The 55648-nt window shown below is 70.4% G+C and carries 55 protein-coding genes (2 of these 55 cut by a window edge); 23 read left to right on the forward strand and 32 right to left on the reverse strand.

The genetic code is table 11. The features are described from left to right. Window positions 1-1550, forward strand: the 3' portion of a protein-coding gene (locus ACFSKW_RS19720) for a TROVE domain-containing protein (protein ID WP_379573726.1). The gene continues 109 nt to the left of window position 1, outside the view; 1550 of the gene's 1659 nt are visible here — the last part of the coding sequence; its start codon lies off the left edge, out of view; it ends in the stop codon at window positions 1548-1550. Window positions 1551-1578: 28 nt separating this feature from the next. On the opposite strand, the gene ACFSKW_RS19725 is transcribed toward ACFSKW_RS19720, so the two are convergent. Next, on the reverse strand, window positions 1579-1752 hold the full coding sequence (locus ACFSKW_RS19725; protein WP_379573727.1) for a hypothetical protein: 174 nt from the start codon (window positions 1750-1752) through the stop codon (window positions 1579-1581). A gap of 208 nt (window positions 1753-1960) precedes the next feature. Between ACFSKW_RS19725 and ACFSKW_RS19730 the strand changes: the two genes are divergently transcribed. Genes ACFSKW_RS19730 through ACFSKW_RS19740 form a run of 3 tightly spaced genes read left to right on the forward strand, consistent with a single transcriptional unit; the run spans window position 1961 to window position 3417 of the window. Further along, window positions 1961-2203, forward strand: coding sequence for a hypothetical protein (locus ACFSKW_RS19730; RefSeq protein ID WP_379573728.1), 243 nt, complete (start codon window positions 1961-1963; stop codon window positions 2201-2203). 48 nt (window positions 2204-2251) lie between these two features. Next, window positions 2252-2449 (forward strand): hypothetical protein, encoded by a 198-nt coding sequence (locus ACFSKW_RS19735; protein WP_379573729.1) that lies wholly within the window; start codon window positions 2252-2254, stop codon window positions 2447-2449. A gap of 5 nt (window positions 2450-2454) precedes the next feature. Continuing rightward, the gene (locus ACFSKW_RS19740) at window positions 2455-3417 is read left to right on the forward strand and encodes a D-2-hydroxyacid dehydrogenase (RefSeq protein WP_379573730.1); all 963 of its coding nucleotides are present in this window, start codon (window positions 2455-2457) and stop codon (window positions 3415-3417) included. Window positions 3418-3483: 66 nt separating this feature from the next. Here the strand turns inward: ACFSKW_RS19740 and ACFSKW_RS19745 are convergent, their stop codons facing one another. The 3 genes from ACFSKW_RS19745 to ACFSKW_RS19755 are packed head-to-tail and all read right to left on the reverse strand — an operon-like array spanning window position 3484 to window position 6472. Then, window positions 3484-4293 carry a carbohydrate ABC transporter permease gene (locus ACFSKW_RS19745; protein ID WP_379573731.1) on the reverse strand — a complete coding sequence of 270 codons (810 nt, stop codon included), beginning with the start codon at window positions 4291-4293 and terminating at the stop codon, window positions 3484-3486. After that, window positions 4290-5174 carry a carbohydrate ABC transporter permease gene (locus ACFSKW_RS19750; RefSeq protein WP_379573732.1) on the reverse strand — a complete coding sequence of 295 codons (885 nt, stop codon included), beginning with the start codon at window positions 5172-5174 and terminating at the stop codon, window positions 4290-4292. Before ACFSKW_RS19750 ends, ACFSKW_RS19745 begins: the two co-directional genes overlap by 4 nt. Then, the gene (locus ACFSKW_RS19755; RefSeq protein WP_379573733.1) at window positions 5171-6472 is read right to left on the reverse strand and encodes an ABC transporter substrate-binding protein; all 1302 of its coding nucleotides are present in this window, start codon (window positions 6470-6472) and stop codon (window positions 5171-5173) included. The genes ACFSKW_RS19750 and ACFSKW_RS19755 overlap by 4 nt, the downstream gene beginning before the upstream one ends. A 968-nt stretch (window positions 6473-7440) precedes the next feature. Here ACFSKW_RS19755 and ACFSKW_RS19760 point away from each other — a divergent pair. The 10 genes from ACFSKW_RS19760 to ACFSKW_RS19805 all read left to right on the forward strand — a co-directional run bounded on the left by ACFSKW_RS19760 (window position 7441) and on the right by ACFSKW_RS19805 (window position 16094). After that, window positions 7441-7998, forward strand: a complete 558-nt coding sequence (locus ACFSKW_RS19760) for a helix-turn-helix domain-containing protein (protein WP_379573734.1) — start codon at window positions 7441-7443, stop codon at window positions 7996-7998. 203 nt (window positions 7999-8201) lie between these two features. Continuing rightward, the gene (locus tag ACFSKW_RS19765; RefSeq protein WP_379573735.1) at window positions 8202-9320 is read left to right on the forward strand and encodes an ABC transporter substrate-binding protein; all 1119 of its coding nucleotides are present in this window, start codon (window positions 8202-8204) and stop codon (window positions 9318-9320) included. Window positions 9321-9327: 7 nt separating this feature from the next. Continuing rightward, window positions 9328-10155 carry an ABC transporter permease gene (locus ACFSKW_RS19770; RefSeq protein WP_379573737.1) on the forward strand — a complete coding sequence of 276 codons (828 nt, stop codon included), beginning with the start codon at window positions 9328-9330 and terminating at the stop codon, window positions 10153-10155. Next, entirely contained in the window at window positions 10152-10934 is a 783-nt protein-coding gene (locus ACFSKW_RS19775) for an ABC transporter permease (RefSeq protein ID WP_379573738.1), read from the forward strand. Before ACFSKW_RS19770 ends, ACFSKW_RS19775 begins: the two co-directional genes overlap by 4 nt. Then, window positions 10924-12006, forward strand: coding sequence for an ABC transporter ATP-binding protein (locus ACFSKW_RS19780; protein WP_379573739.1), 1083 nt, complete (start codon window positions 10924-10926; stop codon window positions 12004-12006). The genes ACFSKW_RS19775 and ACFSKW_RS19780 overlap by 11 nt, the downstream gene beginning before the upstream one ends. After that, a complete protein-coding gene (locus ACFSKW_RS19785; RefSeq protein ID WP_379573740.1) occupies window positions 12003-13394 on the forward strand; it encodes an NAD(P)/FAD-dependent oxidoreductase in 1392 nt (463 codons plus the stop codon). The genes ACFSKW_RS19780 and ACFSKW_RS19785 overlap by 4 nt, the downstream gene beginning before the upstream one ends. Next, window positions 13394-13738, forward strand: coding sequence for a cupin domain-containing protein (locus ACFSKW_RS19790; RefSeq protein WP_379573741.1), 345 nt, complete (start codon window positions 13394-13396; stop codon window positions 13736-13738). The genes ACFSKW_RS19785 and ACFSKW_RS19790 overlap by 1 nt, the downstream gene beginning before the upstream one ends. Window positions 13739-13821: 83 nt before the next feature. Beyond that, window positions 13822-14655 (forward strand): ABC transporter substrate-binding protein, encoded by an 834-nt coding sequence (locus ACFSKW_RS19795; protein ID WP_379573742.1) that lies wholly within the window; start codon window positions 13822-13824, stop codon window positions 14653-14655. Further along, a complete protein-coding gene (locus tag ACFSKW_RS19800; protein ID WP_379573743.1) occupies window positions 14656-15375 on the forward strand; it encodes an amino acid ABC transporter permease in 720 nt (239 codons plus the stop codon). Continuing rightward, window positions 15372-16094, forward strand: coding sequence for an amino acid ABC transporter ATP-binding protein (locus tag ACFSKW_RS19805; RefSeq protein WP_379573744.1), 723 nt, complete (start codon window positions 15372-15374; stop codon window positions 16092-16094). Before ACFSKW_RS19800 ends, ACFSKW_RS19805 begins: the two co-directional genes overlap by 4 nt. Here ACFSKW_RS19805 and ACFSKW_RS19810 read toward each other — a convergent pair. The 8 genes from ACFSKW_RS19810 to ACFSKW_RS19845 form a co-directional block, all read right to left on the reverse strand. Continuing rightward, window positions 16066-17346 (reverse strand): glucosidase family protein, encoded by a 1281-nt coding sequence (locus ACFSKW_RS19810; RefSeq protein WP_379573745.1) that lies wholly within the window; start codon window positions 17344-17346, stop codon window positions 16066-16068. The genes ACFSKW_RS19805 and ACFSKW_RS19810 overlap by 29 nt on opposite strands. Window positions 17347-17369: 23 nt before the next feature. Further along, window positions 17370-18398 (reverse strand): LacI family DNA-binding transcriptional regulator, encoded by a 1029-nt coding sequence (locus ACFSKW_RS19815; protein ID WP_379573746.1) that lies wholly within the window; start codon window positions 18396-18398, stop codon window positions 17370-17372. A 1-nt stretch (window position 18399) separates the two neighbouring features. Next, entirely contained in the window at window positions 18400-20106 is a 1707-nt protein-coding gene (locus tag ACFSKW_RS19820) for a glycoside hydrolase family 36 protein (RefSeq protein ID WP_379573747.1), read from the reverse strand. Window positions 20107-20108: 2 nt separating this feature from the next. Beyond that, window positions 20109-20918: a carbohydrate ABC transporter permease gene (locus ACFSKW_RS19825; protein WP_379573748.1), complete on the reverse strand. Its 810-nt coding sequence runs from the start codon at window positions 20916-20918 to the stop codon at window positions 20109-20111. After that, entirely contained in the window at window positions 20915-21817 is a 903-nt protein-coding gene (locus tag ACFSKW_RS19830) for a carbohydrate ABC transporter permease (protein ID WP_379573749.1), read from the reverse strand. Before ACFSKW_RS19830 ends, ACFSKW_RS19825 begins: the two co-directional genes overlap by 4 nt. Continuing rightward, window positions 21814-23118, reverse strand: a complete 1305-nt coding sequence (locus ACFSKW_RS19835) for an ABC transporter substrate-binding protein (protein ID WP_379573750.1) — start codon at window positions 23116-23118, stop codon at window positions 21814-21816. The genes ACFSKW_RS19830 and ACFSKW_RS19835 overlap by 4 nt, the downstream gene beginning before the upstream one ends. 18 nt (window positions 23119-23136) lie before the next feature. Then, a complete protein-coding gene (locus ACFSKW_RS19840; protein WP_379573751.1) occupies window positions 23137-24285 on the reverse strand; it encodes an aminotransferase class V-fold PLP-dependent enzyme in 1149 nt (382 codons plus the stop codon). A 111-nt stretch (window positions 24286-24396) separates the two neighbouring features. Further along, window positions 24397-26835 (reverse strand): M9 family metallopeptidase, encoded by a 2439-nt coding sequence (locus ACFSKW_RS19845; protein WP_379573752.1) that lies wholly within the window; start codon window positions 26833-26835, stop codon window positions 24397-24399. Between the two features lie 80 nt (window positions 26836-26915). Here ACFSKW_RS19845 and ACFSKW_RS19850 point away from each other — a divergent pair, with 80 nt between their 5' ends. Then, entirely contained in the window at window positions 26916-27074 is a 159-nt protein-coding gene (locus ACFSKW_RS19850) for a hypothetical protein (RefSeq protein ID WP_379573753.1), read from the forward strand. A 112-nt stretch (window positions 27075-27186) separates the two neighbouring features. Here the strand turns inward: ACFSKW_RS19850 and ACFSKW_RS19855 are convergent, their stop codons facing one another. The 3 genes from ACFSKW_RS19855 to ACFSKW_RS19865 all read right to left on the reverse strand — a co-directional run bounded on the left by ACFSKW_RS19855 (window position 27187) and on the right by ACFSKW_RS19865 (window position 30681). Then, window positions 27187-27747, reverse strand: coding sequence for a cysteine hydrolase family protein (locus tag ACFSKW_RS19855; protein WP_379573754.1), 561 nt, complete (start codon window positions 27745-27747; stop codon window positions 27187-27189). 346 nt (window positions 27748-28093) lie between these two features. Further along, window positions 28094-29419 (reverse strand): DUF1254 domain-containing protein, encoded by a 1326-nt coding sequence (locus ACFSKW_RS19860; RefSeq protein ID WP_379573755.1) that lies wholly within the window; start codon window positions 29417-29419, stop codon window positions 28094-28096. 674 nt (window positions 29420-30093) lie between these two features. After that, window positions 30094-30681 carry a type II toxin-antitoxin system Phd/YefM family antitoxin gene (locus ACFSKW_RS19865; RefSeq protein WP_379573756.1) on the reverse strand — a complete coding sequence of 196 codons (588 nt, stop codon included), beginning with the start codon at window positions 30679-30681 and terminating at the stop codon, window positions 30094-30096. A 274-nt stretch (window positions 30682-30955) separates the two neighbouring features. Here ACFSKW_RS19865 and ACFSKW_RS19870 point away from each other — a divergent pair, with 274 nt between their 5' ends. Both ACFSKW_RS19870 and ACFSKW_RS19875 read left to right on the forward strand, forming a co-directional pair. Continuing rightward, window positions 30956-31579 carry an alpha-ketoglutarate-dependent dioxygenase AlkB gene (locus tag ACFSKW_RS19870; RefSeq protein ID WP_379573757.1) on the forward strand — a complete coding sequence of 208 codons (624 nt, stop codon included), beginning with the start codon at window positions 30956-30958 and terminating at the stop codon, window positions 31577-31579. 51 nt (window positions 31580-31630) lie between these two features. Then, complete coding sequence (locus ACFSKW_RS19875; RefSeq protein ID WP_379573758.1) at window positions 31631-32359, forward strand: HD domain-containing protein; 729 nt, start codon at window positions 31631-31633, stop codon at window positions 32357-32359. A gap of 13 nt (window positions 32360-32372) precedes the next feature. Here ACFSKW_RS19875 and ACFSKW_RS19880 read toward each other — a convergent pair whose 3' ends face one another. Next, on the reverse strand, window positions 32373-32636 hold the full coding sequence (locus ACFSKW_RS19880) for a DUF4031 domain-containing protein (protein ID WP_379573759.1): 264 nt from the start codon (window positions 32634-32636) through the stop codon (window positions 32373-32375). Window positions 32637-32804: 168 nt separating this feature from the next. Here ACFSKW_RS19880 and ACFSKW_RS19885 point away from each other — a divergent pair, with 168 nt between their 5' ends. After that, entirely contained in the window at window positions 32805-33308 is a 504-nt protein-coding gene (locus ACFSKW_RS19885; RefSeq protein WP_379573760.1) for a GlcG/HbpS family heme-binding protein, read from the forward strand. A 45-nt stretch (window positions 33309-33353) separates the two neighbouring features. Here the strand turns inward: ACFSKW_RS19885 and ACFSKW_RS19890 are convergent, their stop codons facing one another. The 8 genes from ACFSKW_RS19890 to ACFSKW_RS19925 all read right to left on the reverse strand — a co-directional run bounded on the left by ACFSKW_RS19890 (window position 33354) and on the right by ACFSKW_RS19925 (window position 43159). Continuing rightward, window positions 33354-35264: a glycoside hydrolase family 71 protein gene (locus tag ACFSKW_RS19890; RefSeq protein ID WP_379573761.1), complete on the reverse strand. Its 1911-nt coding sequence runs from the start codon at window positions 35262-35264 to the stop codon at window positions 33354-33356. 150 nt (window positions 35265-35414) lie between these two features. Then, window positions 35415-36857, reverse strand: coding sequence for an amidohydrolase family protein (locus tag ACFSKW_RS19895; RefSeq protein ID WP_379573762.1), 1443 nt, complete (start codon window positions 36855-36857; stop codon window positions 35415-35417). Next, a complete protein-coding gene (locus ACFSKW_RS19900; RefSeq protein WP_379573763.1) occupies window positions 36854-37642 on the reverse strand; it encodes an ABC transporter ATP-binding protein in 789 nt (262 codons plus the stop codon). Before ACFSKW_RS19900 ends, ACFSKW_RS19895 begins: the two co-directional genes overlap by 4 nt. A 64-nt stretch (window positions 37643-37706) precedes the next feature. After that, window positions 37707-38666 (reverse strand): ABC transporter ATP-binding protein, encoded by a 960-nt coding sequence (locus ACFSKW_RS19905; RefSeq protein WP_379573764.1) that lies wholly within the window; start codon window positions 38664-38666, stop codon window positions 37707-37709. Then, the gene (locus ACFSKW_RS19910) at window positions 38663-39460 is read right to left on the reverse strand and encodes an ABC transporter permease (RefSeq protein ID WP_379573765.1); all 798 of its coding nucleotides are present in this window, start codon (window positions 39458-39460) and stop codon (window positions 38663-38665) included. The genes ACFSKW_RS19905 and ACFSKW_RS19910 overlap by 4 nt, the downstream gene beginning before the upstream one ends. Continuing rightward, window positions 39457-40386 (reverse strand): ABC transporter permease, encoded by a 930-nt coding sequence (locus ACFSKW_RS19915; RefSeq protein WP_379573766.1) that lies wholly within the window; start codon window positions 40384-40386, stop codon window positions 39457-39459. Before ACFSKW_RS19915 ends, ACFSKW_RS19910 begins: the two co-directional genes overlap by 4 nt. Then, entirely contained in the window at window positions 40383-42002 is a 1620-nt protein-coding gene (locus tag ACFSKW_RS19920) for an ABC transporter substrate-binding protein (RefSeq protein ID WP_379573767.1), read from the reverse strand. The genes ACFSKW_RS19915 and ACFSKW_RS19920 overlap by 4 nt, the downstream gene beginning before the upstream one ends. Then, window positions 41999-43159, reverse strand: a complete 1161-nt coding sequence (locus tag ACFSKW_RS19925; protein WP_379573768.1) for an amidohydrolase — start codon at window positions 43157-43159, stop codon at window positions 41999-42001. The genes ACFSKW_RS19920 and ACFSKW_RS19925 overlap by 4 nt, the downstream gene beginning before the upstream one ends. A 76-nt stretch (window positions 43160-43235) precedes the next feature. Here ACFSKW_RS19925 and ACFSKW_RS19930 point away from each other — a divergent pair, with 76 nt between their 5' ends. Next, window positions 43236-43904 carry a FadR/GntR family transcriptional regulator gene (locus tag ACFSKW_RS19930; RefSeq protein ID WP_379573769.1) on the forward strand — a complete coding sequence of 223 codons (669 nt, stop codon included), beginning with the start codon at window positions 43236-43238 and terminating at the stop codon, window positions 43902-43904. A gap of 259 nt (window positions 43905-44163) precedes the next feature. Here the strand turns inward: ACFSKW_RS19930 and ACFSKW_RS19935 are convergent, their stop codons facing one another. From ACFSKW_RS19935 to ppgK, 4 genes are all read right to left on the reverse strand, one after another. Continuing rightward, window positions 44164-44610: a PaaI family thioesterase gene (locus tag ACFSKW_RS19935; protein ID WP_379573770.1), complete on the reverse strand. Its 447-nt coding sequence runs from the start codon at window positions 44608-44610 to the stop codon at window positions 44164-44166. A gap of 132 nt (window positions 44611-44742) precedes the next feature. Then, the gene (locus tag ACFSKW_RS19940; protein WP_379573771.1) at window positions 44743-45588 is read right to left on the reverse strand and encodes an alpha/beta fold hydrolase; all 846 of its coding nucleotides are present in this window, start codon (window positions 45586-45588) and stop codon (window positions 44743-44745) included. Between the two features lie 98 nt (window positions 45589-45686). Beyond that, entirely contained in the window at window positions 45687-49550 is a 3864-nt protein-coding gene (gene hrpA, locus ACFSKW_RS19945; protein WP_379573772.1) for an ATP-dependent RNA helicase HrpA, read from the reverse strand. 87 nt (window positions 49551-49637) lie between these two features. After that, complete coding sequence (ppgK, locus tag ACFSKW_RS19950) at window positions 49638-50357, reverse strand: polyphosphate--glucose phosphotransferase (protein WP_379573773.1); 720 nt, start codon at window positions 50355-50357, stop codon at window positions 49638-49640. Window positions 50358-50448: 91 nt separating this feature from the next. Here ppgK and ACFSKW_RS19955 point away from each other — a divergent pair, with 91 nt between their 5' ends. The 3 genes from ACFSKW_RS19955 (at window position 50449) to ACFSKW_RS19965 (ending at window position 53010) form a co-directional block, all read left to right on the forward strand. Then, entirely contained in the window at window positions 50449-51582 is a 1134-nt protein-coding gene (locus ACFSKW_RS19955; protein WP_379573774.1) for a TIGR03118 family protein, read from the forward strand. A 230-nt stretch (window positions 51583-51812) separates the two neighbouring features. Beyond that, entirely contained in the window at window positions 51813-52460 is a 648-nt protein-coding gene (locus ACFSKW_RS19960; RefSeq protein ID WP_379573775.1) for a TenA family protein, read from the forward strand. Window positions 52461-52530: 70 nt separating this feature from the next. Continuing rightward, a complete protein-coding gene (locus ACFSKW_RS19965) occupies window positions 52531-53010 on the forward strand; it encodes a VOC family protein (RefSeq protein WP_379573776.1) in 480 nt (159 codons plus the stop codon). 63 nt (window positions 53011-53073) lie between these two features. On the opposite strand, the gene ACFSKW_RS19970 is transcribed toward ACFSKW_RS19965, so the two are convergent. The 4 genes from ACFSKW_RS19970 to ACFSKW_RS19985 are packed head-to-tail and all read right to left on the reverse strand — an operon-like array spanning window position 53074 to window position 55407. Further along, window positions 53074-53658: an HAD-IA family hydrolase gene (locus ACFSKW_RS19970; protein WP_379573777.1), complete on the reverse strand. Its 585-nt coding sequence runs from the start codon at window positions 53656-53658 to the stop codon at window positions 53074-53076. Next, window positions 53655-54254: a response regulator transcription factor gene (locus tag ACFSKW_RS19975; protein ID WP_379573778.1), complete on the reverse strand. Its 600-nt coding sequence runs from the start codon at window positions 54252-54254 to the stop codon at window positions 53655-53657. The genes ACFSKW_RS19970 and ACFSKW_RS19975 overlap by 4 nt, the downstream gene beginning before the upstream one ends. Further along, window positions 54251-55231, reverse strand: coding sequence for a sensor histidine kinase (locus ACFSKW_RS19980; RefSeq protein ID WP_379573779.1), 981 nt, complete (start codon window positions 55229-55231; stop codon window positions 54251-54253). Before ACFSKW_RS19980 ends, ACFSKW_RS19975 begins: the two co-directional genes overlap by 4 nt. A gap of 2 nt (window positions 55232-55233) precedes the next feature. After that, window positions 55234-55407 (reverse strand): hypothetical protein, encoded by a 174-nt coding sequence (locus ACFSKW_RS19985; RefSeq protein WP_379573780.1) that lies wholly within the window; start codon window positions 55405-55407, stop codon window positions 55234-55236. Between the two features lie 53 nt (window positions 55408-55460). On the opposite strand from ACFSKW_RS19985, the gene ACFSKW_RS19990 reads away from it, so the two are divergent. Beyond that, on the forward strand, window positions 55461-55648 hold the 5' end (the start) of the coding sequence (locus ACFSKW_RS19990; RefSeq protein ID WP_379573781.1) for a DUF4253 domain-containing protein. 613 nt of this gene lie beyond the right edge of the window; the window shows 188 of its 801 coding nt (coding positions 1-188); its start codon is at window positions 55461-55463; the stop codon falls past the right edge of the window.

Genomic DNA, 55648 nt, shown 5'->3' on the forward strand with positions numbered 1-55648 from the left:
CCAAGGACCTGTGGACCAGGCTGGAGGACTTCCTCATTCTGGGCACCACGGGCGGCACCTACTACGTCGGTGAGGACAGGCTGACGGCCGAGAACGCGGATGTGCTGTTCCAGGCCATCGGCGAGGACGGGCCCCGGGTGGTCGCGCTGCTGACCGGCATCGCCACGGCCAGGCCGCCGCGCGCGCCGAAGCAGCGTCCTGCGCTGTTCGCGCTGGCCGCCTGCTATGCCAAGGGCGACGCCGACACCAGGCAGGCCGCCAAGTCGGCCCTGGCCAGGGTCGCCCGTACCACCGACCATCTGGCTCAGTTCTTCGGCTACTACAAGAACCTGGGCGGTAAGGCGACCGGCAGGGGCAGCGCGCCCGTCGTGGGCCGTAGCCTGCGCACGGCGCTCGGCTCGTGGTTCCTGACCGGCGACGCGGACGATGTCGCGTTCAAGGCGTGCAAGGCCGCCCAGCGCAGGACGCCGCAGGGTGAGGCGTTCTCGCTGCGTGACGTGCTGAGGATCGCCCACCCCGTTCCCGACGACGAGCGGCGCAGGACGCTGTTCGGGTGGATCGCGGGCAACGTCCACGACGATGTGGCCAGGGACGTGCTGCCCGCCGTCGACCGGTTCCTGAGCGCCAAGGCGGTCACGTCGGTCGAGCAGGCGGTGCGCGTGGTGAGCGAGGCGCGGGTGCCGTGGGAGTTCCTGCCCGACGCGATGCTGCGCGAGCCCGCGGTGTGGGACGCGCTGGTGGACACGGTCGGGATGACCGCGCTCATCCGTAACCTGGCCCGGATGACGCGCATCGGCACGCTCACGCCGATGGGCGAGGCCACGGCGCGCGCCGTCGCCCGGCTGTCCGACGCCGACGCGGTGCGCAAGGCCCGCATCCACCCGATGGACGCGTGGCTGGCCATGCGCGTGTACGGCTCGGGCCGCGCCCAGCCGAACAGGAAGGCGGACGCCCAGACGTGGACGCCGGTCCCGGCGATCCTCGACGCGCTGGAGGAGACCTACGAGCTGTCGTTCGGCGCGGTCGCGCCGTCGGGCAGGAGGCTGCTGGTGGCGGTGGACTCCTCCGGCTCGATGGGCCAGGGCGTCTACTCAGGCGGCTCGCTGCTCGGCACCGCCTACCAGGCGGGCTGCGCGCTGGCGGTCATGCTGGCCCGTATCGAGAGGGGCAACGTGCACGTGATCGACGTGGACACCGCGGTGCACGCGTCGAGGGTGACCTCGCGCACGAACCTGCGGGAGCTGTCCTCGTGGACGCCCTCGGGCGGCGGCACCGACCTGTCGCTGCCGTTCACGTGGGCGGCCGGCGAGCGGTTCGGCGCCGACGGGATCGTCGTCTTCACCGACAACGAGACGTGGGCGGGCCGCTCCCACCCGTCGCAGGCGCTCACCGCCTACCGCCGCTCGGTCAGCCCGGACGCCAGGGCCGTCGTGGTCGCGATGACCGCCGCCGGTTACACGATCGGCGATCCGGAGGACGACGGCGTGCTCAACGTCGCCGGCCTGGACGCCTCGTTGCCGATGGTGATCAACGGGTTCGTCAGGTCCTGACGTCCGGGTGCGCTCACAGGACCCGGTCCTAGAGGAGCTTGCCGAGCCCGCCACCGCCGCCGAGCAGCTTGCCGAGCAGGTCGGAGACGGGGTTGCCGCTGGCGTGGAACGGCGCCGGTGCGCCGGCGGCGGCGACGGCCGGCGCGGCTGCCACGCCCAGTGCCAGCGCCACGCCGGCGGTCATGATCGCGAAACGCTTCATTGTCAGTCCCCCTGTGGTGATCGTTGCCCGGCAGGCTATCGACCCGGGCGGCAAGGGCCCGTCAAGTGAGAGGTCGTGTTCATCAAGGGGGAGATGAGGCCTGGAGGGGAGGGTTGTGATACTTCTTCATGGTTCGCGAGCGTCTGCGCGAAACATCCTGATGTGGTGTTTTTGCCACGTCTTGGTGGGGCTCCTGGCACCTTGAAGTATGGACTCCTCGGAGGAGCGCTGGGTTTCCGCACTCCGTGACCAGGCCGCCCGCCTGGCCTTCCCCGAGTGGGTCCCCGGCCCCGACGACTGGACCTCCCTCTACACCAGCTTCGAGGAGGGCGGCGCGCCGCTGACCGAGGTGGCCGTCTACCGGGGCCATGATCGCATCCATTACATCCGCTTCACCGGCAACGAGCTGATCGCCTTCTGGACGAAGCTGGTCGACCGCATCGCCGAGTGAAACCCACCGCTGAACCCGCCGAAATTGTCGGTCGGGTACGAAAGACTGATGTCCATCATGGTGATCTCCCCTTCGCTTCCCTTCACCCCCGTGCGCTCCCCCTCGGGGGACATCGTGGTGTTCTACACGGGCACCGAGCCGCGCATGTCCCGTGAGCAGGCGCTGGCGCTGGCCGACCAGCTCCGCGAGCTGGCCACCGAGACGCCGGCCGCCGGCATGGCCCAGGCTCTTCGCTGGGCGGACTGATCACGATGACGCCTCCGACCGGCGAGCACCGGAACACGAGCCTGTACGTCGAGCTGGCGCTCACCGCCGCCGAGCGGGAGCGGGTCCGCGCGCTCGCCGGCGACGTGCCCGTGTGGTTCGCTCAGCCCAAGGAGCACACCCGGCGCGACGTCGAGGCGTTCGCCGCGGCGAGCGTCGCGGTCGGCAACTGCCCGCCCGAATGGCTGGCGCAGGCCGGCGACCTGCGCTGGCTGCAGCTGTCGTCCATGGGGATCGACAGATACCTGGATCTCGACTGGTCCGAGCTCGGGCGGCGCATCACCGTCACGAACCTGTCGGGCACGTTCGCCGATCCCGTCGCGCAGACCTGCCTCGCGGGCCTGCTCGCGCTGTACCGGGGCGTCGACGAGCTGGCGCGGCTGGGGGAGCGGCGGACCTGGTCGAAGGAGCCGATCAGACCCAGGCTGCGGCTGCTCACCGGGGCGTCGGTCGTCATCCTCGGCGCGGGCACGATCGCGCGGCGGCTGGCCGAGCTGCTGGCCCCCTTCGGCTGCCGTGTGACGCTCTACTCGCGCCGGATGAGCCTGGCCGAGCTCGACGCCCTGCTGCCGGAGACCGACGTGCTGGTGGGGTTGCTGCCGGGCACCGAGGAGACGGCGGGCCTGGTCGACGCGGCGCGGCTGGCGCTGCTCCCGCCCGGCGCGATCCTCGTCAACGCAGGGCGCGGCTCGCTCCTCGACGAGGACGCGCTGGTGGCGGCGTTGCGGGAGGGACGGCTCGGCGGGGCGGTCCTCGACGTGACGGCGACCGAGCCGCTGCCGGCCGGACACCCGCTCTGGAGCACCCCGAACACGCTGCTCACCCAGCACACCGCGGGCGGCTCCGACCAGGAGTCGGGCCAGATCCTCGAGGTGTTCGAGGACAACTGGCGCAGGTTCGTCGCGGGGGAGCCGCTGCGCAACGTCGTGCGGTGGTCGCGGGGCTACTGATCCCTCCCCGGACGGCCACCGCCCGAGGCCGCGGGATGGGCGGCCGCGGGGTGCGGGTCCTCAGGGTCAGCCCTTCACCGCCCCGCCGAGCAGGCCGGAGACGAACTGCTTCTGGAAGACGAGGAAGACGAGCATGAGCGGCAGCGTCGCCAGCAGCGCGCCGAGCATCAGGCCCGCGTAGTCGACACGGGTCAGCCCGGTCAGGTGGCTGAGCGCGACGGGGAGCACGTACTTCTCCTCGGAGTTGAGCATCAGCAGGGGCCAGATGAAGGAGTTCCACTGGCTCATGAAGGTGAAGATGACCAGGGCGCCGAGCTGCGGCCGTACCACGGGCAGCACGAGCCGGTAGAAGATCCGCAGGTCGCCCGCGCCGTCCAGACGCCCGCTCTCGATCAGCTCGTCGGGGAAGTCGAGGAAGGCCTGCCGCATCAGGAAGATGCCGAAGGAGTTGGCCAGGAACGGGATGACGATCGCCTGGTAGGTGTCGACCCAGCCGATGCTCGCCATCATCTGGAACAGCGGCACGAGCAACACCTGGAAGGGGATCATCATCGTCGCGAGAACCGCCGCCAGCAGCACGCCGCGGCCCCTGAAACGGAACTTCGCCAGGCCGTACCCGGCCATCGCGCTGACCAGCGCGCTACCCGCGGTGTAGACCAGCGCGGTGGCCAGGCTGTTGACGATCACCCTGCTGAAGCCGACCGCCTCCTCCAGCCCGCGCAGGTTGGCCAGCAGGTCGTCTCCCGGCAGGAACGGCGGCGGCGAGCGGAACAGCTCGCTCGTGTCGTGGGTGGAGGCCACCGCCATCCAGTAGAACGGCACGACGCTGACGAGCGCGCCCGCCGCGACGAGCAGCCAGACCAGCAACCGTCTCATTTCAACCACCTGAACTGCGCGTAGGACAGCAGGCCGATGATCAGCACGATCACCCACGCCATCGCGGCGGCGTAACCGAAGTCGAACTGCTTGAACCCCACCTGGAACAGCAGCAGGATCGGCGAGAGCGTCGCGTCGTCCGGCCCGCCGTCGGTCAGCACCTTGTTCTCGTCGAACAGCTGCAGCGTCCCGATCGTGGAGGTGATCGAGCAGAACAGGATCACCGGCTTGAGCTGCGGCACGATCACGCTGGTGAACGTCCGCCACGGGCCGGCGCCGTCGATGGCCGCGGCCTCGTACTGCGCCTTGCCGATCGACTGGAGACCGGCCAGCAGGATCACCATGTTGTAGCCGGTCCACCGCCAGGTGATGGAGGCGATCAGCGCCACCCGCGCCCACATCGGGTCATCCAGCCAGCCGATCTCGTGCCCGAGCAGCTGGTTGACCATGCCGCCCTCGGTCTTCAGCAGCACCCTGAACACCACCGCGTACGCCACCAGGGTGGTCACGGCGGGCAGGAAGAAGGCGACCCGGAGGGTGGCGCGGAAGCGCAGCCACGACTGGTTGAGGACATAGGCGAGCACCAGCGCCAGCCCGATCATGATCGGTACCTGGACGACCAGGATGAGGCCGACGTTCAGCAGCGACCTGCCGAACCTGGCGTCGGCCAGCAGCCTGGCGTACTGGTCGAGGCCCGCCCACGAGGTGACGCCGTCCTCGGTCCGCTGGAAGCTCTGCATCAGCGAGGCCGCCAGCGGATAGGCGAAGAAGACGGCGAACAGCGCGGTGGCGGGGCCCGCGAAGATCCACGGGATGAGCCGCCGGTGGCGGGGACCCGTCAGGGCCGGAGCCCCGACGAGCTTCTCGGTCAGCGCGGTCACGACGCCGCGATCTCCCGCTTGGTGGCGGCCGAGATCTGCTTGGCGGCCTCGTCCAGGACGGTCCTGGGATCCTCGCCGCCGACCACGGCGCGCGACAGCAGCGTCTTCAGCAGCTCGGCCGCCTCGGCGTCGTCGTCCGTGGACTCCACAGGCGGGATGTCGCGCACCTGCTCGGCGAAGATCTGGTTGACGGGCTGGCCGCCGAAGTAGTCGACCGGGGTGCCGAAGTAGGGGGCGGCCAGCGCGGGCAGGTAGGCGGGGAACAGGCTCTCGGTCTTCATCATCGACAGCTGGCTGTCCTTGTTCGCGGTGACGAACTCGGCGAAGGCGTAGGCGGCCTGCTGGTTGCGGGTCTGCCCGGTGACGGCGAGCATGGAGCCGCCGTTGGCCGAGGTGCGCACGCCGCCCGCCTCGAAGGCCGGCAGCGGGACCACCCCGAATTTTCCTGACAGCTCAGGCATCTCGGAGGTCAGCGTGCCGCTCCACCACACGGCGGTGGGCGCGGTGGCGGCCTTGCCCTCCTTGGTGGCGGTGACCCTGCCGTCCCAGCCCTTCTCGTTCTGCAGCAGGCCCTGCTTGTTGAGGCGGGCCATGAGCGTCAGCGCCTTCACACCCGCCGCCGAGTTCACCGCGACCTTGCCGTCCTTGAAGATCCCCTGGCCCTGCTGCTGGAGCAGGGTCGTGAACAGCGGGGTGATGTTGCCCAGATCGGAGACGAACAGCCGCTTGCCGGTCTTGGCCTTGACTCGCAGGCCCGCCGTGACGAGCTCGTCCCAGGTTGTGACGTCCTCGGCCTTGACGCCCGCCTGCTCGAAGTAGTCGCGCCGGTAGAACAGGCCGACGGGCGCGGAGTCCCACGGCAGGGCGTACAGCTTGCCGCCGGGACCGGACGCCGTCTGCCACTTGGCGGGGTCGAAGTCGCTCTTGTACTTGCCGGCGACGGGGGCGAGGTCGACCAGGCCGTTGGGGAAGTTCTTGGCGTAGGCCGAGACGCGCTCGTCCTCCAGGTGCACGACGTCGGGCAGGCCGGAGCCGGACTGGAGACCGACGGTGATCTTGTCGTAGACGTTGTCGTAGCCGACGTCGGTCACCTCGACCTTCACGCCGGGATGCAGCTTCATGAACTCTGGCGCCAGACGCTGCAGCGCCTTGGCCCCGACGTCGAAGGACCACACCTTCACCTCGCCGGACAGCTTCTGGGAGCTGGGCGCGATCGACGGCGCGGCTTGCTGGACGCCGCCCGTCGCGCATCCGGTCAGGGTGACCAGTGCCGCCACGGCGGCAAGGAGAGCTTTCACTTCCGCTCCAGGATGTACTATGTCACACGCTGAATAATGAGTTCTGAGTAAAGTACGCTGAATAAAGCCGGAGCGCTAGCCCTTCCTTGGCGCGCGCTCGGCTGTGCGCTCGGCTGTGCGCTTGACGACGGGCCGCCCGACGCCCGGCCGCGCTGCCGCCCTCGACCTCGCGCGCGAGCTCGACACGCCAACCCGGCTCGCCGGACGCGCCCGCCCTCGGCGCATCGGCTCGACGGGCGCGCCTGCCTCCAGCGTCGGCTCGCGGAACAGGCCCCCCGGCGTGCTGGCTCGGCGGGCGCGCCCGCCCCAGCGCACCGGCTCGACGGGCACGCCTGTCTCCGGCGCTGGCTCGCGGGGTGTCTCGTGGTTGGCTGTGAACCGGCCTTTCTCGGCGCCAGGCGGCGCCGCCCGCGAGCGCCTTCTTCGCGGGTGCGCGAGACGAGGAGGGCGAGGGGTGCGGACCGCCGGAGGCGGCGGGTGGTGCGGGTCTCTGCGGCGGCAAGCGGTGGCGGGCCTCCGGGGGGGCGTGATGTGGGTGGGCCTCGAGCCCCGGGCCGGCGGTGCGGCGAGGCCCGGGTGGTGAGCAGGCGGGCTTCCCGCCGTGGGGCGTGGTGCGGGCGGGAGGCTGATCCGCGGCGAGCCGGGCGAGGGCGTCAGGTTCGCGCCGCTGAGCGCAAGGAGTTCAAGGAGCTCGCGCGGGTGCCGGCGTGGATGGAGGCGCTCGCGCTGCAGCTGTTCGATCCTGATGACCGGAACAGTGGGGCCGGCCGCGTCCTCGAACGCCCCCGTGATTTTTGCCTCTCACCCACACGCCCGTCACCAGCGGTTTTGCGCGTTCTTTGACGTGAGCGTGATCACAGTTGACCGATTTGTAACCAACCGCCCTCTTGCTGGGGCGGTTGATGCGTTTGTACGGTCCCTTCATTGCCACTTAACAACTTGTTCAGTGCAGAGAATCGAGACGTTCGATGGCATCTGAGCCCTTGGGCGACCGGATCCGCGCCTATCGCAGCATGCGCCAGATGACCGTCAGGGGTCTGGCGGCGCAGGCACAGGCGAGTGCCAGCTTCATCAGCCAGTTGGAGCGCGGTCAGACCAGTGCGAGTGTCGGGATGCTACGGCGGATCGCCGTGGCGCTCGGCATCACGGTCGCCGACCTGTTCAGCGAAGAGGAGGCGAGCGGCCATCGCGTCGTCAGAAGGGCCGAGCGCCCCGAACTGCACGCGGGACAAGGCTCGCGCAAGTACCTGATCTCGCAGCGACCGCTCCAGAACCTGGAGGTGTACAGCGGCGAGTTCGAGCCAGGCGCCTCCACAGGGGACGAGCAGTACACCCACGGCGACTCCCAGGAGATCCTGCTCGTCCTGCGTGGCGCGGTAGCCGTCCACCTGGGCGAGAAGAGCCTGCTCCGGATGGGGCCGGGCGACAGCGTCGAGTACCGCACCTCCGTCCCGCACCGCGTCGTCAACGACGGCGAGGAGGAGGCCGAGGTCCTCTGGATCATCGGCCCGCCCACACCTGACTGACCTTCGATCCCACCCCCCGATCCCACCCTGACCCCACCACCCTGACCCCACCCCCCTGACCCCACCCCCCTGACCCCACCCCCCTGACCCCACCCCCCTGACCCCACCCCCCTGACCCCACCCCCCTGACCCCACCCCCCTGACCCCACCCCCCTGACCCCACCCCCCAAGAACCCCATTTCACGATCAACGAGGGGGCAACCATGCTCATGCGACCCAAGCGACTGGCCGGTACGGCTGTCGCCGCGGCCTCCCTCCTGCTGGCTGCGGCCTGCGGCGGAGGCGCCGCGGCGCCCGCGGACGTCGACCTCGGCTCAGGGCCCGCACAGTCCGGAGCCATCAAGAAGGACGCCCTGAAGGGCGTCAACATGACCTTCGTGTCCTACGGAGGCGTCTACCAGAAGGGCCAGCAGGACGCGGCCATCGACCCCTTCGCGAAGGAGTCGGGCGCCCAGGTGGTCCAGGACGGCCCGACCGACTACGCCAAGATCAAGGCGCAGGTCGACTCCTCCAACGTCACCTGGGACGTCGTCGACACCGACTCCATCTGGGCCGCGGCCCAGTGCGGCAAGCTGCTCCAGCCCCTCGACTACAAGATCATCGACAAGTCGAAGGTCCCTGACGGCCTGGCCACCGAGTGCAGCGTCCCCGCCATGCAGTACGGCATGGTCCTCGCCTACAACAAGGACAAGTTCGGGTCCAACCCGCCGCAGGGCTGGAAGGACTTCTTCGACACGGCGAAGTTCCCCGGCAAGCGGGCCATCCCCGGCAACCCGGGCGACTCGGCGCCCGGCCCGTTCGAGGCCGCGCTGGTGGCCGACGGCGTGGCCGCCGACAAGCTCTACCCGATCGACGTGGCCAAGGCGACCAAGAAGCTCGACACCGTCCGCGGTGACCTGGTCTTCTGGAAGACCGGCGCCGAGTCCCAGCAACTGCTGGAGTCCGGCGAGGTCGACATGGTCATGATGTGGAGCGGCCGCGCCTACGCCGGCATCAAGAACGGCGCGAAGTTCGACGTCCAGTGGAACGAGTGGATGCCCATCATGGACTCCCTCGCCGTGCCCAAGAACGCCAAGAACCCCAAGGCGTCCATGGCGATGATCAACTACTACCTGGGCGCCCAGCAGCAGGCCAAGCTCACCGAGCTGACCTCCTACTCGCCCATCAACACCGAGGCCAAGCCCCAGCTCGACGAGCTCGGCACCTCCTTCCTGACCACCCGCCCCGAGGTGGCCGACAAGCGGCTCAAGGTGGACGACAAGTGGTGGGCGGAGAACCAGTCCGAGATGATCGAGAAGTGGTCCGCCTGGCTCGGGGGCTGAGCACGCCGTGAAAGAGAGAACGGCGGGGCCCGCGCTCCTCCTGCTGCCCGCGCTGGTCGCGCTCGGTGTCTTCTTCCTCTACCCGCTGGTGTCGATGCTGGTCAGCGCCTTCACCGACCCCGAGCCAGGGCTGGGCAACTTCGCCTGGTTCTTCGGTGAACAGGCGAACCTGCAGGTGCTCGGCAGGACGTTCGGCACCGCGTTCTGGGTGACGCTGGTCGCGCTGGCGCTGTCCTACCCCTACGCCTACGCGATGACGATCGCGGGGGCGAAGGCCAGGGCGGTCCTGACGCTCCTGGTGCTGGTGCCGTTCTGGACCAGCCTCATGGTGCGCACGTTCGCGTGGGTGATCCTCCTCCAGGACACCGGCGTGATCAACAAGATGCTCGGCGTGCTCGGGATGGGGCCCTTCAGCCTCATCCGCACCCAGACCGGCGTGGTCATCGGCATGGTGCAGCTGCTGATGCCGTTCATGGTGCTGCCGCTGTACGCGGTGATGAGCGGCATCGACAGGCGGCTGCTGCCCGCGGCCACCAGCCTCGGCGCCCACCCGGTCAAGGCGTTCCTCAAGGTGTACGTGCCGCTGTCGCTGCCCGGCGTCTCCGCCGGGTGCCTGACGGTGTTCATCAGCGCGCTCGGGTTCTACGTCACCCCCGCGCTGCTGGGCTCGCCGACCGACGCGCTGATCTCGCAGCAGATCTTCACTCAGGTGAATGGCCTGCTCAAGTGGGGTCGCGGCGGCGCGATGGGCGTCGTGCTGCTCGGGCTGACGCTCGCCATGATCGCGCTGCTGGCGCTGACGCTGCGCCGTACCGGAAGGAAGGTGACAGGATGAGGGCCCGCGGGCTGCTCTGGGCCTTCTGCTCGCTGATCGGCGTGTGGCTGGTCGCGCCCGCGCTGATCGTGGTGCCGCTGAGCTTCACCGACAAGCCGTCACTGAAGTTCCCCCCTGACGGCTACTCCACCCGGTGGTACGCCAACTTCTTCGGCGACTCGGCGTGGATGTCGGCGCTCGGCACCTCCGTGCAGGTGGCGCTGCTGGTCACGGTCGTGGCCACCGTCCTCGGCACGGCGGCCGCGCTCGGCCTGACCAGGGCGAAGATCAGAGGTCTCGCCGTGGCCCAGGGCTCCTTGCTGGCGCCGATGATCGTGCCCGGCGTCGTGCTCGCCATCGGCACCTACGCGGTGTTCCTCAAGCTCCAGCTCGTGGGCACCCTCGTGGGCTTCGTCATGGCGCACACCGTGCTGGCCCTGCCGTTCGTCATCATCCCGGTCACGGCCTCGCTGCGCGGCTTCGACAGGCGGCTGGAGGACGCGGCCGCCAGCCTCGGAGCGAGCAGGTGGACCGCCTTCCGTAGCGTGACGCTTCCCCTCGTGGCCCCCGGCGTGGCCTCCGGGGCGCTGTTCGCCTTCGTGACCAGCTTCGACGAGGTGGTCGTCTCGCTGTTCATCCAAAGTCCGTATCTGCAGACCCTGCCGGTGAAGATGTACGCCAGCGTCACCCGTGAGACCGATCCGACCATCGCGGCCGCGGCCACCATGATCATCGTGCTCACCACGACGCTCGTCCTCGTCGCCACCTTCTTCGTCGCCAGGAGGACCCGTGCCAAGTAGCATCCAGCTCACCGGCCTCACCAAGACCTACCACGACTTCGTCGCCGTCGACGACGTGTCGCTGTCGATCGAGCCTGGCGAGTTCATGACGCTGCTCGGGCCCAGCGGCTCGGGCAAGACCACGACGCTCAACATCATCGCCGGGTTCGTCAGGCAGACCAGCGGTGAGCTGACCGTCGACGGCACCTCCATCGGCTCCACCCCGCCGCACAAGCGCGACATGGGCATGGTCTTCCAGCACTACGCCCTCTTCCCGCACATGACGGTCGCGGAGAACATCGCCTTCCCGCTCAAGCAGCGCAAGGTGCCCAAGGCCAAGCGCGCCGAGATGGTGGAGGCGGCGCTGGCGACCGTCCACCTCGGCGACTTCGGCCACCGCTACCCGCGCGAGCTGTCCGGCGGCCAGCAGCAGCGCGTCGCCGTCGCCCGCGCGATCGTCTACAACCCCCGCGTGCTGCTGATGGACGAGCCGCTCGGCGCGCTCGACAAGAAGCTGCGCGACTGGCTCCAGCTGGAGATCAAGCGCATCCACGCCGAGCTCGGCACCACGTTCGTCTACGTGACGCACGACCAGGACGAGGCACTGGTGCTGTCCGACAGGATCGCGGTGTTCAACAAGGGCCGTATCGAGCAGGTCGGACCCGCCGCCGAGCTCTACGAGCGGCCGAAGACGTTGTTCGTGGCCAAGTTCCTGGGCGAGTCGACGGTCCTGCGCGGGCCCGTCTCCGACCACGGTATCGGGGTGTGCGCGCGCCACCTGCACGTCCAGGGCGGCATCGACGCCAAGGACGGCGCCCTGGTGGTGCGGCCCGAGCGGCTGGCCGTCCGCAAGCCAGGACACGAGGCCGAGCCTGGATGGAACGCCCTGCCCGGCACCGTCACCGGCGAGATCTACCTGGGCTCCAGCCGTAAGCTGGAGCTGCAGCTGCCGGACGGCTCTCCCGCGCTGGTCCGCGAGCAGGCCGGCGGCCTGAGCGAGGCCCGTGTGGGCGACGAGGTGACGCTGACCTGGCGCGTCGCCGACTCCGTCCTCCTACCCGACGAAAGCGACGCGGAGGCTGTGCTCACGTGAACGTCACCAAGGACTTCGCCAACGGAGGAGTCTCCTTCTGGTACCGGCAGATCGGCATCCCCGACCGCAGGGCGGCGCTGCCGGGCTCGCGCGACTACGACGTCGCCATCGTGGGCGGCGGCTACACAGGCCTGTGGACCGCCTACTACCTGAAGAAGGCCCAGCCCGACCTGCGGATCGCGATCCTGGAGAAGGAGTTCGCCGGGTTCGGCGCCTCGGGACGCAACGGCGGATGGCTGTCGGCCGAGTTCGCGGGCTCGCGCGAGCGCCACGCCAAGGCGCGCGGCCGCCAGGCGATGATCGACCTGCAGCACGCCATGTTCACCTCGGTCGACGAGGTCATCCGCGTCGCCGGCGAGGAGGGCATCGACGCCGACATCCACAAGGGCGGGCTCATCCACACCGCCACCAACCCGGCCCAGCGCCGCCGCCTGCACGAGGAGCTCGACGAGCTGCGCGCGTGGGGGTACGGCGAGCAGGACCTGCGCCTGCTCGAGCGCGACGAGCGCGAGTCGCGCCTGCGCGTGGCCGGGGCGCTCGACGCCACCTTCAGCCCGCACTGCGCCCGCATCCAGCCGGCCAAGCTGGCCGTGGGCCTGGCCAGGGTCGTCGCCGCGCTCGGCGTCGACATCTTCGAGGGCACCACGGTCACCGCGATCAAGCCCAGGCAGGCGATCACCACCAGGGGGGTGGTGAAGGCGGAGTACGTCATCCGCGCCACCGAGGGCTTCACCGCGGGCATCGAGGGGCAGCGCCGCCAGTGGCTGCCGATGAACAGCTCGATGATCGTCACCGAGCCGCTGCCCGCCGACGTGTGGAAGCACCTGGGCTGGGAGGACCGCGAGCTGCTGGGCGACGAGGCGCACGCCTACATCTACGCCCAGCGCACCGCCGACGACCGCATCGCCATCGGCGGGCGCGGCGTGCCGTACCGCTACGGCTCGCGCACCGACGACCGCGGCGCCACCCAGCGCTGGACCGTCGAGTCGCTGTGGCGGATGCTGGTCAAGCTCTTCCCCGCCGCGGCGGACGCGCGCATCCAGCACTCCTGGTGCGGCGTGCTCGGCGTGCCGCGCGACTGGTGCTCGACCGTCCACCTGGACCACGAGACGGGCCTCGGCTGGGCCGGCGGCTACGTCGGCAGCGGCGTCACCACCACCAACCTGGCCGGGCGCACGCTGCGCGACCTGGTGCTGCGCCAGGACACCGAACTCACCTCGCTGCCGTGGGTGGGCCGCCAGGTCCGCCAGTGGGAGCCCGAGCCGCTGCGCTACGCCGGCGTGCAGCTCATCTACACGCTGTTCCGCGCCGCGGACCGGCGCGAGAACGACAGGGGTACCACCACCTCCGGGTACGCCCGCCTGGCCAACCTGATTGCGGGGCGCTGATGACGCATCTGACCGACGCCGTGACCGTGACGCTTCCTCCCGCCGTCCCCAAGCCCACCAGCCTGACCAGGCAGCGAGAGTCGACGCTGGAGCTGTGGCGTGACGGCGGCGCGGAGGCGGGTGTGTGGGAGTGCGAGCCCGGCACCTTCACCGCCGTGCGTGACGGCTTCCACGAGATCTGCCAGATCCTGACCGGCAGGGCCACGCTGACCGCCGAGGACGGCGAGGTGACCGAGCTCGGCCCCGGCTCGACCGTGGTGCTGCGGGACGGCTGGAAGGGCACGTGGGTGGTGCACGAGACGATGCGTAAGACCTACATCACAATTGACACAAATCCTACCTGATTAGTAGATTACCGGACGGCCCGTCGCGATGACGGGCCGTCTTCTTCGGTAAATTCCCTGCTTTTCCTACTTGGATATGTGATATGAGTAAGCGCATCGCCCTTGCCCTCGCCGCCCTCCTTGCCGTCTCCGCCTGCGGGTCGAACGGATCAGGCGACACCGCGGGAGGTGCCACCGCGGGAGGTGCCACCGCCAACCCGTACAAGCTCCTGCAGCCCGGGATCGTCAGGACGGGGACACTGACCGACGCGCCCCCGAACGTGTTCCTCAAGGACGGCAAGTTCACCGGCTTCGACAACGACCTGTTCTCCGCGGTCGCGGCCAAGGCGGGCCTGAAGGTCGAGTTCGTCGGCACCGACTTCTCCGCGCTCCTGTCCCAGGTGGCCACGCACAAGTTCGACGTGGGCAGCTCCTCCATCACGATCACCGAGGCCCGCAAGAAGACCGTCGCCTTCACCAACGGCTACGACTTCGGCTACTTCGGCCTCGACGTGCCCTCCGACTCGGCGATCAAGTCCTTCGACGAGCTCAAGGGCAAGCGGGTGGTCGTCGTCCAGGGCACCGTCCAGGACGACTACGCCACCCAGCAGGGCCTCGACCCCGTCCGGGTGCCCGACTACAACGGCGCGGTCAACCAGCTCAAGGCCGGCACCGCCGACGCCTGGATCTCCCCCGCCGAGATCGGCGAGACCAGCGCCAAGGAGAGCGACGGCGCGATCGTGCTCGCCGCCAAGCAGCTCAGCCCCTCGCCGACGGCCTTCGCGGTCGCGCAGGACAAGCCCGAACTGCTGGCCGCGCTGAACAAGGCGCTGGACGAGGTCATCGCCGACGGCACGTGGAAGAAGCTGCAGGACCAGTACTACCCCGGCCGCCCGATTCCCGCGGACTTCAAGCCGGGTAGCGCGGGCGCCAAGTAAATGGACTGGTTGTCGACGCTGTGGCGGATGTTCTTCGACTGGGAGTCCATGCGCGAGGCGCTGCCCGACATGCTCACCGTCGGGCTGCCCAACACGCTGATCCTGGCCGGCCTCTCCGCCGTGCTCGGCACGGTCCTCGGCATGCTGCTGGCCATGGCGGGCATCGCCAGGGCCAGATGGCTCAGGTGGCCCGCGCGCGTCTACACCGACGTCTTCCGCGGGCTGCCCGCCGTGGTGACCATCCTGCTCATCGGGGTCGGGCTCGCGCCGCTCGGCATGCAGGTCTGGGGGCCCAACCCGTATCCGCTGGGCATCCTCGCGCTCTCCCTGATCGCCGCCGCCTACATCGGTGAGATCTTCAGGTCGGGCATCCAGAGCGTCGAGAGCGGCCAGTTGGAGGCCGCCCGCGCGCTGGGGTTCTCCCGCGGCGCCGCGCTGCGCATGGTGATCATCCCCCAGGGCGTACGGCGGGTGCTGCCGGCGCTGGTCAACCAGGTCATCGCGCTCGTCAAGGAGTCGAGCCTGGTCTACTTCCTCGGCCTGCTGGCCACCCAGCGCGAGCTGTTCAGGATCGGGCAGGACGCGGCGGCCAACACCGGCAACGAGTCCGCGCTGGTGCTGGCCGGGCTGTTCTACCTGCTGCTCACCGTGCCGCTCACGCACCTGGTCAACCACATCGACAGGCGGCTGCGGGCCGCACCGAAGGAGGCGAGGGCATGAGCGGCGTCGTCACCCGCGACATCCACCTGTCCTTCGGCGCCACGCCCGTCCTGCGCGGCGTGGACCTCGACGTCGAGCACGGGCACACGGCCTGCGTGATCGGTCCCTCCGGCTCGGGTAAGTCGACGTTCCTGCGCACGATCAACCGGCTGCTCGAACCCTCCAGGGGCGACGTCCTGCTGGACGGGCGGAGCGTGCTGGGGGAGGACCCCGACCGGCTGCGGCGCCGGATCGGGATGGTGTTCCAGCAGTTCAACCTGTTCCCGCACATGAGCATCCTGCGTAACCTCACGCTGCCGCTGCGCAGGATCAGAGGCGTGTCCGCCGACGAGGCCGAGGCGATCGCCAGGCGCCAGCTCGACCTCGTCGGCCTGGCGGGCAAGGCCGACGCCAGGCCCGGCCACCTGTCCGGCGGCCAGCAGCAGCGGGCCGCCATCGCCAGGGCGCTGGCGATGGAGCCGCAGGTGATGCTCTTCGACGAGGCCACCTCGGCGCTGGACCCCGAACTGGTCAAGGGCGTGCTCGGGCTGATGGCCGACCTGGCCGGGGAGGGGATGACCATGGTGGTCGTCACCCACGAGATGGGCTTCGCCCGCGAGGCGGCCGACACCGTGGTCTTCCTCGACGAGGGGGTGTCGGTCGAGGCGGGGCCGCCGTCGCAGATCTTCGAGGCGCCGGTCAGCCCCAGGCTCAAGCAGTTCCTGTCCGACGTGCTGTGAGCGTGGCGCCCGGCGGTACCCGCTGGGTGAGCCCGCAGGCCGTCCAGGTGTAGGTGAGGTGTCGCGACAGGTTGGTGAGCGTGGTGGTGCCGCCCTCGTGGTGGACCGCCACGCTGCCGCCGCCGACGGGGATGCCGGAGACGGACAGCCAGTCGACGCCCGAGGGCAGGGAGGGCTCCGTGACGATCGCGTCGCCGTGCGGCCGCATGCCCAGCAGGCCCTCGACCACCTGGCTGACCAGCGTGAACGACACCTCCGGGTAGTCGCCGTTGCGCCCGCCCGCCACGTGCTCCCCTTCACGGGAGGCGAAGATCTCTCTCATCCACCGCCAGGCCGTCTCGGTCCTGCCGTGGCGGAAGAACGTGTCCGGCAGGTACGTCCACGCCTCCACGTTGTGCGGCCTGCCGGGCCCGCGGGTCTGGGCGTCGATGTGGTCCAGGAGGTCCTCGTCGGCGGTGAGCCGCTTGAGCGCGGGGAACCAGCTGCTCTCCATGCCCCAGCCCGTGACGGGCGTGCCGTCCCTGGTGAAGCCGCGCGCCCCCTTCCACTCGGAGGCGAAGCGGCGGCGCAGGTCGAGAGCCCGCCGCTCGTACGCGTCGCCGTCCAGGCCGCGCGCCCTGGACAGCTCGGCCATCGCGAGGAAGGCGGCGTACTGCGCGGCGACGCCGTCACCGGCCACCGCCAGCGGCTCGCCGTCCTGCTCGTTGTAGGTGGCGGTGCCGTCGAAGATGCCCGTCCCCATGGCGGTCGGGGGCAGGTCGACCGCCCGCCGGTAGTAGTCCCACAGGACGGGGTCGTCCACGTACGAGCGGTCACCCGTCCACCGGTAGGCGGCGGCGCCCGCCTCCACCAGCTCGTAGACCGCGGGCGCCTCCCTGACGAACGCATCGGGGCTGCGGTAGTCGATCGACAGGTACGAGCCGTCGAAGTTGAAGGCCCACACGGGACGGTGGCCGTGCTCCTCGGTGGCCGACGCGGCGAAGCAGCGCAGCATCGCCAGGTTGGCCGCGTGGAGGCCGAGCAGGTGGGCGCCGGGGAGCTGGTGGACGAAGTCGCGCAGGTAGAAGCCGCTGCGGTGCGCGTAGCCCGCCCAGTACGAGGGCAGGTAGGCGCCCTCGCCTGTGCCGTGCGGCTGCCGCTCGTCGACGTTGAGCGGGCCGCGCGACCCGGCGGGGTGCGCCCAGCGCAGCGCCCTGTCGCGCGCCCACTCGAACATCGCCACCAGCTCCTCGCTGGAGGAGTCGATACGCATGAAGGGTTCCGATCGCGAGGCCCTCACGGGCCGAGACTGGGGCGGATCACCAGCTCGCCTGGGAGCAGGAGGCCCGCCTGGGGATTGACGCCGTCCTCGACGATGCGCACCAGCCGGCTGACCAGCGCCTCGGCGATACGGCGGAGCGGCAGCCGCACGGTGGTCAGGGCCGGCTGCAGGAACGCGGTGATGGGCAGGTCGTCGAAGGCGACGAGGGCCAGGTCGGCGCCGATCTCCACGCCCTCGGCCCTGGCGGCGGCGTACACGCCGAGCGCCAGCCAGTCGCCCGCCGCCACGATCGCGGTCGGGCGGGCGCGGCTCGCGAGCAGTTCGCGGGTGGCGGCGACGATCTCGCCCGGCTCGTCGCCCCGCACGGAGAACTCCTGTCCGGCCAGGCTGTGGCGGCGCACGCCCGCGAGGAACCCGTCGCGCCGGTCGTCCATCCACGGCTGCCCGCTCGACGAGGCGAGGAAGGCGACCTTGCGGTGCCCTCGGGCGGCCAGCAGGCCCACCAGCTCGGTCACCGCCTGGACGCTGTCGACGTCCACCCACGACTGCGGGTGCTCGGGTTCCGTGCGCCCGAAGGCGGCGAAGGGGAAGCCCTCGGCGGCCAGATGGGCGACGCGGGGGTCGTCGCGCAGTATGTCGGACAGCAGGAAGCCGTCCACTGTGCGGGCGGCGATCAGCTCGTCGAGCGCCTGCTCGTGGGTCTGGCCTGGGCGCGGCCTGACCAGCAGGATCCGGTAGCCGGCCTCGCCCGCCGCCGCCACGACCGCCTCGAGGAACCCGCCCATCAAGGGGTTGGGATTGGCTGGATCGTCCACCGGCGTCGGGTAGGCGATGATCCGCCTGGTGCCCGACTTCAGGCTGCGCGCCGACTGGTCGGGCCGGTAGCCGAGCTCCTCGATCAGCGCCGTCACCCGCTCCAGCGTCTCGGCCTTCAGCCGGTGCGGGGCGTTGAGCGCGTTGGAGATCGTCTGACGGGACACGCCGGCCGCGCGCGCGACGTCCTCGATGGTGAGCCCGCGCTCGCGCGGCCGACGTGCCGTCACTTCAGTCTCTCCTCAGCTTGAGCAGGCCGCCTGTGGGCACCTCGACCATGCTCGCTCCCGCGTCGAACCGGAGCCTGCCGGCCCAGACGAGCGTCCCTCCGCAGTCGAGGGCCTCGGCTTGTGCCTCGCCCTCGCCGTAGAGGACCACGCGGGGGTCGGGGTCGGCGTTGGCGATGAGCACCTCGCCCGTGCCCGGCACGTCCACGGCGAGGGGAGCGTAGCGGGCGATGATCGTGGTCTGCCCATCGTAGGCCCGCACGAGCGGATAGCCGTGTTCAGGCTGCGAGGGCTCCAGCACGCCCAACTGGAGCGTGTCGAGGTGGCGGCGGAAGACGCCGAGCCAGAACTCGATGGCGGCCAGCTGGTCGGGCCGCTGGGCCGCCAGGTCGACCGACACCTGCGGCACCGAGAACAGCGCGTTGATCAGGTGCACCGCCACCTGCTCGGCGGGCTCGTCGGGGTGCCAGAGGATCATGTCCGAGTGCACGGCGAGCGGTCCCGCGGTCAGCCGCAGGTCGATCGTGCGCTGCCGGTTCTCCTGCGGGCTGAGGGGGCAGTCGGCCGCTCGCACCATGTTCGCGTACGGCCACAGCCCGGGGCTCGTGTACGGCTGGCGGTGCTCGATCAGCACCTCGGGCCTGGTACGGCGCAGCCGGGCGTCGAGATCGTGCAGCAGCCGCCGCACCCCCTCGTCGACCGCCGCGCAGTCGGCGCCTTCGGAGGGAGCCGGATCGCCGCCCGGCGTGGCGAACCGGTCCACGAAGTCGATCTTCAGGCCGTCCATGCCCCAGAGCTCGACCGCCTGGGCGAGCTTGTCGATGAGGAACGCGCGCACCTCGGGGTGACGCGGGTCGAGCACCGCCGCGTCCATGTGGTCGAGGTAGCGCAGGAACCTGCCGTCGAAGCGTTCGAAGGCCCCGTTGTGCTTGCCGACGAACGGCAGGGCGTACCACAGCAGGTAGGCCATGTCGTTGCCCTGAACCTTGCGCACATGGCTCACGATGTCGGGGAACGCCTCCTGGTTGGGCTCCCAGTCGCCGCAGAAGGCGTACCCGCGGGCCCGGTCGGCGGTCTGCCAGCCGTCGTCCACGATGATCGTGTCGCAGCCGAGCCGCTTCGACAGCCTGGCCTGCAGCTCCACCGACTCGGCCGTGACCTCCTGGTGCATGCTGTACCAGGTGGAGTAGACCGGCAGCCTGGCCTGGCGCGGAGTCGGCGGCAGCTCGCGGCCCGCCTGCCACCACTCGGCCACGCCCGCCAGGGCCGCGGAGTACAGCCGGTCCGACAGGTCGAGCCTGATGCGCAGCCCGTCGCCCTGCAGGGTGAAGACGAACTCGCCGGTCTCCTCGATCAGCCCCCCGGTGAAGCTCACCGGTGCCACCGACTCGGCCAGCGCCGCCGTGCACACGTTGGTGCCCGCCGTACCGACCAGGCTCACCACGGGCGCGCCCACGGTCAGCCTGGCCGACATCGGCGCGTTCCAGATCGGCGGCACCCAGCGGGTGCCGCTGCCCGGCGTCCAGAAGGCGGCGGTCTTCACGCACGGCACCTTCCACTGCGCCGCCGTCGCCTCGGGCGCGTCGATCAGCCAGACGCCCTCGGCGACCGGCGTCACCGTGACGCCGGTGGTCCCCGCGACCGCCACCTCGACCTCGCCCGCGTGGACCACGGTCGTCTCGTCGAGCGCGTGCGGCTCCCAGATCTGCATGTCTATCCCTTCGTGGCACCGGCCAGCAGGCCGGAGATGAACTGTCGCTGGAGAACGAGGAAGAGGATCATCATGGGCAGCGAGGAGATCGCCGTGCCCACCATGACCTGGCCGAAGTCGGTCCTGGCCAGCCCCTGCAGCGTGGCCAGCGCGACGGGCAGCGTGTACATCTCGGGCGTGCGCAGCGCGATCAGCGGCCACAGGAAGTCGTTCCACGCGCCGAGGAACAGGAAGACCGCCAGCGCGGCCAGCACGGGGCGCATCACCGGGATCACCACCCGCCACAGCACCCGCAGCTCGCCGGCGCCGTCCACCCGCGCCGCGTCCAGCAGTTCGTCGGGTACGGCCAGCAGTGACTGCCGCATCAGGAAGATGCCGAACGGTACCGACAGGCTCGGCAGGATCAGCGCCGGATAGCTGTCGATCAGCCCGATGTCGTTCATCATCTCGAAGATCGGGATGATGGTGACGCCGCCGGGGATGACGAGCGTCGACAGCAGCAGCACGAAGAACAGGTTGCGGCCCCTGAAGGTGAACTTGGCGAAGGCGTAGCCCGCCAGCAGCGACACCACGATCGCGCCCGCGGTCTGCACGACCGCCACGTACAGCGTGTTGCCCAGCACCTGCATGAGGCCGATCGACTCCTCCAGCTTGGCCGTGTTCGCGGCCAGCTGGTCGCCGGGGTAGAACTTCGGCGGCCAGGAGAAGATCTCGGCGTTGCCGTGCGTGGCGGCCATCGCCAGCCAGTAGAACGGGCCGACGCACAGCCCGAACACCACGGCCAGCGTGAAAGTCAGCGTCCAGCCCTTCATTTCTTCTGCAACCTCATCTGTGCGATGCCGAACACGGCCACGATCAACGTCAGGGCGTAGGCGATCGCCGCCGCGTAACCGAAGTCGAAGTAGCGGAAGCCGTTCTGGTACAGGTAAAGCGAGATCGTCAGTGTGGAGTTGTCGGGCCCGCCGCCGGTCAGCACGAACGGCTCGTCGAACAGCTGCAGCGTCCCGATCGTCGACAGCACGATGGTCAGCGCGAGGATCGGCCGCAGCTGCGGCACCGTGATCGACCAGAACCTGCGGACCGCGCCGGCGCCGTCGACCATCGCCGCCTCGTACAGCTCCTTGGGGATGCTCTGCAGGCCGGCCAGGTAGATCACCGCGTTGTAGCCGGTGTAGTGCCAGGTCAGCGCGATGACGATGGCGATGCGCGCCCAGAAGGGGCTGCCCAGCCAGTCGATCGGCGTCACGCCGAAGAGGCTGAGCATCCAGTTGAGCAGGCCCGAGTCCTTGCGCAGGATCACCGAGAACATCACGCCGTAGGCGACCAGGCCCGTCAGGCTCGGCATGAACACGCCGAGCCGCCACAGGCCGCGCAGCCGTAGGGAGGGGGAGTTGAGGCCGAGCGCCAGCAGCAGCGCGAGCAGCAGCATGATCGGCACTTGGACGACCAGGATGAGCCCCGTGTTCCAGAGCGAGGTCCAGAACAGCGGGTCGTTCACCAACCGCACGTAGTTGTCGAGCCCGACGAAGCTGCGGGCCGCGCCCGCGCCGGTGGTCAGGCTGATGTACATCGCGGCGAGGATCGGATAGGCCTTGAAGACCAGGAAGCCGAGCAGCGCGGGCATGATCAGCAGGTAGGGGATGTTCCGCCTGGTGACGTACGACCGCCTGGTCCGCGCCCGCTCCCGCGGCCTGGACAGGGTGAGCGTCATCCGGCCAGCTTCCTGTTCGTCTGCTGGGACAGCAGCGTGGCGGCCTCGGTCAGCGCGGCGGCCGGGTCGGCGCCCTTGAGCAGCACCTTCGTCTGCGCGTCACTGGCGATCTTCAGAGCTCTGGCATAGTCGCCGGAGTAGTAGGTGGCGTCGGCGCCCTCGGTGAGCGCGTCGACGAACGTCTTGAGCGCGGGCTGGTCGCCGAAGTACGGCTGGGGCGCGGTGAACCTCGGGTCGGCGTAGGCCGCGGTCAGCGCGGGGAAGACGCCGCCCTCCTTGAACACCTTGTTGATCACTTCGGGCTTGGTCAGCGCGTACTCCACGAACTTGTACGCCTCCTTCTGGTGCGGGCTGGTGCCCGACACCGCCAGGTGCGTGGAGTTGACGATCGCGGCGCGCTTGCCGCCGGGCGTCACGGCGGGCGGCTGCATCACGCGCCACAGGCCCTTCTGCTCCGGGCGCATCTCGGGGATGTAGCTGACCGCCCACGCCGCCCACGGCAGCACGGCCAGCTTGCCGCCGCTGATGAGCTGCTTGGCCGTGCCCTCGCCCGAGGTGTCGGCGACGATGCCGGCGTCGTTCATCTTCTTGAGTAGCGTCATGGCCTGGACGGCGGGCGCGGAGGCGAGCGTGACCTCGCCCTCCTTGTTGAAGTAGAAGGCGCCCTGCTGCTGGAGCAGCGCCTGGTAGAAGTCCATGTCCACGCCGTTGGCGGCCGGCTTGTTGAGGCCGATGAGGAAGGCGCCGGTCTTCTCCTTGAGCTTCTTGCCTGCCTCGATCGCCTCGTCCCACGTGGTGATCTTCTCGGGGTCGACGCCGGCCTTGTCGAACAGGTCCTTGCGGTAGAAGAAGCCGACCGGGTTGACCTCCCACGGCATCGCGTAGACGCCGCCGTCCTTGCCCGTCACGGTCGGCCACAGGCCCTTGGCGAAGGCGTCCTTGTGGGAGTCGGCGCCCAGCTTGCGCAGGTCGGCCAGGCCGCCGGGGAACTTGTCCATGTAGCCGGGCAGGTAGTCGATGCCGATGTGCAGCACGTCGCCCAGGCCCTTGCCGCCCGCGGCCATGCCGATGGTGATCTTGTCCCAGATGGCGGGGTTGCCGACCGCCTGGACGGTGACCTTGATGTTCGGGTTGGCCTTCTCGAAGTCCTTGGCGACGGCGGCCAGGCCGTCGGAGGCGGGCTTCCACGACCAGACGGTGATCTTGACGGGGCCCGTCTGCTCCGGTTCCCCTGCGGTGCCGCAGGCCGCGGTGAGAGCGCCGGTGAGGAGGACGGCGAGGGCCGCGCGACGGTTGATCATTTCGTTCCTTTCGGGGGGTCAGGGCCTGCGTGCGGTACGCAGCCCCTCGGCCAGGCGATCCACGGCCTGGCTCGGGGTGGTGGCATGGGGGGACAGCCGGATCCAGCGGCCGCGCAGGGTGGTGGCGAGCCCCGCTTTCGCGAGGGCGGCGTGGACGTCCACCGGGTCGTGCCCGGGCAGGCGGAGGCAGGCGATGCCGCCGCGCTCGGCGGGGATGAGTTCGTCGTGCGGGATCTCCGCGCCGGCGGCTCTGGCGGTGTCGAGCAGGGCGCCGAGCGTGTCGGCGATCTTCGCGGCGATCGTCTCGACGCCCACGGCGGTGACGAGGTCGAGGGCGGTGCCGAGGGAGCTGACGGCCGGATAGTCGGGGTTGGTCATGGCGTGCGCGTTCGCCCCGTCGAGCGGCTCGCGCGGATGGTCGTCAGCCGCCAGGGGGTCGCGGACGCCAGGCCACCCGCCGAGGCCGGGGAACAGCAGGTGGGCGACACGGTCACGGACCAGGAGGAGAGCCGCGCCCCATCCCGCCCTGAGCCATTTCTGGCCGCCGGAGGCGAGCACGTCGGCGGCCTCGAGCTCCAGCGGGACCGCGCCGAGACCCTGGATGGCGTCCACGACCAGGACCCTGTCCGGCCCGAGGACCTCCTTGAGCGCGCCGAGCGGCGGCCTGTGGCCGGTCAGGGCGTCCACGGCGCTGACCGTGAGGGCCCTGACGTCGGGGGTCAGGTGCGCGGCGACGTTCTCGGGGGTCACCCGGGGGGCGTCGATCCAGCGCACCCGCAGGCCTCCGCGGTCCTGGAACCGCAGCCACGGGTAGACGTTCGCGGGGAACTCGCCGCGCCGCACCAGCACCACGCCCTCGTCGCCCTCGTTCCCGCCCTCGCCGGTGGTGCAGGGACGGAAGGCGGCCGCGGTCGCGAACAGGGCGTGGCTGGTGGAGGTGGCGAAGCCGACCTCGTGCGGCGCGGCTCCCAGGAACAGGGCCGCGCCCGCGCGGACCGCCTCGGCCCGTGCCGACAGCACCTCCACCACCTGCTCGCCCCTGCTCAGGCGTGCCGCCTCGACGAGCGTCATGGCGACGTCGTGCGAGATCGGCCCGACTCTGGCGAAGTCGACGTAGCCGGGAAGCTCGTCGAATCGCGCCAGGTAGCGGGCGAGTTGAACGTTCATATCGTCTACTCGCCGCATGAGGGGCTCCAGGGGGGTGGGGGAGGTATGAACGTTCATATTAGGGTAAATCGGGCGCGCCGGGAAGACCCCCGGCGCGCCCGATCGTGCGGGTCAGTACTCGGTGGTCAGCGTGACGCCGCTGAAGTCCGTCACGCCGTACAGGCTGACGTAGTTCCAGCTGTTCGGCGTGACGTCGGCCACCAGGCTCTCCGAGGTGCCGGGCCCCGTGGATCCGGCGTCATGAGAAGTGCGGGTCGCCCATCCCGCCCGCCTGACGTACAGGTCGGCGTTGCCCGTGCCGCCCGAGGAGGTGACCTTGAGCCTGGTCACGCCCGCCGGGATCCACAGGTAGAAGTAGGCGTAGTTCTGGTTGGTGTGCCCGATGCCGGTGCGCCTGCAGTCCTCGCCCATGAGGCGCGGGTCGGCGCCGGTGCAGTCGGGCAGGGTGGACGGCTCGGCGCACGCGCCCGCCGCGCACGCGGTCAGCCACGTCCTCCAGTCGGTCTCGTGGTCGAGCGAGCGCAGCATCGCGCCCGCCGCGCTCCAGTTCCCCGTCCTGTAGTGACCGAGCAGCGTGGCGACCTCGGCCCGCTGCCGCTCGAACATGTAGCGGACGGCGAGGTAGCCCCAGACGTAGATCCGGTTCTCGCCCTGGCCGTAGGCGGTGTCGAAGAGGTCGCGCAGCGTGTGGCTGTGCTTGCCCGCCTCGGTGTAGGCGGTGGTGTTGGGCAGGCCGCGGTAGGACCACGACACGTACTCGGCCAGGCCCTCGTTCCACCACACGACGGGCGTGGTCGGCGCGCCGAAGTTCCCGTACAGGTCGAAGCGGCCGTCGAGGTAGTGCGTGTACTCGTGGTTGAGGTTCCACACCGCGAAGTCGGGGCGCTCCCACGTCGCCTCGTAGGCGATGAAGCGCGCCTGGTTGCCCGCCGCGGCCGGGTCGCCTTCCAGGTACATGCCGCCGTTGTTGGTGTCGATGCCGTAGATCGGGCCCGCGTAGGTCCGGTAGTCGGCGCTGGAGTCGAAGACGACCACCTCCAGCGTGGTGTTGCCGTCGTCGGCGACGGGTCTGCCGCCGGAGTCGACCAGGTTGTGGAAGAAGGCGTCCTGGCCGGCCAGGCTCGCGCAGGTCGTGGCGAACTGCGCCGCGGTCATCTCCTGCGCCAGGATGCGAAGGGTCGGTCCGCAGGTGTGGGTGAGCGGCAGGGCCACCGCCTTCAGCCTGGCGGGAAGGTCGCACACGTCGTAGAAGGCGCAGTCAGCGGGAACGCTGTCGAAGGTGACGTCCGCGATGCCGATCCACAGCGGAGCGGTCCTGCCGGTCATCGAGTACTCCACCAGCATGGCCTTCACCATCGGCTTGACGGTCGGGACCAGCTCCGGGTGGGTGAGGAACCTGGCCAGCTCCCGCCCGGCGTTGACGGTCATGAAGGCGGAGTCGGTGCCGAGCAGGTCGAGATGGTCGGCGGCGAAGGCCTTCAGGGAGTGGAGCAGGCCGTTGTCGGCGGCGACGGCGGCGACGAAGTCGGGCCTCCAATGGCCGCGGAAGATCGTGTTGAACGCCTCGTAGACCGCGTTCCGCATCCACCACGAGGCGTTGTGGGCGCTGTCGTAGGAGTCGAGCAGGCGCTTCATGACCGGGATGTAGCGGGCGTTCTCTCCCGAGCTCGCGGTCAGGATGACCGCCTCGGTGAGCACCTCTCCGTTGGCGTCGGAGACGGTCCTGGAGGCCGGCGCGGCGAAGAAGGCGTCGAGTCCCGCCCGTACCGGCACCTGCAGGCTCTCGGTGTACGGCCCGACCGCGTCCTCGTTGTACCACTGCACGTAGTAGCCGGCGCGCAGGTAGAGCACGATTTGCTCGACGGAGGTGGAGTTGTCGCCGGGGTAGGAGGGCGCGGCGCCGCGCAGGGCGTCCGCCACGGTGATCATCTGCGATTCCCTGAAGGCGCCGCGGGCGTCGGCGCCGGTCAGCGTGAACAGCGTGTTGACGCACGAGACCTGCGCCGCCTTGATCGCGGCCACGAGCGCGTCGCCCGTCCTGGTGGTGAAGTCGGTGACGTCGCAGGCCGCCGCCTTGGCGGAGCGCGCGGAGGGGCGCGGGCGCGTGCGCTCTGTCGCGGCGGGATCGTCGTAGTCGCGCCTGCTCTCCTTCCGGGGTTCGGCGAGCGGCGGAAGCTCGGTGGCGGGCAGCGGCTCGGCCTGCCGGTGCGGGCGGGCGGCCGAGTCGTCTCCGGCGGGCGGCGGCCGGTCGCCCGACGGGGCCCGGCCCGACGTCGCCGCGGCCTGCGCGGGGCCCGCGGCGTCCGTGGGGCTCACGGCGTTCGCGGCTGCGGTGGGACTTCCTGTGCGCGCGGCCGGTTCGGAGGTTGAGGTGTGCGCGGCTGGTTCGGAGGTTGCGGTGCGTTCGGTCGTGGCGGCGACCGCGGAGGGCGGGGCCGCCGCGGATAACTCAAGGGAGGCGGCGTGGGAGGCAGGGGCGAGGCCGCCCGCTCCGAGGGTGAGCGTCAGGGCCACGACAGCCGCTTTCAGCAGGGACTTCGCGATTCTCATCGCTACTCCTGGGGGTGGAGCGCGGTAGGGCCGGGCCCCCGAACATCCGGCCGGCCGCGATGGGCTACGTGATGTGTAACATGTCACATCCTTTGCCGGGTGGCAAGACGGTATTATCTGAACGTTCATATGCGTCCGAGCTCGCGCTCGGCGACGACGTCGCGGCCGGCCTCGGCACGCGGGTCCAGATGGTCAGGCTCGCACTGCTGCTCACCGGCGACCTCGTCGCCCCCCTGTAATCCCCGGGACCGGACTGCCGGTCGGCGTCACGCTCTTGTCATCGAAGGCCGAGCGGGTCACGTGCGCCGTCTCATCGCGAGCATGACCCAGATCCCCCATGATGACGGCTGGTCACAGGCGGGCGGTCCACTCGTGGCTCGTGAGGACGTCGGCACCCCTGGCCGGGAAGACGCGGTTGATCAAGAAGTCGTGCACGTCCGGCTCCTCGTCGGCGCAGGCGTCGCTGAGCACGGTCACGCGATAGTCCCGATCGGCGGCGTCGTAGAGCGTGGCGGCGACCATCGCCCCGGTCGCAACACCGGTCAGCACGATCGAGTCGATGCGCTGGGCGCGCAGGAGCAGATCGAGGTCGGTCGCCGCGAACGCGCTGGCGCGGCGCTTGACGACGACGGACTCACCCGGCAACGGCTCGATGCGCGAGTGCACGAGCGTCTCGGGGGATTCTTCGTGGAACAGTGTCCCCGCCCCGTGCAGGGAGCTGATCAACTGGTTTCCCGATGACACATCAAGGCCCGAGGCCCGGACCCCGAAACGTATGAAGATCACCGGAATTCCGGAGGCTCTGGCCGCGGGGACAACCCTCTCCATGACGGGAAGCACGCCGGCGGCGAAGGGATAGTTGTCCACGATGCCGGCCTGCAGGTCGCCGACGATGAGCGCGGTGGTGGTCATACGCCTTCCTTGTCTGTACGGCGTGCCGTCGGCCATCCTCCACGGTGGCATCCTTGGCGTGGTTGTCGTCGATCAAGTACGACGATAGTGGGACAGATTCGCGTATGGGTCATTGGTTGCGGCGCATGGCGGCTTGGGCCGTAGGCCGCACTATCGGGCTCTATGTCCACCACGACCAGCCCCTGACTCGCTCACACCTCGATGGCGCGAGCTCAAGGCATCCCTGGTCGCACGGACTCGGGCGGAGGGCCTTGTAGATCATTGAGCGACTGGCGCCAAGCGGCTCGGCTCGGCCGCTGGGCGGACGTGCTTTCTCCGATCCGGGGGACGCCGTTTGTGAAGGGTGTCAGGGGGTCTTGGTGACCGGGGGCGGGGCCCAAGTGCCGTCTACGACGCTTTGCTCGGGCCAGTACATGCGCAGGATGAGGTTGAACCCTCCGGCCGGGGCAGGCAGCCAGTTGGGTTGCATGTCGGAGGGGGCGTCGTGCTGGATGTAGAGATCCACCGACCCGTCGGGATCGGCGGTGGGTTTCGCGACATGGCCGATCTCGTATCGGTTGATCGGATTGTCGACCAGGAAACCGGTGGGGTCGTACATCGTCAGCGACCAGAACGCGTTGGCCGGAGGCAACTGGCCGGCAGGGAAGTGGATGGTGTAGTTGTTCGCGCCGTTGAGCGGCTGGCCCTGGCCGTCGACGAAGGCGATCGGGTAGATGGCGTCTTGGGGCAGGTTCGCGCCGAGTCCTTGCCATGCGATGGCGGCGCGCCGCAGGTAGTCGGTGCCGTAGCTGCCCAGATTGGTGGCGACTTGCCAGCCGTTGACGTTCTCGCCTATCGCGGCGACGGCGGCCTTGATCTGCTCCTGGGCCGCGGGGACCGCTGCGTGCAGGGCCTGCGCGGTGGTCGAATCGACGGCGTTGATGTCGAATGGCTGTCCCGGCTGGATGTTCAGCTGGGCGAGTGTGACTGCCATGGGCTTGTCCGCGGCTGTCGGGGAGTCGGTCCGCATTGCGGCTGCCAGCTGGGAGAAGAACGTCTGGGCGTCCATCTGCTCGACCTGCCGGGGCGGTGACGCCATCGCGATGCCGGGATCGACTTTGCCGGCCGGGGGCGTGTAGGCGCCGCGCCCGTAGGCGCTGAGCGGCTGGAGGGTGTACTGATCCACGAGCTCCGCCACGGCGGGCAGGTCGGATGGGCCGTCGAGCTGGGTGCGGCCAATGATCCAGACAGTGTCGGTCGGGGATGTGAGCTGTTCGACGCCGTCTGGCAGGGTGCCGTTCCAGTTCGGGCCGGTGATGGCGAAGTCGCCCTCGCCGGTGCCGGTGGTCCGTGTCCCGGGTGAGGCGAACACGTTGGTCCAGGCGTCCAGCATGGGCATGAGGTAGTACCGGCCGCGGGTGTCGGGCAGGTGCAGCACCATGGGCTCCTGGGCCAGATCCAGCCACGCGGACGTGTAGAGCGTGTCGAGGTTGGGTGAGACGACCTGCTTGAAACCGGGGTCGGGGAGGGCGTTCGCCTTTGCGAACTGATTGACGGGCGCTCTAAGGGTGACGGGGTCGGGTTCCTCGACGTTGGTCAAGAAATGTCTGGTGGTCTCCATCAGCACCAGTGGATAGCCGTAGATGTATGCCTGGACGGCGTTCTGATGAACATCCTGGCTCGCGGCTTCCATGGCGCTCCTCCCGGAACGGGGCTTCAGGATCCTTCGACACACGTCGCCTATCAGTCTCTGGCTCTCGCCAGAGGGCAGAAAGCATCGATGCGTAAATATCGACCAAGAGATCGTTCACCCTGGCCCGTCTGGGGAGCGCTTAGGGCGGTACCGGTCCGTCGGGCGACAGTTGGACTCCGGGTGACACGCCGGCGAAGATCAGGATCACGCCCGAGACCACGGCGTGGATTCCTCTGTTCGGGGCGAACTTCGCCACCGCCACACGCGGGTCTCACCTGTGCTGGATCGGTAGACGCTGCGCCTGCTCACCAGGCAGGATGCGCGCTGCCCGCTCTGCGGAGACCACCTGCTGACCGCCGACCAGCCACCCGAGTCACCCGATCAATGGACACGCTGGTGGCAGCACGTCGCTCGGCGCGCGATAGCAGCCGACTATCTCGTGTGTCGCCTACCGGAAGACGTGCACAGGCATGTACACGTAACCGTGCAAGCCTGGTTGCGCCGACGAGCGCCTGGTTGTGTGTGGTGGGCCGAGGCCACCCGCTGTTCGTGGCGCCGACAGGGGTGGCACTCGAGTCGAAACCTCGCCTGGAGGGTTGCCGGGCGCCGATCCGCGCAAAAGGCGGCTGCCCACCTTTGTGCGCCTTTCGCCAGGACGGGCATGAGTCGCTCGCCTACTCCGGTCCAGACGCGCTGGTCATGCCGGCCGCGGGCCGGCCCGGCCGACTCCACGGCGGCGGCTCGGCGAGGGCGCGCAGCGCTTCACGGGAGTTGCGCCCCGCCCCGGTTGAGACCTCGGCGCCGTCCTGATCGCGGGCGACGGCCACGACGAGGCCTTCCACGAAATCGTGAGAGAGGGCAATGGTGTGGCCGCCGACCAGCATCGCATCGGCGGCCGGATGGTCCGAGGGAGCGGCTCTGCCCAGCAAGACATGGGCCGCGACCAGGCCGGCGACCGGGGAGCGGTGGCGGCCCAGCAGCACGGGCTCCCCGTGCGGGTCGGCGACCTGGCGTACGAGGTCGCCGAGCTTGGACCGCGCCGTCGACACCGGCACGAGGGGCAGGCCGCTCCATACCCCGCCCACCTTCGACAGCGGCACCAGCCCGGCCCACTGCCAGCGCTCTCGGGTGATCATGACAGTGCTGCCATTCCTGGCCTCCTCCACGAGCGAGGCCCAGCGGGCGCGGGCGTCCTCGACGGAGTAGGGGACACCGAGCAGCGCCACGTGTTCGTCGTACGACAGCCGTTCCGTGTTGATCATCCGGAGATCGTAAGGCGCCTTACGGAATTTCTCAAGGCACATGACAAATATGGCGATGTGCGGCCGTGGCCGGTGCCGTCTACTCACCGCGGCGCCGGGCACACCGTCACCGCCCTCGCCCTCCCCCCGCACTGGACCACCGGCCGGGCGGATGCGGGACTCCTCCCTGACCTCGTCATGATCCGCCCAAGGTGATGGGCGCGGCCCTGGCGCTGTCACGGGACAACCGGGGTCTGCTGTCATCTCCGCGGGTCACGAGCCTATAATCGAACACATGTTTCAGGCTTCGTTGCTCGACTGCTTCTCCTCGGACGGTCCAGGACCGCTCGGGTCCACGGTCAGGCGCGTCGACCTGGGTCGCGGCGCCTGGATCGACCTCAGGCCCGGCTGGATCGGCGGCGCCGACGCCCTGCTCGACCGGCTGATCGCCGGAGTGCGCTGGCGCGCCGAGCGCCGACACATGTACGACCGGGTGGTCGACGTGCCCCGGCTGCTCGCCTTCTACGAGGAGGGCGAGCCGCTGCCCGAGCCGATGCTGGAGGAGGCCAGGGCGGCGCTCGACGAGCACTACGGCGCCGAGCTGGGCGAGCCGTTCGTCACGGCGGGCCTGTGCTTCTACCGCGACGGCCGCGACAGCGTGGCCTGGCACGGCGACACGATCGGCAGGGGGAGCACCGAGGACACCATGGTGGCCATCGTCTCGGTGGGCGCTCCCCGCGCCCTGATGCTGCGCCCCCGCGGCGGCGGAGGCGCGACGGTCCGGCACGAGCTGGGTCACGGCGACCTCATCGTCATGGGCGGCAGCTGCCAGCGCACCTGGGAACACGCGATCCCCAAGACGGCGCGTCCCGTCGGCCCCCGCGTCAGTATCCAGTTCAGGCCTCGCGGCGTCCGCTGACCACCGCCCCCGGCCGGAGCCGCCCACCGGGCCGATCAGTAGGCTCGGCCTGTGTCGCACTCTCTCGCCGACGGCTGGACCGGGCTGGTGGGGCCGTCTCACGCGGCCGGGGCCGTAGGGGCCGAGCTGCTCGCCAGGTGGGCCGAGCCGCACCGCAGGTACCACACCCCCGACCATCTGCGCGCGGTCCTCGCCGCGATCGACACGCTGGCGCCGGTGGCCGCCGACCTCGACGCGGTACGGCTGGCCGCGTGGTTCCACGACGCGGTCTACGAGGGCAGGGCGGGCTCGGACGAGGAGCGCAGCGCCCAGCTCGCCCTGTCCCGCCTGCCGAGGTGCGGCGTGCCGGGGGAGCGGGTCGCCGAGGTGGCCAGGCTCGTCCGCCTCACCGCCACCCACGACCCCGACTACACCGCGGCCGGGCCGGCGCAGGACGCGGGCGCGGCGTCAGGGCGGGACGCGGGCGCGGCGTCAGGGCGGACCGCGGGCGCGGCGTCAGGGCGGGACGCGGGCGCGATGTCAGGGCGGGACGCGAACGGCGCCGTGCTGTGCGACGCCGACCTGGCCGTGCTGGCGGGCGATGCCTACCCGGCCTACGCGAGTGCCGTCAGGCGGGAGTACGCCCACGTCCCCGACGAGCTGTTCAGGCAGGGCAGGGCGCAGGTGCTGCGGCGGCTGCTCGCCGCGCCGCGCCTGTACCGCACGGCGCTCGCCCACGAGCTGTGGGAGGGGAAGGCCCGCGCGAACATGGCCGCCGAGCTGGCGGCTCTCGAAAGCTGACCAGCGGCCCCGGTCAGCGGAGTTTGCGGCGGCGCAGTCCCGCGGCGATCAGGCGGGCGAGCAGTTCCCGCGAGGTGACGGGCTCGGCGCCCATGGAGACGGCGCGCGAGTGCACGGTCTCGGGCACGTCGTAGTGGTCCCGGTCGAACGCCCGTTCCGGCACTCCCAGCCGCAGCGCGAACGCGTGCAGTTCCTCCAGCGAGGTGTCGCTGACCAGGTGGGACCACAGCAAGCCTCGGGGGCCGGGCCAGTTGGGGGGATCGATCAGCACGGTCACGCCGACAAGCGTAGAACCATCGGGAACCATCCCATGAGGGGGCTCTCGGGGACGATCGGCATCAACCGATCGGTTGATGGGAGGCTCATCCGGATCCCTGATGGAGCGGGGCGCGCCGGACGGCAACCTGGAACCAGTCAAGCCGTTCCGACCTGGAGAAACGACACCATGAAGATCCGTACCCGCCTGGTCGCTGGAGCCGTCGCCGCCCTCGCTCTCACCAGTGGCGTCGCCACCGTCCAGGTCGCCCAGGCCGCCGCGGCCGGCCCGGCCGTCGTCGAGACCAAGGTGCTGTCCGCCGAAGCCGCCCTGAGGATCGCCGACGCGGTGCAGAAGGAGGCGGCCAAGCAGAAGCAGCGCGTGACGGTGGCGATCGTGGACCGCTCGGGCGCGACCCGCCTGATCCTCAAGGGCGACGGCGCCGGCCCGCAGACGGAGGAGTCGGCCAGGCGCAAGGCGTTCACCGCGGTCTCGTTCGGTCAGGCGACCAGCGCGCTGTCGAAGAACCAGGCGCTGGCGGCCATCCCCGGCACGCTGCTGCTGGCCGGTGGCATCCCCGTGGCCGTCGACGGCGCCCCGATCGCGGGCATCGGCGTCGGGGGCGCGCCCTCCGGCGACATCGACGAGGCCCTCGCGCAGGCCGGCCTGAAGGCCGTCCAGGGCCTCGGCTGACGGTCCCCAGGGGTGCGGGTCCCCGGCAGGGGGACCCGCACCTGTTCACTTCCGGCCGCTGCTCACCGCGTGGTACTGCAGGTCCTGCACGGCGAAGTCCTTCTTCACCTGCCAGGGCGAGGTGACCGTCACCGCGCCGACCGATGCCTTGTTCTCCCCGTACGCCAGGGGGAACGTCTTGGCCTGGAGCCCCGCCTGTCCCGCGTAGGTCTTCTGGGCGCCGCCGATGCTCGCCTTCACCGTCGCGTCGCGGGTGAGGAAGGAGAGCACCTCCACCGTGTCCCGCGGCGTGCTCGTACCAGGGCGCGGGGCCATGAATCTGGTCTGCGTGCCCGACGTCGGCCTGGCCGCCGCGAACTGCGTGCGATGCGTCAGGTAGAGCGTGTCGCGGACGATGGCCGGCGCCTTGCCGGTCTTGAGCCAGGTCAGGTAGTAGGACGAGATGTCCAAATAGGCGCCGCCGTTGTGCACGCTGGGCGCGAACTGGGTGCCCTCGGAGAAGTCGTTCCAGGTGGTCAGCTGGATCCAGTCCGCGTCTTCCGAGATGGCCTTCTCCCAGGTGAGGCGGAGGTTCTCGGTGTTGTTGGCCTCGTCGTAGATGCTCTGGTTGGGCCGCTCGTCCTGGACGGACACCGGCTGCATCCAGATCTTGTCCATGCCGTGCGCCTTGGCGACGTTCGAGGCGATGCCGCTCTGGCCCGCCGGGCTGCGGTTGCCCCAGTTGGAGAAGCCGTAGCTGATCGGCGCGAAGGCCGCGGCGTTCGACGGGAAGTTCAGGAAGACGGGGACGAAGGCGACCGTGATGCCGTGCGTGTCCTTCATGATCTTCATGAAGTTCTGCCACCACGCGGCCGACTGCCCCTCCGCCTTGAACGGGGAGATCACCAGGCGCTTGTCGGCCAGGCGGTAGACGGACTTGGAGGCGGCGAGCTTGGCCATGGAGGCGGCCAGCGTGGCCGCGTCGGTCTTCAGCGAGGTCATGTCGGGCATCAGGACGATCTTGAAGCCCGGGTCCACCGCCTCAGCCGCCTTGATCAGCACCTGGAGGCGATCCCAGTGGGCGCTGGTGAGCGACAGGACGTCCACGGTGAAGCCGTCGAGACCGGCCGCTGCGGCGGTCTGGATCTCCTTCTTCATGTCCGCGAGCTGCCAGTCGCCTGACAGCACGCCCCTCGGCACGGGACGGTCCCTGAGCAGGCCGCCGTAGGCGGCGTGCTTGCCGTTCTCGCCGGTCGGGGTGAGGTAGTGCTTGGTGTAGTAGTCGTCGGCGCCCGCCTTGTTGTTCAGCGAGAGCGGATACGGCGTGAAGTAGTGCGCGAAGACCTTGCGCTCCGAGCCCCGCAGCGCCGCGAGGGACGGCATGGCGAACGGCAGCGGGCCGCTGGGCGTGGCCGCCTGCGTGTCGTAGCTGATCGACAGCTTGGGGCCCTGGCCCGCCGTGGCGCGCGAGGAGTGGAGCACGCCGTGGGCGCCTGACGGGGAGGTCAGCGCGAAGTCGTAGGCGCCGTTGCCGGTGAAGGCGGAGGACACGTCCAGCTTCGCCGTGCCGCCGGCGGTCAGACCCTTGTGGGTGGTGATCACCGCACCCACGGCGGGACGGTTGTCGAAGGTGAGCGTGTCGGCGGTCCACTCGCCGGTGACCGGCCGCACCTCGAGGGTGGTGTCGGTGGTCCTGACGGACTGCACGTCCAGGGTCATCTTGACGTTGACGGCGTTGTCCGGGACGTCCTTGACGGTGAAACGCATGTAGGCACCGCGCTCGGAGGCGTTCGCGCCGTCGCAGGGGGTGGTGCAGACCGACAGCCAGGTGACGGTGTGGTGCGTCTTGCCCGGTCCGGCCTGGCTGACGTAGCTGTCCTCCTCGGACGCGAACGTGACGGTCTTCTCCGCGGCCGCCGCGACGGTCGGGGAGATCATCGTGGCGGTGCCTGCCAGGGTGACCAATAACAGGGTCATCGCGCGTATGCGCATGCTTATCGTGCCCTCCATGTAACGATATGTCCTGACATATCGCATGACAACGGGCATGATCATAGAGCCATGGGCCCCTCCCCACGCTGACGATTACATATAATGATCGATTACATCTGCTGATCGATGCGTCTCTCAGAGCAGGCGAAACGACGGAGGGAACAGCTCGTCCGCCGGCCTGCCCAGGTGGTCGCGCAGCGAGTACGCCGCCTTCATCTCCTCGAAGTACGCCTGGGCGCGCGCCCTGAACGCCGCCTCGTCAACGCCGGGGATCACACCGTCCCGCATGACGATCCGCCCGTCGATCACCACCGTCGACACGTCCGCCCCCGAGCAGTTCATCAGCAGCGTCCTGATCGGATCGTCGACGGGCCCGGTCCGCGGTCCCGACAGGTCGACGACCAGCAGGTCCGCCTTCGCGCCCGGCGCGAGCCTGCCCAGGTCCTCGCGGCCCAGCGCCCTGGCCCCGTTCAGCGTCGCCGCCCGGTAGTAGTCGGCCGCCGACCCCGCCTCCAGCCGCCCCGTGACCAGCTTGGCCAGGTTGTTGCCGTAGTCCATGTTGCGGATCATGTCGGGCGGGAAGGAGTCGGTGCCCAGCGCCACGTTCACCCCCGCCGCCCGGTAGCGGTCGAAGTCGCGCAGCGCGTCGCCGTACCTCACCATGGTCAGCGGGCAGTGCACGATGCCCGCCAGCGACGCCAGCCGGTCGGGCGAGCCCTCGAACGGCGTGCCGGGCGAGCCCAGGTAGAGCGCGTGCGGGACGAGCAGGCGCGGGCCGAGCAGCCCCACCTCGTCCAGCACGTCGAGTGGGTGCCTGCCGTACCACTCCTCGAGCAGCCGCAGCTCCGTCAACCCCTGCATGCAGTGCAGCCGCACCAGGCAGTCGAGCTCCTCGGCGGCCCGCGCGGTGGCCCGCATCAGATCGAGGGTGACGGTCTCGATCCTGCACGGCAGCAGCGCGCCGCGCAGCCGCCCGCCGTAGGCCCCGTCGAAGTCGCGCACGAACCTGACCGCGTCGGCCAGCCCCTTCTCGCCCAGGGCCGGCTCCCAGTGGACGTCCCGTGTGCCGGCGGCCTGGACGGGCACGCCGGACCGGTAGCTGGGCCCCAGGTACATGCGCAGCCCGAGCCGTCCGGCGATCTCGGCGACGCCGGCGAACTCCTCGTAGGACTCGGCCCACGCGCTGTGGGTCTCGGCGGCGATCGGCATCGCGGTGGTGATGCCGTTGCGGATGAGCTGCGTGAGCGCGTACTCGCGCATGAACAGCGTCTCCCCCAGGGGGAAGACCGCCGTCCTGCGGGTGGTGGCGTAGTCGAGGGACCAGTTCAGCCCGTCGGAGGCGGCATGCCACGTGTCGATGATCGCGTGGTCGATGTCGGACAGCGCGTCGAGGTCGATGAAACCGGGTCCGACGATCGCCTCGCCCGCGTCGATCACCTCGTCCACGGGTCCCTCGTAGGCCGCGCCGACATGGACGATCGAGTCGCCCGCGTAGACGACGCAGCCGTCACGGTGGATGACGTGGTCGGCGCCGTCGAAACCGATGACGTACGACGCCTTGACGAGTGTGGTGCTCACTGTTCTCTGTTTCTCCTGGTCGGCTTCCAGCCGGGACGGGGGACGGCGGCCAGCAGGGCCCTGGTGTAGTCCTCGCGCGGGTCGCGCAGCAGGTCGGCGGTGGGGCCGCGCTCCACGACCTCGCCCTTGTGCATCACGATGGCCGTGTCGCTGATCTGGTTGACGACGGCCAGGTCGTGCGAGATGAAGACGTAGCTGATCCGGCCGCGCTCGCGGATGTCGGCGAGCAGGTTGAGGATCTGGGCCTGGATGGACACGTCGAGCGCCGCGACGGCCTCGTCCAGCACCAGCACGCGGGGCTCGACGGCGATCGCGCGGGCGATGGCCACGCGCTGCCGCTGCCCGCCGGACAGCTGCCTGGGCAGCATGGCGGCGTGCCGTTCGGCGAGGCCGACCGACTCCAGCAGCTCCGTCGTGCGCCTGCGCAGCTCGGCAGGGGTGAGCGTGAAGTGCAGCGACAGGCTGGTGGCGATGACGTCGCCGACGCGCTGCAGCTTGTCCAGCGAGGAGTAGGGATCCTGGAAGACGATCTGGATCTCCCTGGCCCGCCTGCGCCGCTCCTTCGAGGCCACGCGCCCGGCCGGGCGCGGCCGCCCGCAGACGGTGATCGTCCCGCTCGTGGGCGTCTCCAGGCCGAGCAGCATCCTGGCTACCGTGGTCTTGCCGGATCCCGACTCGCCCACGATGGCCAGCGACTGACCCTCCTCGACGGTGAACGACACCTCCTGGACGGCGACCGCCTCGCCGTACACCTTGCGCAGCCCCTCGGCCTGTACCACTGTCATGGGCCCTCCTTCGCCGGTCTCATGACCAAGGTGCTGTGACTGCTGATGACCTCGACGAGCCCGGTCATGGCTCTCCCTGAAGGGTCAGCTCGGCGGCGCGGACGCAGGCGACCGTGCCGTCGAAGGGCGGCCGTGCCTCGCCGCACGAGGGCATGGCGTGCGCGCAGCGGGGCGCGAAGGCGCAGCCGGGATCGGCCTCGAAGGCGGCCACGGGCCGTCCTGGGATCACGGGCAGCCGGTGCGCGACCTCCTCCAGGCTGGGGCGCGAGAGGAGCAGCCCGCTGGTGTAGGGGTGCAGGGGGGCGGCGGTCAGCTCGTGCGAGGGCCTGGCCTCCACGATCCTTCCCGCGTACATGACCGCGAGCCTGTCGCAGGTCGCCGCCGCCAACTCCAGATCGTGCGTGATCAGCAGCATCGCCATGCCGCGCTCGCGGCGCAGGTCGTCCAGGATCGCCATGACCTCCGACTGCGTCGTCACGTCGAGGGCGGTCGTCGGCTCGTCGGCGAGGATCAGGTCCGGCTCCACCGCCAGCACCGAGGCGATCATCACCCGCTGCAGCAGGCCGCCCGACAGCTCGTGCGGGTACTGCCGCAGCCGCCGCGCCCCGTCGCCGATCCCCACCTCGGCGAGCAGCCGTACCGCACGCGCGACCGCCTCCCGGGCGGGGACGCCCAGATTGGTCACCATCGCCTCGGTCAGGAAGTCGCCCACGCTGCGCACCGGATTGATGTGCGCCCGGGGATCCTGGAAGATCATCGCGATCCGCCTGGCCCGCAGCTCGCGCAGCGCCCTGCCGGACGGCACGGCGACACCCTCGAACAGGATCCTCCCGCTGAGCCTGGCGCCGGGCGGCGTGAGCCCGATGACCGCGCGGGCGGTCATCGACTTGCCCGAGCCCGACTCGCCTACCAGGCCGACGGCCTCGCCGCGGCCGATCGTCAGGTCGACCTCCTCCACCAGGGTCTTCCACTCGCGCCCCGCGGGAACGGCCAGCGCCAGCCTCTCGATCGACAGCAGGCTCATCGCCGCCTCCCCAGCCGGTCGCCCAGCACGTTCACCGCGGCCACGACCAGCGCGATCATCACGCCCGCCGCGACCGCCTCCAGCGGCTGGCCGCGTTGCGCGCTGTCCAGCCCGCTCTTGACCATGAGCCCCCAGTCGGCGGTGGGCGGCTGCACGCCCAGCCCGAGGAAGGAGACCGCGGCCACGTCGATCACCGCGAAGCCCAGCGCCGACACCGACTGCGCCACGATGATCGGCCGCAGGTTCGGCAGCAGGTGGCGGGTGCAGATGGCGAAGGCCGACCGGCCCTGCACCCACGCCGCCGCCACGTACGGCAGGTTTCGCTCGCGCAGCGCCGCCGAGCGCACCACCCTGGCGACATAGGGCGTGTACGCCACGGCCAGACCGGTCACCACACCCGGGATGCCGGGGCCGAGGACGGCCACCGTGACCAGGGCGAAGACGATGCCGGGCACCGCGAACAGGATGTCGAGCAGCCGCGAGATCACCGCGTCGACCCTGCCACCCGCCCACGCGGCGGCGATCGCCAGCGTGGTCCCCGCGACGGTGGAGACGCAGATGATCAGGACGGGGCCGATGAGCGTGGTCCGCGCGCCGTACATGAGCCTGGACAGCACGTCACGACCGAGCGCGTCGGCGCCCAGCGGGTGCGCCGCCGTGCCGCCGCTGAGCGCGTTCATCAGGTCGGGGAAGTCGGGATCGTAGGGCGCCAGCAGCGGCGCCAGCAGGGTCACCGCCGCCACGGCGGCCAGCAGGACGGCGGACGCCGTACCCAGGCCGCCCAGGCGGGTCACCGCGAAAGGCGCGGATCGAGAGCTGAGTAGCACAGGTCCACCAGGAGGTTGATCAGGACGAAGGCGGTCACGAGCACGAGCACCACCGCCTGGACGATGGCGAAGTCGCGCTGCAGGATCGCCCGGACGAACAGCGAGCCGAGCCCGTCGAGGGCGAAGATGTTCTCGACCACGACCGAGCCGGCGATCAGGCCCGCGATGTTGAGCCCCGTCACCGTCACGACGGGGATCGAGGCGTTGCGCAGCACGTGCCGCCTGACGACGTGCCGCTCGGCGAAGCCGCGGGCCCGGGCCGTCTCGACGTGCTCGCGGCCCAGCTCCTCCTGCACGGAGGCGCGGGTGATGCGGGCGAGGAAGGCGGCGCTGGCCAGGCTCAGCGTGATCGCGGGCAGCGTCAGATGGTAGAGACGGTCGGGCAGGCCCTCACCCGCCCCGAAGACGGGGAACCAGCCGAGCCCGAGCGCGAAGACGATCACCAGCAGCACGCCGACGACGAACGGCGGCGTGGCCAGCAGGACGGAGGAGACGACGCCGATGACGCCCTCGACCCTGCCGCCCCGCAGGCCCGCCAGCAGGCCCATCGCGACGCCTCCCATGGAGATCAGCACGGTCGCGTAGACCACCAGCAGCGCGGTGGTCGCCACCCGCGAGCCGATGAGCGCGGAGACGTCCTGCCGGTAGACGAGCGAGCTGCCGAAGTCGCCGGTCACCGCGTCGCGCAGCCACGACACGTAACGCACGAGGAAAGGGTCGTCCAGGTGGTACTGCGCCCTGATCGCGGCGACCTGCTCGGGCGTGCCGCTCCTGTTGCCGAGCAGGAAGGCCATCGGGCCGCCCGGCACCAGGTACAGCAGGCCGTACACGAGGAAGGAGGCGACCAGCAGGACCACGGCGAGTCCTGCCAGCCGCTTCAACGCGAACCTCACTTGGCCCCCAGGCCGGCGGCCCACGGGTAGTACAGGTAGGGGAAGGACGGAACGGCGCCCGTGACCCTGTTGTTCATGTAGAGGATCACCGGCAGGTTGTTCAACGGCATCCACGCCACGTCACGGGTGACCTTGTCCTGGATGGCGGTGACCAGCGCGGCGCGGGCCGCCGGGTCGTACTCGGCCCTGGCCTTCTTGATGTCGGCGTCCACGGCGGGGTAGTCGTTGAAGTTCGTCCTGCCGCCGGCCAGGAACACCGTGTAGATGTCGAGCGGGTCGGGCACGTTGCCGTACCAGGTGGAGAAGAACGCGTCGATGCCCTCACGCGCCTTCGGGTCGCTGTAGAGGTTGCCGTACTGCTCGACCGGGATGACCTTGATCTCGATCTTCAGGCCGAGCGCCTCACCCGTGGCCTTGATCAGGTTGGCGGTCTGCTCGTGCGTGGCCGCGCTGCCCTGGATGCCGATCGTGATCGGCTGGGTCGGCGAGCCGGCCTCGGTCAGCAGCTGCTTGGCCTTGGCCAGGTCCTGCGTCTCCGGCGGCAACGCGTCGTAGGCCTGCTTGAAGGCGGCCTGCTCGTAGCCCCAGTACTCGGCGCCCGCGAGCGTGCGCTGGGGGGCGGCGGTGCCCTGGAAGACGACCTTGGAGATGGCCGCCCTGTCGAGTGCGAGCGAGAGCGCCTGGCGGACCTTCGGATCGGCGTAGGGGCCCGACTTGGCGGCGCTGAGCAGCGTCCAGAACGTCAGCGACTTGCCCAGCGTGACCGACCCGGTCGTGGAGCCGCGCAACTGGGCCAGCCCCGCGGGCGGCAGGTAGAAGTACTGGCCGTCCACCTCGCCGGAGCGCAGCGCGTTGACCGCGGTCGTCTCGTCGGCGATGAACCGGAACACCAGCTCCTTGGACTTCGCGGCGAGCGCCGGGTCCCAGTAGGAGTCGTTGCGGGCCAGCGTGAGCGAGTCACCCGACTTCCACCCCTTGAACGTGAAGGGCCCGGTGCACATGACGCCGGTGGTCGGCGAGCCCAGGTCCTTCTTGCCCGCGTACTCCTCCGACACGATGGCGCCCGCCGCCGTGGCCATGGCCTGGTTGAACAGCACGTCGGGCTGCTTCAGGGTCACCGTGACCTGCATCGGCCCGGTCGCCTCGATCGTGTCGACGGTGTGGAAGTAGTCACCCCACCAGGTGCCGAGCGCCGGGTCCAGATGCCTGTTCAGGCTGGCGGCCACGTCCTTGGCGGTCAGCTCCTTGCCGTCCCAGAACTTCACGCCCTTCCTGATCGTGTAGACCCAGGTCGTCGGCGTCGGGTTGTCCGCCTTCTCCGCCAGGCCCGGCTCGACCCGGAAGTCGGGGGTGAGCCGCAGCAGGCTCTCGCACATGTTGGCCAGCGCGGTGTTCTCCGCGTAGTTGAACGACCTGATCGGGTCGACGGTCTGCGGCTCGTACGGCAGGTTCCACGTCACCTTGTCCAGGCCCTTGGCCGCCGCGGTGGTCGAGGTCTTCAGGTCGAGCGCCGCAGGCGTGTCCTGCGCAGGCGCCTGCGCCTGCTGCTGGGGCGCGCCGCCGCAGGCGGCGAGGGCAAGGGCGAGCCCTGCGAGGGGTACGGCACGACGGATCATCGAAGGGACCTTTCGAGGAGGCGTCCGTCCTGGGCGATCACGACCCCGCCACGGACGACGAACAGGGGGACGGGCCGGTCCACGACGACCTCGGAGACCGAGCCGCCCTGTACCAGCACGAAGTCGGCGGGGTCGCCGACCTGGAGTTCGACCCGCTCCAGACCGAGCAGCGCGGCGCCCCCGTGCGCCGCGACCGCGTAACAAGCGGCCAGCTCGTCGTCGGTGCGGGCGTCGGTGCGATACGCGAGCAGGTGCGCCCGCGCGATCATGTCGCCGTCGCCGAACGGCGTCCAGGGGTCGCGGACCCCGTCGGACCCCGCGGCCAGCAGCACGCCCGCCCTGGTCAGCGGGCCGACGGGCAGGACGGGATCCGCGCCGAGCGCGCAGGTGGCCAGCGCCACCCCGCTGCGCGCGAGCAGGTCGTCCATGGCCCTGCTCTCGGCGGTGCCCTCGCCCAGGCAGAAGGCGTGGCTGATGGTGACGGAGTGCCCGCCGGCGCGGCGGGCGATCTCCTTCACCTGGGCCATGCCCTGCTCGCCGCCGTCGTGCAGATGGATGTCGATCGGCGCGCCGGTCCGCTCGGCGATGCCGAACAGCACGTCCAGGTGGCCGTCCAGGTCGCCGTCGATGCCGATGGGGTCCAGGCCGCCGATGACGTCGGCGCCCTCGGCGAGGGAACGCTCCATCAGGTCGGCGGTGCCCGGCCTGGTCAGCAGGCCCAGTTGGGGGAAGGCGACGATCTGGACGTCGAGCAGGTCCTTGCGGGCCTGCGCGGCCTCGCGCACGCCGTGCACGTTGGCCAGGCCGTACACGGGGGCCACGTCCACGTGGGCGCGCCAGGCCCGCGTGCCGCGGGCGACGGCGGCGTCCATCAGCGCCCCCGCCCGCTCGGCCACCGACGCTGACATCTCGGCGCGCGCCCGCACGTCGCCCTCGATCAGATCCATGAGCGTCTCGGCGTGGGCACGGCTCAGCCACGGCTGGCCCCACGTCGTCTTGTCAGGGTGGATGTGCGCGTCGACGGGGGAGGGAAGCGCGAGCGCGCCCTTCCCGTCGACGGTCACGGTGTTCTCCCGCGCGGTGGCGGGGTCGGCGATGCGGCCGTCGACGACCAGCAGGTCATGGGGACGGATGTTGGTGAACAGCACGGAGCTCATGGGAGGTGATCCCCTTACTCTGAGGAGAACTCCGCACTAGAGTTATCAGACATCAGATGTTTAGAGAAGAGGACTGATGCGGAACGTGGGCCGGATCTCGCTCGTCGACGCCGCGATCGCCGAACTGCGCCAGGAGATAGTGAGCGGGGCGTGGCCGGTCGGCAGCAAGATCCCGTCGGAGAGCCAGCTGGCCGCCTCCCTCGGCGTGAGCAGGCTGTCGGTGCGCGAGGCCGTACGGGTGCTCGTCCACGCGGGACTGCTGACCACCAGGCAGGGTGACGGCACCTACGTGACGGCCAGCGACGAGTCACAGGTGGCCCTGAGGCGTCGGCTTGACAGGGCGGCGGCGATGGACATCATCGACGTACGGCGCGGCCTCGACCTGGTGGCGGCACGGCTGGCGGCCGTCAAACGGACGGACGAGGACCTCGCCCTGATGAAGGAGGCGCTGGCCCGCAGGGTCGAGGCCGGCCGTTCGGTCGACGTGGACGCCTTCGCCGACGCCGATGTGGACTTCCACCTGCTGGTCGCCCAGGCCGCGCACAACCCGGTGCTGGGCGACCTGTACCGCAGCATGAGCGACGCCCTGCGCGACAGCGTGCGGAGCGACCACTGCATGGAAAGGGCGGTGCTGGAATCGGACACCTCGCACGACGAACTGCTTGCGGCCATCGAGGCGGGGGACGCCTCGACGGCGGTGTCCGTGGCGCTCGCCATCCTCGACCAGCAGCAGAGCGACCTGTAGGGCCATGTGCCCCCGGACCTCACGGCGGCGGCTCGGAACTCCCGACACGTGATCTGCCGGCGTGTCCGCGTCCTGGCCGGTGACCTCCGTCCGGACCGGCCGAGTCGCCGCGCAGCGCCTGCCGGAGGCGAGGAAGCGACGTCGCGCTCGCCGGCGTCTCCGGGCGCCCTCCGGCCGGGCGCCACTCAGGGATGGCGTCAGCGCGCGGCCGCGGCCGGTCCGGGATCGATCTGCCGGTGGGGCACCCTCGGGGGTGGCGTCAAGGCGCGGCCGCCGCTCGGTCGAGGTCGATGATCCTGGCTGTTGCGGTGGCCGTGGCGATGATCGCCTCATCGGCATCGAGGAGCGAGGCCTCCAGGTGGGCCACGTCTCCATCGCGGTGGACCACGCGACCCCTGCCGAAGATCCGGCCGGGACGGACCGGCCGCAGGAAGCTCGCCTTGAGCTCCAGGGTGGACTGGAACTGGTCGGGCCGCAGCGTGGCGAGGAGCGCGGGCCCCACCGTGTCGTAGAGCATCGCCGCGAGGAAGGCCCCCAGGACGTTGCCCGAAGGATTGGTGAAGTCGTCGGTCGCGGTGAACGCCAGCTCGATCGTGCCGTTCTCGACGTCCGCGTCGAGGAACTCCAACCCCAGTGTGGCCGCGGCACGAGGCAGCGGTGACCGCCCCTCCACCGCGTCCCAGAACGGCCCGGATCGCCCGCTCATCTCTCCTCCTCCGCGCTCGTTGTCCCGGTACCCGGTGGGCCGGAACCGGACCGCCCACGCGCCCGACCGTCCGGTCTGCGCGGGGCCCGACCTGGAACCTGCCGCTCAGGCTCGACGCCCCGCGCCTGAGATCTACCCGATGCGCGACCTGAGCCACTCCAACGCCGCGACGGCGGAGTCGAGGATCGAGATGTGGCCGTCCTCCGGGGACAGCCGCAGCTCGGCCGACGGGCAGTGGCGCGCGAGCCAGCGGCCGTGCGAGCTGGGCACGACCCGGTCCAGGTCACCGTGCGACAACAGGACCGGCGCGGCCACCTGGGCCGGGTCGAAGCCCCACGGGGCGACGAAGGCGAGGTCGTCGTCTATCAGCCCGCCCGTGCCCGCCTCCACGGCCGGGCCGACGACCTCACCGAACCAGGACCATCCACCGGCGAGGGCGGCGTGATCCGCCGGGGAGAACATGTCCGGGTCGTACGCGGCGGACGCCTCGTACGTCTCCTTCGAGGCGCGTCCCTCGACGGCGGCGCGCAGGGACGCCACGCCCGAGGCCGACATGCCCGCGAACCAGTCGAGCCCGTCGGCGCCGAACGGCGCGAGCCCGGCCACGCCGACCACGCCCAGAACCCGCCCGGGTAGCAGCGCGCCGCACGCGAGGGCATGCGGCGCGCCACCGGAGTGGCCCATCACCGCGAAGCGATCAATGCCGAGGGCGTCGGCGACGGCGGAGACGCAAGCGGCCGCCGACGCCACGTCCCGGCCCCGGTCGGGGGTCGATCCACCGTACCCGGGCCGGTCGTACGACACCCAGCGGATGCCGAGCCGGTCGGCGGCCGGGAAGAGCGGCTTGGGCGGCGCGCCGATGTTCGGCGTGCCATGGTGCCAGAAGACGGCGAGACGGTCGCGGCCGCCATCCGCGCCCGTGTCGTAGACGTGCAGCGTACGGCCGTCGCCCACGCCCAGATCAAGCTCCGTCACCATGAGCCGAGCCTATCGACGACGACCGGACGGTGCCGGTTCATCCCGGGCAGGCGCGAGCCGACCCGGGCGGAGCGCGCCAAGGGCCCAGGCGCTCGGCGTCAGGGGAGGAGTCTGTCCAACGCCTTCCCGATGCGCTTCTCGGAGATCGGGGTGGGGGTGCCGAGGGTCTGGGCGAAGAAGCTGACCCGCAGCTCCTCGATCATCCACCGGATCTCCACGACGTCAGGGTCCGTCCGCCGCGCCGGTGGCAGCTTGTCGAGAACGTCGAGGTAGTCGTCCTCGACCTTGTGCACCTTGTCCATCCACTCGACGTCGCGCCACGGCTCCTCGGGGAGCTTGGCCAGTCGCCGGTCGATCGCCCTGATGTAGCGGGAGACGTCGGAGAGCCGCGCCGAGCCCGTGGCCGTGATGAAGCCGGGGTGGACGAGCTTGCCGAGCTGCTCGCGCACGTCCTCCGTCGACGCGGACGATCGCAGCGCCCCCAGCTTGAGGTTGACGTCGTGCCAGGCGGCCAGGATCTGCTCGACCTTCGACAGGATCCGCGCCGACGTGTCGTACAGCTCTGCCCGCACGTGCTGGTAGAGCCGGTCGAAGGAGACCGGGTCCCACGCGGGTCCGCCGACGTCGCGCGTCAGCTCGTCGACGGCCGCGTTGACCACGTCGTCGAACAGGGCCACCGCCCCGCCGTGCGGCGAGCGTGACAGGGACAGTTTCGCCTGGTTGGACAGGCCACCGAGCAGCGACTTGGCGGGCGAGGTGACGTTCAGCAGCAGCAGCCGCCTGGTGCCGAGCCACATGGACCTGCGCTGCTCGGCCTGCGTCTCGAAGATCTTCACGGAGACCGACGAGCCCGCGTCGACCAGCGCGGGGTAGCCCTTCATGCGCCCCTGCTCGAAGACCTTCGGCAGCGTCCCGATGCTCCAGGTGGTCAGCCCACTGCGCTCGAGGTCGTCACCCGCCGCCGACAGCGTCTGCCGCAACTTGGGAGCCAGGCGTTTCTTCAGCGCGTCGAGGTCCTTGTCCTCGGCGATGGTCCGCTTGCGCTCGTCGATCACCCGGTAGGTGACGCGCAGGTGGTCGGGCAGCTGGTCGAGCTGCCACGCCTCGCGCGGCACCCGCACACCCGTCAGCCGCAGCAGCTCCCGCTCCAGAGCCTCCAGCAGCGGCTCGCCTGCGGCCTTGACATGCTGGAGCACCTGCTTGGCGTAGTTGGGCGCGGGCACGAAGTTGCGCCTGACGTTCTTCGGCAGCGACCTGATCAGCGCGGTGACGAGCTCCTCGCGCAGACCGGGGATCTGCCAGTCGAAGCCGTCGGCGCTGACCTGGTTCAGCACCTGGAGCGGGACGTGCACGGTGACGCCGTCGGCCTCGGTGCCCGGCTCGAACTGGTAGGTCAGCTTCATGCGCTGGCCGAGCTGCCGCCAGGTGTCGGGGTAGTCGCGGGCGCTGACGTCCGCGCCCTCGTTGACCAGCATCTCGGGGGAGAACGTCAGCAGCGCCTTGTCCTGCTGCTTCTTCCACCAGGCGTCGAAGTGCCTGGCGGAGACCACGTCGGCGGGCACCCGATGGTCGTAGAAGTCGAACAGCGCCTCGTCGTCGACCATGATGTCGCGGCGGCGGGCGCGGTTCTCCAGCTCTTCGACCTCCTCCAGGAGCCGCCTGTTCTCGCGCAGGAAGGCGTGGTGGGTGTCCCAGTCGCCCTCGACGAGCGCGTGCCTGATGAACAGCTCGCGCGACAGCTCGGGGTCGATCTTGCCGTAACCGATCTTGCGGCCGACGACGAGCGGCACGCCGTACAGCGTGACCTTCTCCAGGGCGACGACGGCGCCCTGCTTCTTCTCCCAGTGCGGCTCGGAGTAGGTGCGCTTGACCAGGTGCTGGGCCAGCGGCTCGACCCAGTCGGGTTCGATCTTGGCGTTGACGCGCGCCCACAGCCTGCTGGTCTCCACCAGCTCGGCCGACATCACCCACGCCGGCTGTTTCCTGGCCAGCGCCGATCCGGGGAAGATCGCGAAGCGCGCGTTGCGCGCCCCGATGTACTCCTGGATGGGCCTGCGCCCGTCACCGGACTTCTTGTCCATGACGTCCTTGACACCCAGGTGCGACAGCAGCCCGACGAGCAACGAGACGTGGATCTGGTACGGCGAGGCGTCCTGGCTGTTGGGGTGGGCGCCGAGCGCCTGACGCAGCTGGCTGTAGATGTCCTGCCATTCGCGCACCCGCAGGTAGTTGAGGAACTCCGCCTTGCACAGCCGCCTGAACGCGCTGGAGGACAGCTCCTTCTGCTTCTCCTTCAGGTGGTTCCACAGGTTGAGGTAGGACAGGAAGTCGGATTCGGGGTCGGCGAAACGGCGGTGCTTCTCGTCGGCCTGCTGCTGCTTGTCGGAGGGCCGCTCGCGCGGGTCCTGGATGGACAGCGCGGAGGCGATCACCATCACCTCGCGCACGCAGCCGTTCTTCTCCGCCTCCAGCACCATGCGCGCCAGGCGCGGGTCGACCGGCAGGGCGGCGAGCTTGCGCCCCATCGCGGTCAGCCCGCCCGCGGCGTCGAAGGCGCCCAGCTCCTGCAGCAGGTTGACGCCGTCGCGCACCTGCCGCTGGTCGGGCGGCTCGACGAAGGGGAAGGCCGCGATGTCACCGAGCCCGATCGTCGTCATCTGCAGGATGACGCTGGCCAGGTTCGTGCGCAGGATCTCGGGGTCGGTGAACTCGGACCTGGCGAGGAAGTCCTCCTCCTCGTACAGGCGGATGCACACTCCGTCGGAGGTACGGCCGCAGCGGCCCTTTCGCTGGTTGGCCGAGGCCTGCGAGATCGCCTCGATCGGCAGGCGCTGCACCTTGGTGCGGTGGCTGTAGCGGGAGATGCGCGCGAAGCCGGGGTCGACGACGTACTTGATGCCGGGGACGGTCAGCGACGTCTCGGCCACGTTGGTGGCCAGCACGATCCTGCGGCCGGTGTGCGACTGGAACACCCTGTGCTGCTCGGCGGCCGACAGCCGCGCGTACAGCGGCAGGATCTCGGTGTTGCGGAACTCGGCCTTGGACAGCGCGTCGAAGGCGTCGCGGATCTCCCGCTCGCCCGACAGGAACACCAGGATGTCGCCCTGCCCCTCGACCACCAGCTCCTTGCAGGCGTCGACGATGCCCTGCGTCTGGTCGTCGTCCTCGGACAGCGGCCGGTAGCGCACCTCGACCGGGTAGGTCCGCCCGGACACCTCGATGATCGGCGCGTCGTCGAAGTGGCGGGAGAAGCGCTCGGGGTCGATCGTGGCGCTGGTGATGATGACCTTGAGGTCGGGTCGCCTGGGCAGCAGCTGCTTGACATAGCCGAGGATGAAGTCGATGTTGAGGCTGCGCTCGTGGGCCTCGTCGATGATCAGCGTGTCGTACTGCTCCAGCAGCCGGTCGTTCTGCAACTCGGCCAGCAGGATGCCGTCGGTCATCAGCTTGACCAGCGTGGAGTCGCTCGCCTTGTCGGTGAAGCGCACCTTGTAGCCGACGACGTCGCCGAGCGTGGTGTCGAGCTCCTCGGCGATGCGCTCGGCCACCGTGCGGGCGGCGATCCTGCGCGGCTGGGTGTGGCCGATGACGCCGCGCACCCCGCGGCCCAGCTCCAGGCAGATCTTCGGGATCTGGGTGGTCTTGCCGGAGCCCGTCTCACCGGCGATGATCACGACCTGGTTGTCGCGGATCGCCTCCAGGATGTCGTCCTTGCGCTGCGAGACGGGGAGGTTCTCCGGGTACCGGACGGCGGGCACCACCTCGCGGCGGCGGGTCACGCGCTGTTCGGCGCGTTCGACGTCGGCGAGGATCTCCGCGGCGATCTTCTGTTGCGCTTCGCGGGAGCGCACGCGGCGCGCGCCGTCGAGCCTGCGCCGAAGTCGCCGCTGGTCGCGCGGCATCAACGAGGGCAGGCGTGACTGGAGATCGGTGAGCGAGGAGATCAAGGAAGGCGTTCCCATACTGCTATCAGGATATGCATGCGGATCAACCGCTCATCGTGCCCGACTCATTCCCTGGCCCGCATCCCAATTACCGGGAGGGGCCGCTCACCCGGAGGAGGCCAGCAGGGCGGCGCCGATGATGCCGGCCTCGTTCTGCAGCGCGGCGGGCACCACGGGGGTGTCGATCTTCACGTGCGGCAGGAACTTGTCGGCCTTCTTGCTCACCCCGCCGCCCAGAATGATCAGGGAGGGGGAGAACAGCATCTCCACGTGCTTGAGGTAGTCCTCGACGCGCTCGGCCCACTTCTCCCACGACAGGTCGTGGTCCTCGCGCGCCTTGTCCGAGGCCCGGCGCTCGGCGTCCTTCCCGTGCAGCTCCAGGTGGCCGAGCTCGGTGTTGGGCACCAGCTTGCCTTCGGTGAACAGCGCGCTGCCGATGCCGGTGCCGAAGGTCAGCATGAGCAGGACGCCCTCGCGGTCGCGGCCCTCGCCGTAGGCCATCTCGGCGATGCCCGCCGCGTCGGCGTCGTTGACCACCCGCGCCCCGCCGAACAGCTTGCTCGCGTCGACGCCCACCCATGAGTGGTGCACGTTGGCCGCGGTCCGCACGACGCCGTTGACGACCACGCCGGGGAAGGTGACGCCGACGGGACCGTCCCACGAGAAGTGCTCGACGATCTGCGACACCACCTCGGCCACGCCTTCGGGCTTGGCCGGCTGCGGCGTCGGGATGCGCAGCCGCTCGGCGGTCAGCCTGCCCTCCTTCACGTCCACCGGGGCGCCCTTGATGCCGGAGCCGCCGATGTCGATGCCGAGAACGTCCATGTCCCTGACCCTGCCCCCGAAAAGTCGTGATGAACCCGCCGCAATCCTCCCACGTATCTCGCGTCACAAGCGCACATACCAAGGAGGCAGGATGCGGCCACGCATCGTCATACTCTGCGCAGCGGCGCTGATCCTCGGCACCACCACCCCGGCGTCGGCCGGTCTCGTCTCGAGTCAGACCAGGAGCAGGTTCGACGTCGTCAACCTGGTGTCCGACATCAGGGGCAGGGCGCAGGTCACCGATCCCAAGCTGGTCAACCCGTGGGGGCTGGCCATGGGCAAGACCCTGTGGGTCTCGGCCACCGGCACCGGCGTCGCCACCGTCTACTCCGGCGCGGGCAAGAAGGAGGCCACCGAGGTCAACGTGCCGGGTGGCGCCCCCACCGGGCAGGTCTTCAACCCCACCGACGGCTTCACCGTGAAGGGAAAACCGGCCACGTTCATCTTCTCCAGCCCCAGCGGCGCCATCACCGGGTGGAACGCCGAAGCCGATCCCAAGAACGCCGTCATCGGCGCCTTCACCCGCGGCGCCGACTACAAGGGCCTGGCCATGATGAAGACGGAGGAGGGCGCGTTCCTGCTGGCCGCCGACTTCGCGGGCGGCCGCGTCCACGTCTTCGACGACGACTTCAGTCGCGTACGGCTGGCCCACCGCCAGTTCCGCGACCCGTTCCTGCCTGAGGGGTACTCCCCGTTCAACGTCTCGGTGGCGCGCGGCTCGGTCTGGGTCTCCTACGCGCTGCGCGACGCCCAGACCGGCAAGTCCGTCGCGGGCAGAGGCAAGGGCTTCGTCAGCCGCTTCGACGCCTCGGGCCGCTTCACCGGGCGGCTGGCCGCACGCGGCCCGCTCAACGCCCCGTGGGCCGTGACCGTCGCGCCGCGCGGCTTCGGGCAGTACGCGGGCGCGATCCTGGTCGGCAACTTCGGCGACGGCTGGATCCACGCCTTCAGGAACGGCCGCCATCTCGGCCCGCTGCGCGACGGGAACGGCCGCGCGATCGTGCTGCCGGGCCTGTGGGACCTGGAGCCGGGCACGGCCGCCACCGGGGGCGAGAACGCGCTCTGGTTCGCCGCCGGGATCGAGGGCGCCCAGCACGGCCTGCTCGGCCTGATCCGCCCCGCGGGCGCCCGCGCACCCCAGTCGGCGCCGTCGTCGACGCCGTCCACGTCGAACCCCGTCCCGTCGCCCGCCGCCTCCACCCCTGGTTCGGGATACGGCTACTGACGCACCGCCTCCGCCGTCCCGCAGACCGCCCCCGCGCACCGGCTCTCAGGGGTGCCGGTCCCCCCGCGGCGGGCGCGGTCGGGGAGGGGCGCTGTTGACCGTCCGGTACGGCCGGCGCGGGCCGTACCGGACGCCCGCCGTTCAGCGCAGGCCGCTCATCCAGGTCTTGACACGCCGCGCTCCGGTCACCTCGGCGGTCGTGATCGACATCATGGAGATAAAGTGCGCTCGTGAGCGAGGGAAACTTCAGCGAGTGGCTGCGCGCGCAGTGCGAGCCCACATGGACCGAGGTCGTCACCCACCCGTTCGCGGCGGCGATCAGCACGGGCGAGGCGGCCGCCGACGACATGCGGCGCTACCTCATCCAGGACTTCCAGTTCGTCGACACCTTCACCGCGCTGCTCGGCGCGGCGGTGGCGTGCGCCGACAGCTTCGACGCCCGCGTGCCGTACGGGCAGTTCCTCGGGCAGGTCGCCACCACCGAGGAGAAGACCTACTTCCACCGGGCGCTCGAGGCTCTCGGCGCGGACGCGGGACCGGCCGTGCTCGAACCGGTCACCGAGGACTTCCGCACACTGATGGACGAGGCCAGGACCAGCCAGGACTACCCGCTGATCGTGGCGGTGCTGTGCGTGGCGGAGTGGACCTACCTGGGCTGGGCCTCGCGCGCGGCCCAGCCGTACCCCGACGATTTCGTGTACAGGGAATGGATCGAACTGCACGAGGGGCCGGCGTTCAGGCAGTGGGTGGCGTTCCTTCGGGGCGAGCTCGACCGGCTCGGCCCCGCCCTCGGGGAGGACGGCAGGCAAGAGGTGCTGAGCGTCTTCCGCAGGGCCGTCGAACTGGAGAAGCACTTCTTCGACATGGCCGCCGGCTGAGCCGGCGGCCATGCGCCGTCCGATCGCAACCGATGCCCCCACACACAGCCCAGGCTGAGGAGGAGACCCCATGACCCCGTCCAAGGACTCGGGTAACGACGGCCCGCAGACGGTTCGCCAGCTCCGCCTGGTCGTCGAGGCGGAGGACTACGAGGCCGCCCTCGCCTTCTACCGGGACGCGCTGGGCCTGCCCGAGCAGGCCGCCTTCTCCGGCGGGGACGGCGCCCGTGTGGTGATCCTCGACGCGGGGCGGGCCACGCTGGAGATCGCGAACCCCGCGCAGAAGCGGATGATCGACGATGTCGAGGTGGGCCGCCAGGTGGCGCCCAAGATCCGGGTCGCGTTCGAGGTCGACGACGCCCGGGCCACCACCGAGCGGCTGCTCTCGGCCGGTGCCGACGAGGTCGCGCCCCCCACCGTCACGCCGTGGCAGTCGCTGAACGCGCGATTCGACGCGCCCGCGGGACTCCACATCTCGGTGTTCGAGGAACTGCGCGCCCTCGAGGAGCGCGAGTCGCTCGACGGCTTCGGGACCGAGGACCGTTCGTAGCGGTCGCTCGGCCCAGCGGCCGACCTGGTTCAGCGGCCGACCTGGTTCAGTGGCCGGCCCGGTTCAGTGGCCGAGCGCCTCGGCCAGGTCGGCCGCCGCCGTGAAGTGCACGCCGATCATGCCGAGCGCGCGGGCGGCCTCGACGTTCTCCAGCCGGTCGTCGACGAACAGGCAGCGCTCGGGCGAGACGCCCGCCACCTCGGCGGCCAGCTCGTAGATGCGCCGGTCGGGCTTGGCCAGGCCGACCCTGGCGCTGCTGACCACGGCGTCGGCGAAGTGGGTCAGGCCGAGCAGGTCGAGGTGCGCCTCCAAGGTGTCCATGGCGTTGGTCAGCAGGACCACGGGCACCCGCTCCTGCGCCTTGGCCAGCAGGGCCCTGACCTTCTCGTCCACCCAGAACGGCACCTGCGCGAACTCGGCCGCGGCCTGCCTGGCCCGCTCGTCGCCGCCGAGAGCCTCGGCGATCGACTCGACCCACTGCGCCTCGGTGATCCGGCCGAGCGTGGCGGGCAGGATGCGCTCGGGTGCGAAGGCCGTCTTCATCAGCGGCAGGCCGTAGCGGGCCTCGATGTCGGCCTGCGCGGCGTGGTCGAACTGGCGCAGGACGCCGTCGAGGTCGCTGAGAACAGCGTCGTAGGAGGAGGTCACAACCATCCATTGTGCCGGGCCAGCCTCGCCGCCTCGATCCTGTTCCTGGTGTGCGTCTTGCCGATGGCCGACGACAGGTGGTTGCGCACCGTGCTCTCCGACAGGTGCAGCCTGACGGCCAGGTCGGCGATCGTGGACCCGTCGAGCGCGGCCGACAGCACCTCGCGCTCCCTGTCGGTGAGGGGGTTGTGACCCGCGTGCAGGGCCGCGGCGGCGAGCGCGGGATCGACGACCCGCTCGCCGGCCACGGCTCTCCTGATCGCCCCGGCCAGCTCCTCGACGGGCGCGTCCTTCACCAGGAACCCCGCCGCGCCCGCCTCCATGGCTCTGCGCAGGTAGCCCGGCCTGCCGAACGTCGTCAGGATCAGCACCACGATCCCCGCCCTGTGCAGGTCGGCGGCGGCGTCGAGGCCGCTGCGCCCCGGCAGCTCGATGTCGAGCAGCGCCACGTCGGGCCGCACCGCCGTCGCGGAGGCGACGATCTCGTCGCCGTCGGCGACCTGGGCGACCACCTCCAGGTCGTCCTCCATGCCCAGCAGCAGGGCGAGCGCGTCGCGCATCATGCCCTGGTCCTCGGCGATCAACACCCTGATCACGCCGGGACCGCCACCCTGAGCGTGAACCTGCCGCCCTCGGCGGCCGCGTCGACCTCGGCGCCCCGCTCGGCCAGCCCCTTCAGCCCGTTGCCGCGGACGAACGAGGCGCCCGCCCCGTCGTTCACGATCTCCAGTACCACCCTGTCACCCTCGTCCCTCACCGAGATGACGCACCTCGTCGCCCTCGCGTGCCTGATGACGTTCGTCACCCCTTCCCTGACCGCCCAGCCGAGCAGCACGTCCGCGTCGGGCGGCGGCCGTACCTCCGACGGCGCGACCTCGGCTCGCACGCCCGCCTCCTCCAGCGCCAGGCGGGCGGCCGCCAGCTCGTCGGCCATGCCGCGCCCCCTGTACCCCGCCACGGCCGCGCGGACCTCGCTCAGCGCCCTGCGCCCGATCTCCTCGATGTCGGCGGCCTGCGCCGCTGCGGCGCCCGCGTCGCGCGGGGCCAGCCTGCGCACCGCCTCGGCCTTGACCACCACGAGCGACAGCGTGTGTCCCAGCAGGTCGTGCAGGTCGCGGGAGAAGCGCTCGCGCTCCCGCGAGACCGCGGCCCTGGCCAGTTCCTCCCTGGCCTCCGACAGCCTCATGGTGAGGTGCACGACGACGCCCGCTATGAACGTGCCCCACGCTACGGCCGCGACCCCGTCCTCGCCGCCGCCCGCCCGCAGCGTCACCAGCATCGAGGCGACCGTGATGGCGGCCAGCGCGTACGGCAGCGCCCGCCCCCGCACCACGATCCCGCACGCGATCGACACGAGCGGCAGCAGGTAGAGCCACTTGCCGCCGTAGGCCAGGCCCGTCGAGAGCGCCGCCACGGCCAGAAGGACCAGCAACGGCCACGACGCCAGCCTGATCGACAGCAGGTAGGCCGCGACCACGACGGCGAGGCCCAGCGCACCGCCCCACGTCGGCGCGCGGGCCAGCTCGTACGCCGGGAAGTAGGCCACCGCCACCCAGACGTAGAAAGGGCGCATCCTCACCTCCAGTACCGCCGGACGGTGCTCGCCGAAACGCCGGGCCCGGCGGCGCCCGTCCAGTATCCAGCCATCCGGCCGGGAACGGCCGCGCGCCCCACCAGCGGGAACGCGGGAGCGAGCAGGATCCTCACCCCTCCAGGGTCGCGGATCGCCCGCATCAGCCGAAGATTCATCGATCCCGTGTTCATCAGGACGAAAGTCCCGGGGCATTACCATCGTCCGAGACATGAAAACGCACCAGCTACCGGCGAGTCTTTGCCGGCTGTTCGAAGACGGTGGCCGCGGGCGGTCGCTCTCCTTCGGGCTGCCCGCGGGCGAGGTCGTGTGGCCGGACGGGACGGCCAGGCGTCCGGCCTTCTGGATGAGCGACGAGCCCGCGCCCGAAGGGCTGTGGGCGGCGATGCGGGCCGAGCA

Source organism: Nonomuraea mangrovi (assembly GCF_042681425.1).
In the GTDB taxonomy this organism is placed as follows: domain Bacteria; phylum Actinomycetota; class Actinomycetes; order Streptosporangiales; family Streptosporangiaceae; genus Nonomuraea; species Nonomuraea mangrovi.

Bases quoted from the DNA above. Each gene is read 5' to 3' on its own strand.
- ACFSKW_RS19725 (WP_379573727.1), bottom strand. From the start codon at position 1,752: ATGAAGCGTTTCGCGATCATGACCGCCGGCGTGGCGCTGGCACTGGGC.
- ACFSKW_RS19730 (WP_379573728.1), top strand. From the start codon at position 1,961: ATGGACTCCTCGGAGGAGCGCTGGGTTTCCGCACTCCGTGACCAGGCC.
- ACFSKW_RS19735 (WP_379573729.1), top strand. From the start codon at position 2,252: ATGTCCATCATGGTGATCTCCCCTTCGCTTCCCTTCACCCCCGTGCGC.
- ACFSKW_RS19740 (WP_379573730.1), top strand. From the start codon at position 2,455: ATGACGCCTCCGACCGGCGAGCACCGGAACACGAGCCTGTACGTCGAG.
- ACFSKW_RS19745 (WP_379573731.1), bottom strand. From the start codon at position 4,293: ATGAGACGGTTGCTGGTCTGGCTGCTCGTCGCGGCGGGCGCGCTCGTC.
- ACFSKW_RS19760 (WP_379573734.1), top strand. From the start codon at position 7,441: ATGGCATCTGAGCCCTTGGGCGACCGGATCCGCGCCTATCGCAGCATG.
- ACFSKW_RS19765 (WP_379573735.1), top strand. From the start codon at position 8,202: ATGCTCATGCGACCCAAGCGACTGGCCGGTACGGCTGTCGCCGCGGCC.
- ACFSKW_RS19775 (WP_379573738.1), top strand. From the start codon at position 10,152: ATGAGGGCCCGCGGGCTGCTCTGGGCCTTCTGCTCGCTGATCGGCGTG.
- ACFSKW_RS19790 (WP_379573741.1), top strand. From the start codon at position 13,394: ATGACGCATCTGACCGACGCCGTGACCGTGACGCTTCCTCCCGCCGTC.
- ACFSKW_RS19795 (WP_379573742.1), top strand. From the start codon at position 13,822: ATGAGTAAGCGCATCGCCCTTGCCCTCGCCGCCCTCCTTGCCGTCTCC.
- ACFSKW_RS19800 (WP_379573743.1), top strand. From the start codon at position 14,656: ATGGACTGGTTGTCGACGCTGTGGCGGATGTTCTTCGACTGGGAGTCC.
- ACFSKW_RS19805 (WP_379573744.1), top strand. From the start codon at position 15,372: ATGAGCGGCGTCGTCACCCGCGACATCCACCTGTCCTTCGGCGCCACG.
- ACFSKW_RS19810 (WP_379573745.1), bottom strand. From the start codon at position 17,346: ATGCGTATCGACTCCTCCAGCGAGGAGCTGGTGGCGATGTTCGAGTGG.
- ACFSKW_RS19820 (WP_379573747.1), bottom strand. From the start codon at position 20,106: ATGCAGATCTGGGAGCCGCACGCGCTCGACGAGACGACCGTGGTCCAC.
- ACFSKW_RS19825 (WP_379573748.1), bottom strand. From the start codon at position 20,918: ATGAAGGGCTGGACGCTGACTTTCACGCTGGCCGTGGTGTTCGGGCTG.
- ACFSKW_RS19830 (WP_379573749.1), bottom strand. From the start codon at position 21,817: ATGACGCTCACCCTGTCCAGGCCGCGGGAGCGGGCGCGGACCAGGCGG.
- ACFSKW_RS19835 (WP_379573750.1), bottom strand. From the start codon at position 23,118: ATGATCAACCGTCGCGCGGCCCTCGCCGTCCTCCTCACCGGCGCTCTC.
- ACFSKW_RS19840 (WP_379573751.1), bottom strand. From the start codon at position 24,285: ATGAACGTTCAACTCGCCCGCTACCTGGCGCGATTCGACGAGCTTCCC.
- ACFSKW_RS19845 (WP_379573752.1), bottom strand. From the start codon at position 26,835: ATGAGAATCGCGAAGTCCCTGCTGAAAGCGGCTGTCGTGGCCCTGACG.
- ACFSKW_RS19850 (WP_379573753.1), top strand. From the start codon at position 26,916: ATGTCACATCCTTTGCCGGGTGGCAAGACGGTATTATCTGAACGTTCA.
- ACFSKW_RS19855 (WP_379573754.1), bottom strand. From the start codon at position 27,747: ATGACCACCACCGCGCTCATCGTCGGCGACCTGCAGGCCGGCATCGTG.
- ACFSKW_RS19860 (WP_379573755.1), bottom strand. From the start codon at position 29,419: ATGGAAGCCGCGAGCCAGGATGTTCATCAGAACGCCGTCCAGGCATAC.
- ACFSKW_RS19865 (WP_379573756.1), bottom strand. From the start codon at position 30,681: ATGATCAACACGGAACGGCTGTCGTACGACGAACACGTGGCGCTGCTC.
- ACFSKW_RS19870 (WP_379573757.1), top strand. From the start codon at position 30,956: ATGTTTCAGGCTTCGTTGCTCGACTGCTTCTCCTCGGACGGTCCAGGA.
- ACFSKW_RS19885 (WP_379573760.1), top strand. From the start codon at position 32,805: ATGAAGATCCGTACCCGCCTGGTCGCTGGAGCCGTCGCCGCCCTCGCT.
- ACFSKW_RS19890 (WP_379573761.1), bottom strand. From the start codon at position 35,264: ATGACCCTGTTATTGGTCACCCTGGCAGGCACCGCCACGATGATCTCC.
- ACFSKW_RS19900 (WP_379573763.1), bottom strand. From the start codon at position 37,642: ATGACAGTGGTACAGGCCGAGGGGCTGCGCAAGGTGTACGGCGAGGCG.
- ACFSKW_RS19905 (WP_379573764.1), bottom strand. From the start codon at position 38,666: ATGAGCCTGCTGTCGATCGAGAGGCTGGCGCTGGCCGTTCCCGCGGGG.
- ACFSKW_RS19920 (WP_379573767.1), bottom strand. From the start codon at position 42,002: ATGATCCGTCGTGCCGTACCCCTCGCAGGGCTCGCCCTTGCCCTCGCC.
- ACFSKW_RS19925 (WP_379573768.1), bottom strand. From the start codon at position 43,159: ATGAGCTCCGTGCTGTTCACCAACATCCGTCCCCATGACCTGCTGGTC.
- ACFSKW_RS19930 (WP_379573769.1), top strand. From the start codon at position 43,236: ATGCGGAACGTGGGCCGGATCTCGCTCGTCGACGCCGCGATCGCCGAA.
- ACFSKW_RS19935 (WP_379573770.1), bottom strand. From the start codon at position 44,610: ATGAGCGGGCGATCCGGGCCGTTCTGGGACGCGGTGGAGGGGCGGTCA.
- ACFSKW_RS19940 (WP_379573771.1), bottom strand. From the start codon at position 45,588: ATGGTGACGGAGCTTGATCTGGGCGTGGGCGACGGCCGTACGCTGCAC.
- hrpA (WP_379573772.1), bottom strand. From the start codon at position 49,550: ATGGGAACGCCTTCCTTGATCTCCTCGCTCACCGATCTCCAGTCACGC.
- ppgK (WP_379573773.1), bottom strand. From the start codon at position 50,357: ATGGACGTTCTCGGCATCGACATCGGCGGCTCCGGCATCAAGGGCGCC.
- ACFSKW_RS19955 (WP_379573774.1), top strand. From the start codon at position 50,449: ATGCGGCCACGCATCGTCATACTCTGCGCAGCGGCGCTGATCCTCGGC.
- ACFSKW_RS19965 (WP_379573776.1), top strand. From the start codon at position 52,531: ATGACCCCGTCCAAGGACTCGGGTAACGACGGCCCGCAGACGGTTCGC.
- ACFSKW_RS19980 (WP_379573779.1), bottom strand. From the start codon at position 55,231: ATGCGCCCTTTCTACGTCTGGGTGGCGGTGGCCTACTTCCCGGCGTAC.
- ACFSKW_RS19985 (WP_379573780.1), bottom strand. From the start codon at position 55,407: ATGAATCTTCGGCTGATGCGGGCGATCCGCGACCCTGGAGGGGTGAGG.